Origin of the sequence: Curtobacterium oceanosedimentum (assembly GCF_040545555.1) — a bacterium.
In the GTDB taxonomy this organism is placed as follows: Bacteria; Actinomycetota; Actinomycetes; order Actinomycetales; family Microbacteriaceae; genus Curtobacterium.
In genome coordinates, this window is sequence record NZ_JBEPMD010000015.1 from 1 (window position 1) to 56,178 (window position 56,178).

The 56,178-nt window shown below is 72.4% G+C and carries 54 protein-coding genes and 2 tRNA genes (1 of these 56 only partly in view); 16 read left to right on the top strand and 40 right to left on the bottom strand.

Translation table 11 applies throughout. The features are described 5' to 3' along the window. Window positions 1-472: 472 nt before the first annotated feature. The 15 genes from tyrS to infC all read right to left on the bottom strand — a co-directional run bounded on the left by tyrS (window position 473) and on the right by infC (window position 16,799). Window positions 473-1,786, bottom strand: a complete 1,314-nt coding sequence (gene tyrS / locus ABIC52_RS13925; RefSeq protein ID WP_126891840.1) for a tyrosine--tRNA ligase — start codon at window positions 1,784-1,786, stop codon at window positions 473-475. A 52-nt stretch (window positions 1,787-1,838) separates the two neighbouring features. Further along, on the bottom strand, window positions 1,839-2,534 hold the full coding sequence (locus tag ABIC52_RS13930) for a DNA-3-methyladenine glycosylase (protein ID WP_126891839.1): 696 nt from the start codon (window positions 2,532-2,534) through the stop codon (window positions 1,839-1,841). Beyond that, complete coding sequence (gene argH / locus ABIC52_RS13935) at window positions 2,531-3,979, bottom strand: argininosuccinate lyase (protein ID WP_354027616.1); 1,449 nt, start codon at window positions 3,977-3,979, stop codon at window positions 2,531-2,533. The genes ABIC52_RS13930 and argH overlap by 4 nt, the downstream gene beginning before the upstream one ends. A 136-nt stretch (window positions 3,980-4,115) precedes the next feature. Then, window positions 4,116-5,219 carry an argininosuccinate synthase domain-containing protein gene (locus tag ABIC52_RS13940; RefSeq protein WP_354027617.1) on the bottom strand — a complete coding sequence of 368 codons (1,104 nt, stop codon included), beginning with the start codon at window positions 5,217-5,219 and terminating at the stop codon, window positions 4,116-4,118. Window positions 5,220-5,239: 20 nt separating this feature from the next. Further along, window positions 5,240-6,256, bottom strand: a complete 1,017-nt coding sequence (gene argF, locus ABIC52_RS13945) for an ornithine carbamoyltransferase (RefSeq protein WP_354027618.1) — start codon at window positions 6,254-6,256, stop codon at window positions 5,240-5,242. Next, window positions 6,253-7,476, bottom strand: a complete 1,224-nt coding sequence (locus ABIC52_RS13950) for an acetylornithine transaminase (protein WP_209680208.1) — start codon at window positions 7,474-7,476, stop codon at window positions 6,253-6,255. The genes argF and ABIC52_RS13950 overlap by 4 nt, the downstream gene beginning before the upstream one ends. After that, a complete protein-coding gene (argB, locus tag ABIC52_RS13955) occupies window positions 7,473-8,546 on the bottom strand; it encodes an acetylglutamate kinase (RefSeq protein ID WP_354027619.1) in 1,074 nt (357 codons plus the stop codon). The genes ABIC52_RS13950 and argB overlap by 4 nt, the downstream gene beginning before the upstream one ends. After that, on the bottom strand, window positions 8,546-9,745 hold the full coding sequence (argJ, locus tag ABIC52_RS13960) for a bifunctional glutamate N-acetyltransferase/amino-acid acetyltransferase ArgJ (RefSeq protein WP_354027620.1): 1,200 nt from the start codon (window positions 9,743-9,745) through the stop codon (window positions 8,546-8,548). Before argJ ends, argB begins: the two co-directional genes overlap by 1 nt. Further along, on the bottom strand, window positions 9,742-10,839 hold the full coding sequence (locus ABIC52_RS13965) for an N-acetyl-gamma-glutamyl-phosphate reductase (protein ID WP_354027621.1): 1,098 nt from the start codon (window positions 10,837-10,839) through the stop codon (window positions 9,742-9,744). The genes argJ and ABIC52_RS13965 overlap by 4 nt, the downstream gene beginning before the upstream one ends. A gap of 74 nt (window positions 10,840-10,913) precedes the next feature. Next, window positions 10,914-13,406, bottom strand: a complete 2,493-nt coding sequence (pheT, locus tag ABIC52_RS13970) for a phenylalanine--tRNA ligase subunit beta (RefSeq protein WP_354027622.1) — start codon at window positions 13,404-13,406, stop codon at window positions 10,914-10,916. After that, window positions 13,406-14,446 (bottom strand): phenylalanine--tRNA ligase subunit alpha, encoded by a 1,041-nt coding sequence (gene pheS, locus ABIC52_RS13975; RefSeq protein ID WP_209680219.1) that lies wholly within the window; start codon window positions 14,444-14,446, stop codon window positions 13,406-13,408. Before pheS ends, pheT begins: the two co-directional genes overlap by 1 nt. 89 nt (window positions 14,447-14,535) lie before the next feature. Then, window positions 14,536-15,381, bottom strand: a complete 846-nt coding sequence (locus tag ABIC52_RS13980; protein ID WP_209680222.1) for a TrmH family RNA methyltransferase — start codon at window positions 15,379-15,381, stop codon at window positions 14,536-14,538. Window positions 15,382-15,452: 71 nt separating this feature from the next. Then, the gene (rplT, locus tag ABIC52_RS13985) at window positions 15,453-15,836 is read right to left on the bottom strand and encodes a 50S ribosomal protein L20 (RefSeq protein WP_066656427.1); all 384 of its coding nucleotides are present in this window, start codon (window positions 15,834-15,836) and stop codon (window positions 15,453-15,455) included. A gap of 28 nt (window positions 15,837-15,864) precedes the next feature. After that, a complete protein-coding gene (rpmI, locus tag ABIC52_RS13990; RefSeq protein ID WP_022903519.1) occupies window positions 15,865-16,059 on the bottom strand; it encodes a 50S ribosomal protein L35 in 195 nt (64 codons plus the stop codon). A gap of 80 nt (window positions 16,060-16,139) precedes the next feature. After that, the gene (gene infC, locus ABIC52_RS13995; protein ID WP_126891830.1) at window positions 16,140-16,799 is read right to left on the bottom strand and encodes a translation initiation factor IF-3; all 660 of its coding nucleotides are present in this window, start codon (window positions 16,797-16,799) and stop codon (window positions 16,140-16,142) included. A 386-nt stretch (window positions 16,800-17,185) separates the two neighbouring features. Here infC and ABIC52_RS14000 point away from each other — a divergent pair, with 386 nt between their 5' ends. After that, a complete protein-coding gene (locus ABIC52_RS14000) occupies window positions 17,186-17,488 on the top strand; it encodes a DUF1844 domain-containing protein (protein ID WP_126891841.1) in 303 nt (100 codons plus the stop codon). A gap of 78 nt (window positions 17,489-17,566) precedes the next feature. Here the strand turns inward: ABIC52_RS14000 and ABIC52_RS14005 are convergent, their stop codons facing one another. Beyond that, window positions 17,567-18,832, bottom strand: coding sequence for a phosphotransferase (locus tag ABIC52_RS14005; RefSeq protein ID WP_354027623.1), 1,266 nt, complete (start codon window positions 18,830-18,832; stop codon window positions 17,567-17,569). Window positions 18,833-18,935: 103 nt separating this feature from the next. Between ABIC52_RS14005 and ABIC52_RS14010 the strand changes: the two genes are divergently transcribed. Next, on the top strand, window positions 18,936-20,792 hold the full coding sequence (locus tag ABIC52_RS14010; RefSeq protein ID WP_354027624.1) for a glycoside hydrolase family 2 protein: 1,857 nt from the start codon (window positions 18,936-18,938) through the stop codon (window positions 20,790-20,792). A gap of 93 nt (window positions 20,793-20,885) precedes the next feature. Here ABIC52_RS14010 and ABIC52_RS14015 read toward each other — a convergent pair whose 3' ends face one another. Next, the gene (locus ABIC52_RS14015; protein WP_126892570.1) at window positions 20,886-21,737 is read right to left on the bottom strand and encodes an alpha/beta fold hydrolase; all 852 of its coding nucleotides are present in this window, start codon (window positions 21,735-21,737) and stop codon (window positions 20,886-20,888) included. 122 nt (window positions 21,738-21,859) lie between these two features. Between ABIC52_RS14015 and ABIC52_RS14020 the strand changes: the two genes are divergently transcribed. After that, window positions 21,860-23,095: a mannosyltransferase family protein gene (locus ABIC52_RS14020; protein ID WP_354027625.1), complete on the top strand. Its 1,236-nt coding sequence runs from the start codon at window positions 21,860-21,862 to the stop codon at window positions 23,093-23,095. A 31-nt stretch (window positions 23,096-23,126) separates the two neighbouring features. Here the strand turns inward: ABIC52_RS14020 and ABIC52_RS14025 are convergent, their stop codons facing one another. Further along, complete coding sequence (locus tag ABIC52_RS14025; protein ID WP_209680237.1) at window positions 23,127-24,173, bottom strand: amidase domain-containing protein; 1,047 nt, start codon at window positions 24,171-24,173, stop codon at window positions 23,127-23,129. 74 nt (window positions 24,174-24,247) lie between these two features. Here ABIC52_RS14025 and ABIC52_RS14030 point away from each other — a divergent pair, with 74 nt between their 5' ends. Beyond that, window positions 24,248-24,631 carry a hypothetical protein gene (locus ABIC52_RS14030; protein WP_209680239.1) on the top strand — a complete coding sequence of 128 codons (384 nt, stop codon included), beginning with the start codon at window positions 24,248-24,250 and terminating at the stop codon, window positions 24,629-24,631. A gap of 59 nt (window positions 24,632-24,690) precedes the next feature. On the opposite strand, the gene ABIC52_RS14035 is transcribed toward ABIC52_RS14030, so the two are convergent. The 4 genes from ABIC52_RS14035 to galU form a co-directional block, all read right to left on the bottom strand. Continuing rightward, a tRNA-Ala gene (locus ABIC52_RS14035) sits at window positions 24,691-24,766 on the bottom strand. A gap of 94 nt (window positions 24,767-24,860) precedes the next feature. Further along, window positions 24,861-25,991, bottom strand: a complete 1,131-nt coding sequence (locus tag ABIC52_RS14040) for a hypothetical protein (RefSeq protein ID WP_354027626.1) — start codon at window positions 25,989-25,991, stop codon at window positions 24,861-24,863. A gap of 129 nt (window positions 25,992-26,120) precedes the next feature. Further along, a complete protein-coding gene (locus ABIC52_RS14045; protein WP_126891990.1) occupies window positions 26,121-26,780 on the bottom strand; it encodes a GNAT family N-acetyltransferase in 660 nt (219 codons plus the stop codon). Between the two features lie 89 nt (window positions 26,781-26,869). After that, window positions 26,870-27,760, bottom strand: a complete 891-nt coding sequence (gene galU / locus ABIC52_RS14050) for a UTP--glucose-1-phosphate uridylyltransferase GalU (protein WP_126891991.1) — start codon at window positions 27,758-27,760, stop codon at window positions 26,870-26,872. Window positions 27,761-27,873: 113 nt separating this feature from the next. Between galU and ABIC52_RS14055 the strand changes: the two genes are divergently transcribed. The 3 genes from ABIC52_RS14055 to mscL are packed head-to-tail and all read left to right on the top strand — an operon-like array spanning window position 27,874 to window position 29,301. After that, a complete protein-coding gene (locus ABIC52_RS14055) occupies window positions 27,874-28,458 on the top strand; it encodes a 5-formyltetrahydrofolate cyclo-ligase (RefSeq protein ID WP_126891992.1) in 585 nt (194 codons plus the stop codon). 1 nt (window position 28,459) lies between these two features. Further along, window positions 28,460-28,744, top strand: a complete 285-nt coding sequence (locus ABIC52_RS14060) for an FmdB family zinc ribbon protein (RefSeq protein WP_126891993.1) — start codon at window positions 28,460-28,462, stop codon at window positions 28,742-28,744. Between the two features lie 56 nt (window positions 28,745-28,800). After that, a complete protein-coding gene (mscL, locus tag ABIC52_RS14065; protein ID WP_126891994.1) occupies window positions 28,801-29,301 on the top strand; it encodes a large conductance mechanosensitive channel protein MscL in 501 nt (166 codons plus the stop codon). A 102-nt stretch (window positions 29,302-29,403) separates the two neighbouring features. Here mscL and ABIC52_RS14070 read toward each other — a convergent pair whose 3' ends face one another. After that, window positions 29,404-29,988, bottom strand: coding sequence for a CDP-alcohol phosphatidyltransferase family protein (locus ABIC52_RS14070; protein WP_126891995.1), 585 nt, complete (start codon window positions 29,986-29,988; stop codon window positions 29,404-29,406). A gap of 402 nt (window positions 29,989-30,390) precedes the next feature. Continuing rightward, window positions 30,391-34,218, bottom strand: coding sequence for an AAA family ATPase (locus tag ABIC52_RS14075; protein ID WP_354027627.1), 3,828 nt, complete (start codon window positions 34,216-34,218; stop codon window positions 30,391-30,393). A gap of 113 nt (window positions 34,219-34,331) precedes the next feature. Here ABIC52_RS14075 and ABIC52_RS14080 point away from each other — a divergent pair, with 113 nt between their 5' ends. From ABIC52_RS14080 to ABIC52_RS14090, 3 genes are all read left to right on the top strand, one after another. Continuing rightward, window positions 34,332-35,219 (top strand): HpcH/HpaI aldolase/citrate lyase family protein, encoded by an 888-nt coding sequence (locus tag ABIC52_RS14080; RefSeq protein ID WP_174234740.1) that lies wholly within the window; start codon window positions 34,332-34,334, stop codon window positions 35,217-35,219. 9 nt (window positions 35,220-35,228) lie between these two features. Further along, window positions 35,229-35,714 carry a DUF6264 family protein gene (locus ABIC52_RS14085; protein ID WP_354027628.1) on the top strand — a complete coding sequence of 162 codons (486 nt, stop codon included), beginning with the start codon at window positions 35,229-35,231 and terminating at the stop codon, window positions 35,712-35,714. A 117-nt stretch (window positions 35,715-35,831) separates the two neighbouring features. Next, window positions 35,832-36,707 (top strand): aldo/keto reductase, encoded by an 876-nt coding sequence (locus ABIC52_RS14090; protein ID WP_354027629.1) that lies wholly within the window; start codon window positions 35,832-35,834, stop codon window positions 36,705-36,707. A 72-nt stretch (window positions 36,708-36,779) separates the two neighbouring features. Here the strand turns inward: ABIC52_RS14090 and ABIC52_RS14095 are convergent, their stop codons facing one another. Continuing rightward, the gene (locus ABIC52_RS14095) at window positions 36,780-37,286 is read right to left on the bottom strand and encodes a hypothetical protein (protein ID WP_126891998.1); all 507 of its coding nucleotides are present in this window, start codon (window positions 37,284-37,286) and stop codon (window positions 36,780-36,782) included. Between the two features lie 105 nt (window positions 37,287-37,391). Here ABIC52_RS14095 and ABIC52_RS14100 point away from each other — a divergent pair, with 105 nt between their 5' ends. Beyond that, window positions 37,392-38,357 (top strand): NAD(P)H-quinone oxidoreductase, encoded by a 966-nt coding sequence (locus ABIC52_RS14100; RefSeq protein WP_354027630.1) that lies wholly within the window; start codon window positions 37,392-37,394, stop codon window positions 38,355-38,357. Between the two features lie 6 nt (window positions 38,358-38,363). Here ABIC52_RS14100 and ABIC52_RS14105 read toward each other — a convergent pair whose 3' ends face one another. From ABIC52_RS14105 to ABIC52_RS14130, 6 genes are all read right to left on the bottom strand, one after another. Beyond that, a complete protein-coding gene (locus ABIC52_RS14105; protein ID WP_126892000.1) occupies window positions 38,364-39,104 on the bottom strand; it encodes an amino acid ABC transporter ATP-binding protein in 741 nt (246 codons plus the stop codon). Then, entirely contained in the window at window positions 39,101-39,979 is an 879-nt protein-coding gene (locus ABIC52_RS14110) for an amino acid ABC transporter permease (protein WP_250367976.1), read from the bottom strand. The genes ABIC52_RS14105 and ABIC52_RS14110 overlap by 4 nt, the downstream gene beginning before the upstream one ends. Before the next feature lie 4 nt (window positions 39,980-39,983). Next, window positions 39,984-40,805, bottom strand: a complete 822-nt coding sequence (locus ABIC52_RS14115) for an ABC transporter substrate-binding protein (RefSeq protein ID WP_126892002.1) — start codon at window positions 40,803-40,805, stop codon at window positions 39,984-39,986. Between the two features lie 82 nt (window positions 40,806-40,887). Beyond that, window positions 40,888-41,403 carry a cupin domain-containing protein gene (locus tag ABIC52_RS14120; RefSeq protein WP_354027631.1) on the bottom strand — a complete coding sequence of 172 codons (516 nt, stop codon included), beginning with the start codon at window positions 41,401-41,403 and terminating at the stop codon, window positions 40,888-40,890. Continuing rightward, complete coding sequence (locus ABIC52_RS14125; protein WP_354027632.1) at window positions 41,400-42,905, bottom strand: amidohydrolase family protein; 1,506 nt, start codon at window positions 42,903-42,905, stop codon at window positions 41,400-41,402. Before ABIC52_RS14125 ends, ABIC52_RS14120 begins: the two co-directional genes overlap by 4 nt. Beyond that, window positions 42,902-44,602, bottom strand: coding sequence for an adenosylhomocysteinase (locus ABIC52_RS14130; protein ID WP_354027633.1), 1,701 nt, complete (start codon window positions 44,600-44,602; stop codon window positions 42,902-42,904). The genes ABIC52_RS14125 and ABIC52_RS14130 overlap by 4 nt, the downstream gene beginning before the upstream one ends. Before the next feature lie 91 nt (window positions 44,603-44,693). Here ABIC52_RS14130 and ABIC52_RS14135 point away from each other — a divergent pair, with 91 nt between their 5' ends. The 3 genes from ABIC52_RS14135 to ABIC52_RS14145 all read left to right on the top strand — a co-directional run bounded on the left by ABIC52_RS14135 (window position 44,694) and on the right by ABIC52_RS14145 (window position 45,990). Then, entirely contained in the window at window positions 44,694-44,957 is a 264-nt protein-coding gene (locus ABIC52_RS14135; RefSeq protein ID WP_058749273.1) for a glutaredoxin family protein, read from the top strand. Window positions 44,958-45,082: 125 nt separating this feature from the next. After that, the gene (locus tag ABIC52_RS14140; protein ID WP_066656492.1) at window positions 45,083-45,358 is read left to right on the top strand and encodes a GlsB/YeaQ/YmgE family stress response membrane protein; all 276 of its coding nucleotides are present in this window, start codon (window positions 45,083-45,085) and stop codon (window positions 45,356-45,358) included. A 164-nt stretch (window positions 45,359-45,522) separates the two neighbouring features. Continuing rightward, window positions 45,523-45,990 (top strand): hypothetical protein, encoded by a 468-nt coding sequence (locus ABIC52_RS14145; RefSeq protein WP_354027634.1) that lies wholly within the window; start codon window positions 45,523-45,525, stop codon window positions 45,988-45,990. Between the two features lie 81 nt (window positions 45,991-46,071). Here the strand turns inward: ABIC52_RS14145 and nadE are convergent, their stop codons facing one another. From nadE to ABIC52_RS14160, 3 genes are all read right to left on the bottom strand, one after another. Then, the gene (gene nadE / locus ABIC52_RS14150) at window positions 46,072-46,899 is read right to left on the bottom strand and encodes an NAD(+) synthase (protein WP_126892403.1); all 828 of its coding nucleotides are present in this window, start codon (window positions 46,897-46,899) and stop codon (window positions 46,072-46,074) included. Between the two features lie 76 nt (window positions 46,900-46,975). Next, on the bottom strand, window positions 46,976-47,143 hold the full coding sequence (locus tag ABIC52_RS14155) for a hypothetical protein (RefSeq protein WP_209680277.1): 168 nt from the start codon (window positions 47,141-47,143) through the stop codon (window positions 46,976-46,978). 259 nt (window positions 47,144-47,402) lie between these two features. Then, window positions 47,403-47,531 carry a hypothetical protein gene (locus ABIC52_RS14160; protein WP_274542778.1) on the bottom strand — a complete coding sequence of 43 codons (129 nt, stop codon included), beginning with the start codon at window positions 47,529-47,531 and terminating at the stop codon, window positions 47,403-47,405. Window positions 47,532-47,918: 387 nt separating this feature from the next. Here ABIC52_RS14160 and ABIC52_RS14165 point away from each other — a divergent pair, with 387 nt between their 5' ends. Further along, entirely contained in the window at window positions 47,919-49,055 is a 1,137-nt protein-coding gene (locus ABIC52_RS14165) for an AI-2E family transporter (protein ID WP_126892402.1), read from the top strand. A gap of 298 nt (window positions 49,056-49,353) precedes the next feature. Here the strand turns inward: ABIC52_RS14165 and argG are convergent, their stop codons facing one another. From argG to ABIC52_RS14195, 6 genes are all read right to left on the bottom strand, one after another. Then, window positions 49,354-50,793 carry an argininosuccinate synthase gene (gene argG / locus ABIC52_RS14170; protein ID WP_126892401.1) on the bottom strand — a complete coding sequence of 480 codons (1,440 nt, stop codon included), beginning with the start codon at window positions 50,791-50,793 and terminating at the stop codon, window positions 49,354-49,356. A gap of 160 nt (window positions 50,794-50,953) precedes the next feature. Then, window positions 50,954-51,028 (bottom strand) — tRNA-Arg (locus ABIC52_RS14175). A gap of 13 nt (window positions 51,029-51,041) precedes the next feature. After that, window positions 51,042-52,157: an epoxide hydrolase family protein gene (locus ABIC52_RS14180; protein ID WP_354027635.1), complete on the bottom strand. Its 1,116-nt coding sequence runs from the start codon at window positions 52,155-52,157 to the stop codon at window positions 51,042-51,044. A gap of 236 nt (window positions 52,158-52,393) precedes the next feature. Further along, window positions 52,394-52,888 (bottom strand): HNH endonuclease, encoded by a 495-nt coding sequence (locus ABIC52_RS14185; RefSeq protein ID WP_126892399.1) that lies wholly within the window; start codon window positions 52,886-52,888, stop codon window positions 52,394-52,396. 378 nt (window positions 52,889-53,266) lie between these two features. Next, a complete protein-coding gene (locus ABIC52_RS14190; RefSeq protein ID WP_354027636.1) occupies window positions 53,267-54,217 on the bottom strand; it encodes a C40 family peptidase in 951 nt (316 codons plus the stop codon). Window positions 54,218-54,520: 303 nt separating this feature from the next. Next, the gene (locus ABIC52_RS14195; RefSeq protein ID WP_126892660.1) at window positions 54,521-55,216 is read right to left on the bottom strand and encodes an iron-dependent transcriptional repressor DtxR; all 696 of its coding nucleotides are present in this window, start codon (window positions 55,214-55,216) and stop codon (window positions 54,521-54,523) included. 165 nt (window positions 55,217-55,381) lie between these two features. Between ABIC52_RS14195 and serC the strand changes: the two genes are divergently transcribed. After that, on the top strand, window positions 55,382-56,178 hold the 5' portion of the coding sequence (gene serC, locus ABIC52_RS14200) for a phosphoserine transaminase (RefSeq protein ID WP_126892661.1). The gene runs 322 nt beyond the window's last position; only the first 797 of its 1,119 coding nucleotides appear in the window; the start codon lies at window positions 55,382-55,384; its stop codon lies off the right edge, out of view.

Here is a 56,178-nt window from a genome sequence, read left to right on the forward strand (position 1 = left end):
ACCACAACCAAAGCTGCAATCGCACGGGGTCAATAAATTGGCATTGACAATGTGCACGCTGTTGAGTTCTCAAGGACCAGACGCACCCCCCACTCGACTCCCAGAAGGAGCTCCGCCAGAGGGGCATTGTGTTCTTGGTGTCACCGGCAACTCGTCGGACCGAGGTCCTGTGGCTCATCCCGTGGGAGAGGGCCGGTGGAGTAGTCATCCTAAGCGTCGAAGCGATCGAGCACAAGGCCTGATCCGAACTTCAGTGGAGGATGGTCCCGCTTGAGGCCGGCAGGCTCTGGGCTCTCGCTCCAGCCGCTCCGCCGCACCTTTGGGGTGACGAGTAAGAACTCTACGCAGCAGCGACGAGGAGCGCCAACCGGGCCGTCGTCCGGGCGTGTCGCACTCTGCAACTCCCCCGGGACGCAGCGGTGCCCGGCCTCCGTCGGGAGACCGGGCACCGGGTGCACCGAGGGTGGATGGATCAGCCGAGGGTGACGCCGGCCAGGGTCTTCTTGCCGCGGCGGAGCACGACGACTCCGCCGGGCAGTGCGAGGCTCGCGAGCTGCGCGGTCGGGTCGTCGGCGCGGACGTTGTTCACGTACACGCCGCCCTGGTCGACCGCCCTGCGCGCTTCGCCGAGCGACTTCACGAGTCCGGTGTCGACGAGGGCGCGAGCGACGTCGGCCTCGCCCGGCAGCGACACCGTGCCGGGGAGCTCGGCGACCGCGGCACGCAGGGTCGCCTCGTCGAGCGCGGCCAGGTCGCCGTTGCCGAACAGCGCCGCCGAGGCGTCGATCGCGGCCTGGGTCGCAGCCGCACCGTGCACCAGCGACGTGACCTCGAAGGCCAGGGTGCGCTGGGCCTCGCGGCGGAAGGGTTCGTCGGCCACGGCCTGCTCGAGTCGCCCGATCTCCGCACGGTCCAGGAAGGTGAACTCGCGCAGTCGGGCGATCACGTCGGCGTCCGCCGTGTTGAGCCAGAACTGGTAGAAGGCGTACGGCGAGGTCATCTCGGCGTCGAGCCAGATCGCGTTGCCCTCGCTCTTGCCGAACTTCGTGCCGTCCGAGTTCGTGATGAGCGGGGTCCCGAGCGCGTGCACGGACACCCCTTCGGTGCGCCGGATCAGGTCGGTGCCGGAGGTCAGGTTGCCCCACTGGTCCGAACCACCGGTCTGCAGCGTGCAGCCGTACTGCCGGTACAGCTCGCGGTAGTCGAGTCCCTGCAGGATCTGGTAGCTGAACTCCGTGTAGCTGATCCCCGCGTCGGAGTTCAGACGCGCCGCGACGGCGTCCTTCTTCAGCATCGCGTTCACCCGGAAGTACTTGCCGATGTCACGCAGGAAGTCGATCGCGGACAGCGGCGCCGTCCAGTCGAGGTTGTTGACGAGCCGCACGCCGTTCTCGCCGTCCGGGCTGAGGAACCGGGACACCTGCGCCTGCAGCCGGCTCACCCACTCGGCGACGGTCTCGGGGGTGTTCAGGGTGCGCTCCGCGGTCGGTCGCGGGTCGCCGATGAGCCCGGTGGACCCGCCGACGAGCGCGAGCGGCTTGTGGCCGGCGAGCTGCAGCCGCCGCATCGTCAGCAGCTGCAGCAGGTTGCCGCAGTGCAGCGACGGCGCGGTCGGGTCGAACCCGCAGTAGTACGTGACCGTCCCGCCGTCGAGGGCCTCCTGGAGTGCCGTCTCGTCGGTGGAGACGTGCACCAGACCGCGCCAGCGCAGTTCGTCCCACACCGAGGCGAAGGTGGGGTCGTTCTGCTGGCGTGTCAGGACATCGGGATCGGTTGCGCTGGACACCGGACCATCGTAGCGACCGGCGGGAGCCGGACGGGAGGCGCGGCTCGCCCGGTCAGTCGACCGCGCGCTGGTGCCGTCGGTACGGCGAGACCGTCGGGTCACCGGTCAGCCAGGAGCGCCAGGGGAACGTCGCCCCACCGGCGACACCGGCGACGCCGGTGCGCGGTCCGCGCGAGATCCGCCGGACCGGAGCCGTCCCCGCGGGGCCGGCCACCGTCTCGGCGAGCAGCTCCGCGACCACGTCGGCCAGGTCGGCGGTGGTGAGCCGCGCCTCCAGACCGGGTGCGAGCGTGAGCCGGAACGGTCCGGATCCGTCGAGGACCGAGGTGCCGTCGTCCTCGCCGAGCACGGCGCCGAGGGCCTGCCCGAGGTTGCCCGGACCGCGCGCCAGCGCGACGTCCGCGACCGACGGACCGCGGCGTGCACGAGCCGCCTCGACGCCGTCGACCACCTCGGCGCCGCGCAGGAGCGAGCCGGACGAGGTGCCCTCCGGCCCGCTCACCACGTTGACGCACGTGTGGATGCCGTACGAGCGGTAGGCGTAGAGCGTCCCCGGCGGCCCGAAGAGGTGCCGGTTCCGCGGTGTCGGGCCGCGGTGGCCGTGCGACCCGGGGTCGGTGGGACCCCAGTACGCTTCGACCTCAGTGATGCGCAGCGTCACGCCACGTCCCGTGATCGTCGCGCCGAGCAGCGCCGGTGCGCAGACCGGAGCGGGCTCGGCGAGGAGCGCGAGGAGCGCGTCGCTCATCGTGTGAAGGGGGCGCCCTCGGCGAGGTCGTGGATGCGACGGGTCAGGACGGCCAGCTGCTCGGCGACGCGGTCCGGCGCCGTGCCGCCGACGCCGGCGCGCGACGCGACGCTGCCCTCGATCGTCAGGACCCCGCGGACCTCGGGCGTGAGGTGCTCGGACACGGCGCGGTACTCGTCGTCGCCGGGTTCGTCGAGCTCGATGCCGCGCTCCTCGCAGTACCGGACCAGCGCGCCCGAGATCTCGTGCGCGTCACGGAAGGGGACGCCTTGCCGGACCAACCACTCGGCGACGTCGGTCGCGAGCGAGAAGCCCTGCGGCGCGAGCTCGGCCATCCGCTCGGTGTCGAAGGTGAGCGTGGCGACCATGCCCGTGAAGGCCGGCAGCAGCACCTCGAGCTGGGCGACCGAGTCGAAGACCGGCTCCTTGTCCTCCTGCAGGTCGCGGTTGTACGCCAGCGGCAGGCCCTTGAGCGTCGTGAGGAGGCCCGTGAGGTTGCCGACGAGGCGACCCGACTTGCCGCGCGCGAGCTCGGCGATGTCCGGGTTCTTCTTCTGCGGCATGATGCTCGACCCGGTCGAGAAGGCGTCGTGCAGCCGGACGAACCCGAACTCCTTCGTGTTCCAGAGGATGATCTCCTCGGCCAGGCGGGAGACGTCGATACCGATCTGCGCGAGGACGAACGCGAACTCCGCGACGACGTCCCGGGCGGCCGTGGCGTCGATCGAGTTGTCCGCGGGGCGCGCGAAGCCGAGCTCACGGGCGATGGCGGTCGGGTCGAGCCCGAGCGAGCTGCCCGCCAGGGCTCCGGCGCCGTACGGGCTGACGCTCGCGCGGTCGGCCCAGTCGCGGAGTCGTTCGAGGTCGCGGACGAGCGGCCACGCGTGCGCGAGGAGGTGGTGGGCGAGGAGCACCGGCTGCGCGTGCTGCAGGTGGGTGCGCCCGGGCATGATCGCCGTCGGGTGCTCGCTGGCCTGCTGGGAGATCGCGTCGACGAGGTCGATCACGAGCCGTCCGATCCGCCGGCCGTGGTCGAGCATGTGCATGCGACCCAGGGTGGCGATCTGGTCGTTGCGGCTCCGGCCAGCGCGGAGCTTGCCGCCGAGTTCCGGACCGAGGTCGGCGATGAGCAGGCGCTCGAGGGCACCGTGCACGTCCTCGTCACCGTCGTCCGGCTGCAGGGAGCCGTCGGCGTGCGCGGCCTCGAGGCGGTCGAGACCGGCGGTCATGCGCTCGAGCTCGTCCGCCGACAGGTAGCCCGCGGTGTGCAGGGCACGGGCGTGGGCGCGCGAGCCGGCGATGTCGTACGGGGCGAGCTGCCAGTCGAACTGCGTCGACCGGGACAGCGCGGCGAGTTCGGCGCTGGGGCCGTCCGCGAAGCGGCCACCCCAGAGGGCGCCCGTGTTCGTGGCGTCGGTCTTGCTGGGCTGGGTCGCGTCGGTCATGTCGTCCTGCCTGGGTGGTGGTCGGTCGTGCGGGGTTCGTGGTGCGGGTCGGTGCCGGTGTTCCTGCGGCTCGGGACCGGCGTTCGTGCGGGTCGGTGCCGGTGTTCCTGCGGCTCGGGACCGGTGTGGGCGGTGTTCAGTTCGCGCGGTCGCGCCGTGTGGCCGTCCGTGTCGGTCGGGCCCGGGCGTCCGCGAGCGGAACGCTCTCGGTGGTCGTGGCCCCTGCGAGCTCGAAGTCGACGAGGCTCTGCTCCGAGCGGCGTCCGACGACGCTCGCGACCCCGCCGTGCAGCGAGAGCCGGACGTCGCCGGAGACGTGCCGCTGCGTCTCCTCGATGAAGGCGTCGAGCGCGCGCCGGAGCCCGCTCGACCACCGGCCGCCGTCGACCAGGTCCGCCCACGCGCGGTCTGCGTCGTCCTTCGCGCGCAGCACGTCGCGCTCGAGGGTCAGGCGTTCGAGGTCTCGGTGCGCGGCCACGAGCGCCGTCGCTCCCGGGGTCTCCGCCAGGCGACGGGCCTTGCGGCCGTCGAGCAGGTCGACGACCAGGTCGTGCCGACCGACGCCGTGGCGACCGGCGAGGGCATCGAGTTCGCGCAGCAGGCGCAGGACCGGGAAGCGTTGCCCGTCGAGGGCGACCGGGACACCGTGCTCGAAGGTCACGGTGACCTCGTCGGGCTCGCTGGCAGGCTGCGTGGCCGCGTCCGCCGTCCGCGCCCACGCCGAGGAGTCGACGGGGGCCCACGGGTCCTCGACGTCCCGCGTGGTCAGGACCCGTCCCCACACGTCGTGCTCGGTGCCACCGACCGGGACGACGCCGGCCGGGACCGGGAGGACCCGGAGGTCGGGGTCGTGCCCGGCGACCGTCGTCGTGAGGGCGACCTCGTCCGGGGCGGCGGTGAGGTGCGCCACCGCGTCGGCGCCGAGCTGCCGGGCCGTCCGGACCAGGTGGTCGGCGACGATCGGCAGACGGAGTGCCGGGACGAGCGGACGCCCCGGGCCGCCGGCGTTCGCCCGCACCGCCGCGACGACGTACCGGTCGGCGTACTCGGTCTTCGCGTCGACCACGACGGCGTCCACCGCACCGGCCGCACGCGCGCGCTCGCGCACCGCGTCGACCTCGCGGGAGCGACCGCCGAGGTCGACCACGAGGGCCAGGACCTCGTGGTCGACGGCGAAGTGCTCGACCGCCGCCGCCGGGTCCACCCCGGCGGAGCAGGCGACGACGATGCGGTCGGTCACGGGACTCCAGTCGAGCGGGGTCAGGCGGTCGGGCTGGACGGCGCGGTCGGGCTGGTCGCCGAGACCGGGCTGGTCGCCGCGGCCGGGCTGGTCGCCGCGACCGGGCTGCCGGTCGCGTTCGCGGCGAGGAGCCAGGCGAGCAGGGCCTTCTGCGCGTGCAGACGGTTCTCCGCCTCGTCCCAGATGATGCTGCGCGGCCCGTCGATGACCTCGGCCGTCACCTCGAACCCGCGGTCCGCCGGCAGGCAGTGCAGGAACACGGCGTCGTCGGCAGCGTGCCCCATCAGCTCGTCGTCCACGCGGTACCCCGCGAAGGTGTCGAGTCGCGCCTGCTTCTCGTCCTCCTTGCCCATCGACACCCACGTGTCGGTGACCACGACGTCGGCGCCCGCGACCGCTGCCACCGGGTCGGTGACCACGAGGACGGAGCCGCCGGTCTCGGCCGCACGGCGCTCGGCGTCCGCGACGACCCCGGCGTCCGGGCTGAACGCTGCCGGAGCGGCGACACGGACGTGCATGCCGGCGGTCGCGCCTGCGAGCAGGTACGACTGCGCCATGTTGCTCGCGCCGTCGCCGATGAACGCGACGGTCTGTCCGGCGAGGGTGCCGCGGTGCTCACGGATCGTGAGCAGGTCGGCGAGGAGCTGGCACGGGTGGAAGTCGTCCGACAGCGCGTTGACGACCGGCACGCGGGTGCCCGCCGCCATCTCCTCGAGCCCGGACTGGGCGTAGGTGCGCCAGACGATGGCCGACACCATGCGCTCGAGCACGCGGGCGGTGTCGGAGGGGGTCTCCTTGCCGCCGAGCTGGCTGTTCGCCGTCGTGATCACGAGGGGGCTGCCACCGAGGTCGGAGATCCCGACGTGGAAGGACACCCGGGTGCGGGTCGACGACTTGTCGAAGATCACCGCGACGGACTGCGGCCCCGCCAGGGGCTTCTGACCCCAGCGGTCGCCCTTCATCCGGGCGGCGAGGTCGAGGATCGCGGACTGCTCGGCCTGGGTCAGGTCGTCGTCGCGGAGGAAGTGGCGGGTCATGCGGAGGTCTCCTGCTCGGCGGCGACGGCCGCGAGGCTCTGGCCGAGGATCGACACGAACTCGTCGATCTCGGCGTCGGTCACGATGAGCGGCGGTGCGATGCGCAGGCTCGACTCGTTCGGGGCGTTGATGATGAGGCCGCGCTCGAGGGCGGCGGCGTTGACGGCCGGGCCGACGGGCGCGGTCAGGCCGACGCCGACGAGCAGGCCAGTCCCGCGGACCTCCTGCACCAGCGGCGAACCGAGGGCGGCGATGCCGTCACGGATGCGCTCGCCCTTGGTGACCGCGCCGGCCACCAGGTCTGCGCGCTCGATCTCCTCGAGCACCGCGTTCGCGACGCGGGTGCCGAGCGGGTTGCCGCCGAACGTCGAGCCGTGCTGGCCGGCCGAGAACAGCTCGGACGCCCAGCCGAAGGTCACGAGGGCGCCGATCGGGAACCCGCCGGCGATGCCCTTCGCGATCGTGACGGCGTCCGGGGTGAAGCCGTGGCCCTGGAAGGTGAACCAGTTGCCGGTCCGACCGACGCCGGTCTGGATCTCGTCGAGGATGAACAGCGCGCCGTGCTCCTCGGTCAGGCGCCGCGCGGCCGACAGGAAGCCCTCGGGCAGGTCGACCACACCGGCCTCGCCCTTGATCGGCTCGAGGATCAGTGCAGCGACGGTGTCGTCGATCGCGGCCTCGAGCGCCTCGACCGTCGAGTCGATGTGCTCGACGCCGGCGATCATGGGCAGGAAGTCCTCCTGCAGGGCCGGCTTGCCGGTGAGCGCGAGCGCGCCCATGGTCCGGCCGTGGAAGCCCTGCTTCAGCGCGAGGATCCGGGTCTTGCGACCGTCCGCGCCCTTGTTCAGCCGCGCGAGCTTGAACGCGGCCTCGTTCGCCTCGGCGCCGGAGTTGCCGAAGTACACGCGACCCGCGTCCCCCGCCCCGGTGATGCGCTTCAGGCGCTCGGCGAGCTCGAGCTGCGGTGGCGTCGCGAAGTAGTTCGACACGTGCACGAGCTTCGCGGCCTGGTCGGCGACGGCCTCGACCAGCGCCGGGTGGGCGTGTCCGAGCGAGTTCACGGCGATGCCCGCCAGGAAGTCGAGGTACTCGTTGCCGTCGACGTCCCACACGCGGCAGCCCTTGCCGTGGTCGAGCATGATCTTCGGCGGGGTCAGGGATCGCATGAGCGACGCCCCGAACCGGTCGTTCCAGGTCTGGGTCTGCGTCTCGGTGCTCACTGCTCGGTCCCCTTCTGCGTCGTGCTCGTCTGCTGCGTCGTGCTCGTCTGCTGCGTCGTGCTGGTGCGGTCGTCCGCCGCGTGGCGACCCGGGTCCGCTGCGGACTCGGGTACCCGTCGGCCGACCTCGGCGTGGGTGTTCTGGTTCTCGGTGCGACGGCTCGGGTCCGGGATCACCTCGGTGCCGGCACCCCGCAGGGTGAAGACCTCGAGCAGGATCGAGTGCGGGATCCGCCCGTCGATGATCGTCGCGCCGCCGACCCCGCCGACCACGGCGTCGAGGCACGCGGTCATCTTCGGGATCATCCCCGACTCGAGGCTCGGCAGCAGCGCCCGGAGCTCGTCGACCGCGATCAGGTCGATGATCGAGTCGCGGTCCGGCCAGTTGCGGTAGAGCCCGGGCACGTCGGTCAGCATCATGAGCTTCGCAGCGCCGAGCGCGATGGCCAGCGCACCGGCCGCGGCGTCGGCGTTGACGTTCAGCGCCTGGTCCGGGTGGGCGTCGTCGATGGCGATGCTCGAGACGATCGGGATGCGCCCGGCCGCGATCGCGGCGAGGACGTCGGTCGGGTCGACGTGGGTGATGTCACCGACGTGGCCGAGGTCGAAGTGCTCGCCGTCGACGACGACGCCCTTCTTCTCGCCGGTGAACAGCGAGCCGCCGTCACCGGAGACGCCGACGGCCAGACCGTCACCGTGCTCGTTGACGAGGTCGACGATCTCGCGGTTCACCTCGCCGGCCAGCACGTCGCGCACGACCGTGATCGCCTCGGTCGTCGTCACGCGGTACCCGCCGCGGAACTCGGACGCGATGCCCTGTTCCTTCAGTGCTGCCGAGATCTGCGGACCGCCGCCGTGCACCACGACCGGGTGGAGTCCCGCGTAGCGGAGGTAGACCATGTCCTCGGCGAACGCCCGCTTGAGGTCGTCGTTCACCATCGCGTTGCCGCCGAACTTCACGACGACGGTCTTGCCCGAGAACCGCTTCAGCCACGGCAGCGACTCGATGAGCGTCGCGGCCTTGACGGCGGCGAGCTCGTGCTCTTCTTCCTTGGTCAGGTCGTCGCTCATCAGCTGGAGTACGCGCTGTTCTCGTGGACGTAGTCGTGCGTCAGGTCGTTCGTCAGGATCGTCGCCGCGTGCACGCCGACCCCGAGCTCGATCAGGACGTGGGTGTCGCGCGGGGTCAGGTCGACCTCGTCGCTCGGCCGGTCCGGGGCGCCGGCGTGACAGACGCGGACGCCGTTCATGCTGACGTCGACCGCGTACGGGTCGAACTCGGCGTCGGTGGTCCCGATCGCCGCCAGCACGCGGCCCCAGTTCGGGTCGTTGCCGAAGACCGCGGCCTTGAAGAGGTTGTTCCGGGCGACGCTGCGCCCGACGGTGACGGCTTCGTCCTCGGACACCGCACCGGTGACCTCGATCGTGATGTCGTGGCTCGCACCCTCGGCGTCCTGCTGGAGCTGGCGCGCGAGGTCGGCGCAGACCGCGGTCAGGGCCTCCTGGAAGTCGCCGACCTCGGGGGTGACCCCGCTCGCACCGGACGACAGCAGCACGACGGTGTCGTTCGTCGACATGCAGCCGTCCGAGTCGACACGGTCGAACGTCACACGGGTGGCCGCGCGCAGCGCCTGGTCGAGCTGCTCCGGCGTCTGCACGGCATCGGTGGTGAGGACGACGAGCATCGTCGCGAGCCCGGGAGCCAGCATGCCGGCGCCCTTCGCCATGCCCCCGAGCGTCCAGCCGTCCTCGGTCACGACGGACTGCTTGGGTGTCGTGTCCGTCGTCATGATGGCCGTCGCGGCGTCGGGACCGCCGTCGGAGGACAGCGCGGCACTCGCCAGGTCGACCCCGCGGAGCACGCCGTCGCGGAACGTCTGGTCGCCGACGCCGATCAGGCCCGTCGAGCAGACGACGACGTCACCGGCGCCGATGCCGAGGGCGTCGCCCACAGCCTCCGCAGTCATGTGCGTGGTCTGGAAACCGAACGGGCCGGTGAAGCAGTTCGCGCCGCCGGAGTTGAGCACCACGGCCCGGGCGACGCCGTCGCCGACGGCCTGGCGCGACCACGTCACCGGGTGCGCCTGGGCCCGGTTGCTCGTGAAGACCGCCGCCACCGCGGCGTCGGGGCCGTCGTTCACGACGAGGGCGACGTCGGGCTTCCCGCTCGCCTTGAGTCCGGCGGTCACGCCGGCCGCGCGGAACCCCGCGGCAGCGGTCACGCCCTGGAGGCCCGTCCCGGCCTGGTCCGTCGAGGTCACGTCGGTCACGGTGCGACTCCGTCCACGCTGAGGCCGAGGGTCTCGGGGAAGCCCAGGGCGATGTTGGCCGACTGCACGGCCGCGCCGGCGGTGCCCTTGGCCAGGTTGTCGAGGGCGCTCACGGCGACCACGCGACCCGCGGCCTCGTCGACGGCGATGCCGACGAGCGCGGTGTTCGCGCCGACGGTGTCCGCGGTGCGGGGGAACGCACCCTCCGGGAGCAGGTGCACGAAGGGCTCGTCGGCGTAGCTCTGTTCCCACGCGAGCCGGACGTCGCGGGCGCTGACCCCGGGCGAGAGCCTGGCGGTCGTGGTCGCGAGGATGCCGCGCGCCATCGGGACCAGCACGGGCGTGAACGAGATCCGGACGTCGCCGGCCCCGGCGGCCACCAGGTTCTGCTGGATCTCCGGGATGTGCCGGTGGGTGCCACCGACCGCGTAGGCACTCGCGGAGCCCATGATCTCCGACGCCAGGTAGGTGGTCGCGAGCTTCTTCCCCGCACCGCTCGGCCCGACGCTCAGCACCGCGACGAGGTCGTCCGTCTCGACGAGTCCGGCCTGGACGCCGGGCTGGATGCCGAGCGTCACCGCCGTGACGTTGCAGCCCGGCACCGCGATCCGCTTCGTCGCGGCGAGCTCCGTCCGCTGCCGACCGAGTCCGGTGATGTCGTCGACGTCGCGCCACTCCTCGGCCGTGCCCGGTGCGGGTGCCGCGTGCAGCAGCTCCGGCAGCCCGTAGGTCCAGGCGCCGTGGTACTCACCGCCGTAGAACGCGTCCCACGCCGCCGGGTCGGTCAGCCGGTGGTCTGCGCCGCAGTCGACGACGAGGGTGTCGTCGTCGAGCTCGGCCGTGATCGCCCCGGACTGTCCGTGCGGCAGCGCGAGGAACACCACGTCGTGCCCGCGCAGGTTCGCAGCCGTCGTCTCCACCAGCGTCAGGTGCGCCAGCGATCGCAGGTGCGGCTGCGTCGCGATGAGCGGCTGCCCCGCGTTCGAGAAGGCCGTCACCGTCCTGACGTCGAACTCTGGGTGGGCGGCGAGCACGCGCAGGAGCTCTCCGCCCGCGTAGCCGGAGGCTCCCGCCACGGCGACGGATACGGACATGGGTTCCACCTTTGGTCGGACTGGTCGTCGAGAGAATCGGAGGCGGCGGCCCCGGGCGGTGCTGATCCGGTGGATCAGTCGCGCAGGGTCGCCCCGAATCGCTCGCCGGCACGCCGGACAGCGCCGTCACGGGCCTCGGAGGCCTCGGCAGCGGTCAGCGTGCGGTCCGTGGCACGGAAGCGCAGGGCGAACGTCAGGGACTTCTGTCCCTCGTCCACGCCCGCGCCCCGGTAGTCGTCCACGAGCCGAGCATACTCCAGCAGCGCTCCGGCGCCGGAGCGGACGGCGTCGAGCACGTCACCCGCCGGGACGTCGATCGCGACCACGAGGGAGAGGTCCTGCGTCGCCGCCGGGTAGGACCCGATCGGCGAGACCGCGACGAGCTCCGGAGCCGCGGCCACCAGGGCGTCGAGGTCGAGCTCGAGGACGGCGACCACGCGCGGCAGCACCGCGGCCTCGGTGAGGACGGGCAGCAGCTCACCGGCGACGCCGACGACGGTGTCCCCGACGAGCAGCGAGGCCGCACGCCCCGGGTGCAGGGACGGGTGGCTCGTCTGCGCGACCCGGAGCTCCACACCGACCGCCCAGGCGACCTCGCGGGCGACGTCGAGCGCGTCCGCGATGCCGTACTGCTCCGGCTGCACGCCGGGCTGCTTCACGACGCGGTGGCCGGTCAGCAGCGAGGACACGTGGAAGGGCTGCGGCGGGAGCGACGCGTCGAGCGCGGCGAGGGTGTCCTGGTCGGGTCGGGCCGCGCCGGCCGGCACCGAGTCGGTACCGAGCTCCGCGTCCGTCGACGGCAGGAAGACCCGCGACGTCTCGTACAGGGCGACGTCGACGAGCCCGCGGGACACGTTGCGGCGCGCGGCGTCGACGAGGGCGGGGAGACCGCTGCGCCGGAGCAGCGACTGCTCGCTGTCCAGTGCGTTCGCGAGCACCACGCTGGGACCGCCGTCACCGTCGATGCCCGGGTAGGCATCCTGGGTGGACCGTGAGACGAACGGCGCGGTGACGACCTCAACGAGGCCCTGCGCGGCGAGGGCGGCGGACACGCGTCGACGGGCCTGCTGGTGCCGGGTCAGACCGCGACCGGGCGGGGCGACCGGCAGCACGCTGGGGATGCGGTCGTACCCGACGATGCGGGCCACCTCCTCGACCAGGGTCGTGTCGTCGGCGAGGTCCGGTCGCCAGGACGGCGGCGTGACGACGAGCAGCTCGCCGTCGACGTCGACCGTCGCCCCGATCGCACGGAGCGTGTCGACGACCTCGGCGTCGGTGTACTCGACACCGACGAGGTCGGCCGGGCGGGACGCACGCATCGTGATGGTGGGGCGGGGCTCGGCGTCGACGAGGGTCGAGCCGAGGGCGTCCGCCGTCCCGCCCGCGAGCTCGACGAGCAGCTCGACGGCGCGGTTCGCGGCGGCCTCGGCCACGAGCGGGTCGACCCCGCGCTCGAAGCGCTTCGAGGCCTCGCTCGGGAGCTTGTGCCGTCGGGCCGTCCGGGCGATCGAGACCTGGTCGAAGCCGGCGGCCTCGATCAGGACGTCCGTCGTCGTGTCCGAGATCTCCGTTCGCGCCCCGCCCATCACGCCGGCCAGGCCGACCGGGCCGTCGTCGTCGGTGATGACGAGGTCCTCGGGGTCGAGCGTGCGGGTCGTGTCGTCGAGGGTGACGAGGGTCTCCCCCGCCGCCGCACGACGCACGCCGAGCCCGCCGCTGACCTTGGTCAGGTCGTAGCCGTGCAGGGGCTGGCCGAGCTCGAACATGACGTAGTTCGTGATGTCGACCGGCAGCGAGATCGAGCGGACACCGGCCAGTGCCAGGCGCGACACCATCCACGCCGGTGTCTTCCGGGTCGGGTCGATCCCCCGGACGACCCGGGTGACGAAGGTGTGCGCGCCGACGCGACCGCGGACGGGTGCCCGGTCGTCGATCGTGACGCGGAACCCCTCGCCCGAGCGGGGCGTCACGCGCTCGACCGGGTCGTGGAAGCTCGCGCCGGTGGCGTGCGCGTACTCGCGGGCGACGCCGCGCATGCTCATCACGTAGCCGCGGTCCGGTGTGACGTTGATCTCGACCGCGGCATCGTCGAGGCCGAGCAGCGCGATCGCGTCCGCTCCGACCTCCGGGTCCATGCCGAGGTCGGCGAAGCGGAGGATGCCGTCGTGCTCGTCGCCCAGGCCCAGTTCACGGGCCGAGGCGATCATGCCGTCGGACACGTGGCCGTAGGTCTTGCGTGCGGCGATCGGGAACGGGCCGGGGAGCACGGCGCCCGGCAGCGTCACGACGACGAGGTCGCCCACGTCGAAGTTGTGCGCGCCGCAGACGATGCCACGGGGCTCGGACTCCCCCACGTCGACCTGGCACCAGTTGATCGTCTTGCCGTTCTTCTGCGGCTCGGGCTCGCGCTCGAGCACGCGGCCGACGACGATCGGTCCGGTGAGGTCGTAGGTGTGGACGTCCTCTTCCTCGAAGCCCACCGACACGAGGGCCGCGTGGACGTGCTCGAGGGAGACGTCGTCGGGCAGGTCGACGGACTCGCCGAGCCAACGGAGTGGGACGCGCATCAGACCACCGTTCCGAACTGCTGCGAGAAGCGGATGTCGCCCTCGAGGAAGTCACGCATGTCGTTCAGGCCGTTGCGGAACTGGAGGGTCCGCTCGATGCCCATCCCGAACGCGAAGCCCTGGTACTCGTCCGGATCGATGCCGGCCGCACGCAGGACGTTGGGGTTCACCATGCCGCAGCCGCCCCACTCGACCCACCGCGCGCCGCCCTTGGCGTTCGGCTGCCAGACGTCCATCTCGGCACTCGGCTCGGTGAACGGGAAGTAGTTCGGGCGCAGGCGGATCTGTGCCTCGGCGCCGAACACCTGGCGCGCGAAGTGCTCGAGCGTGCCGCGCAGGTGCGCCATCGTCAGGCCCTTGTCGATCGCGATGCCCTCGACCTGGGTGAAGACCGGCAGGTGCGTGGCGTCGAGCTCGTCGGCCCGGTACACGCGCCCCGGGGCGATCACGTAGAGCGGCAGGTCGCGGGACAGCAGCGAGCGGACCTGCACCGGGGAGGTGTGCGTGCGCATGACCAGGTGCCGGTCGACCGGCTCGACGAAGATCGTGTCGGCCATCGCCCGCGCGGGGTGGTCCGGATCGAAGTTCAGCGCGTCGAAGTTGAACCACTCGTGCTCGAGCTCGGGACCCTCCGCCACTTCCCACCCCATGCCGACGAAGATGTCGGCCACGGTCTCGTTGAGGACCGAGAGCGGGTGGCGGGAGCCCGGCGCGCGACGGACCGGCAGCGCGGTGACGTCGACCCGCTCGGCCTCGAGGCGGGCGCGCTCCTCGGCCTCGGCGAGGACCGACTCCTGCTCGGCGACGGCGGCGTTGACCCGACCGCGCGCCTGGCCGACGAGCTTGCCGGCCTCGGCCTTCTGCTCCTTCGGCACGCTGCGCATCGACGCGTTCATCCGCGCGAGCGTCGACTGCTCGCCCGTGTGCTCCGCCCGGGCCTGCTTCAGCTCGGCCACGGTCGTCGTCGCGCGGACCGCGGCGAGGGCCCGGTCGACCGCGTCGGCGACGGCCGCTTCGCTGATCTCGAGGTGTTCTGACACGAGGCCCAAGCCTACCGGCCCCCGGGATACCGCCGTCCTGCACCGATCGGACTGTGAGTGGGCGCGGACGTGGAGCACCCCGTGCAGGACTACTTCGTCCGGTGCGCGAACGCCGACTCGTACAGGCAGACCGACGCGGCCGTCGCCAGGTTCATCGACTCCGCTCGGCCGTAGATCGGCACCTTCACGGCTCGGTCGACGAGCGCGAGGTCCTCGGTCGTGAGCCCGCGGGCCTCGTTGCCGAAGACCCACGCGGTCGGCCCGTCGAGCATGCCGTCGGCGCGGACGTCCGGCAGGTCGTCACCGGACACGTCGGCGGCGAGGACCGTGTAGCCGAGGGCCTTCGCACGGGCGACCGCATCGGCGAGCGTCACCCCGACCGAGACCGGCACGTGGAAGAGCGACCCGGTGGTCGAGCGCACCACCTTCGGGTTGTACGGGTCGACCGAACGGCCGGTCAGCACGACCGCGTCGGCGCCCGCCGCGTCGGCGGCGCGGATGATCGTGCCGGCGTTCCCCGGGTCCCGGACCTGCTCGAGGATCGCGACCAGTCCGGGCAGCGCGCCGTCCGTGGCGGACGCGCCACGCGCCTCCAGGCCGGGTCCGGCGTCCGGGAAGACGTCCTTCACCGACGTCGGGAACTGCTGGCACACCGCGACCACACCCTGCGGGGTGACGGTGTCGGCCATCGTGTCGAGGACCTGCTCGCTGACGAACCACGTGTCGACCGGCGCGTCGTCGAGTCCGTAGCGGGCGGCGGCCGTCGGCGTCACGTAGAGCTCGCGGAGCAGTTCCGGTCGGTACTCGATCGCCTCGCGGACGGCCTGCGGCCCCTCGAGCAGGAAGAGTCCGGTGTCGGCGCGGACGTCCTTCTTCGCCAGGGCCGCGACGGCCCTGACACGTCCGGACTTCGGGTTCTCGAGGAGATCGCTCACGGGTCAAGTGTCGCAGCATGCACGAAGCCCCCGCTCCGTGGACGGAGCAGGGGCTTCGGGAGCTGGCGTGACTACGCGGCCTTCGGGGCCGAAGTGTCGGCCGGCAGGGCCTTCTTGGCGGTCTCGACGAGCGCCGCGAACGTCTCGGGGTTGTTCACCGCGAGGTCCGCGAGGATGCGACGGTCGACCTCGACGCCGGCCAGGCTCAGACCCTGGATCAGGCGGTTGTAGGTCAGGCCGTTCGCACGCGACGCAGCGTTGATGCGCTGGATCCAGAGGCGACGGAACTCGCCCTTCTTGGCGTGACGGTCCCGGTACGCGTAGACGAGGGAGTGGGTGACCTGCTCCTTGGCCTTGCGGTACAGGCGCGAACGCTGGCCGCGGTAGCCCTCGGCGCGCTCGAGGATGACGCGGCGCTTCTTGGCGGCGTTGACCGCTCTCTTTACACGTGCCATGTTTTCGTTCCTTTACGATTCCGCCGGCTCAGTGGCCGAGAAGCTTCTTGACGTTCTTCGCGTCGGCCTTGGCGAGGACCTGGTCCTCGTTGAGGCGGGCCTTGCGCTTGGCGCTCTTGACCTCGAGGTTGTGACGCATACCGGCCTGCTGCTTCATGATCTTGCCGCTGCCGGTGACCTTGAAGCGCTTCTTCGACCCGGAGTGGGTCTTCTGCTTGGGCATCGTGGTGCCTTTCCGTGGGGTGGATGGGTGGGCCGCGTCATCGCGGTTCGCAGAGCGCCGCGCGGGCGATCTCCGGGGACCTACTCGGCGGGAGCCTCGGCCGGCGCGGACTCGGTGGCCTCGTCGGCCTCCTTGCCCTTCGCTGCGTGCTCCGTCGCGCGACGTTCGGCCTTCTGCGCAGCACGCTTGGCGTTCTGCTCGCCCTTGACGTCTGACTTGTTCTTGAGGGGGGCGATGATCATCGTCATGTTGCGACCGTCCTGGGTCGGACGCGACTCGACGACACCGAACTCGGCGATCTCCTCGGCGAACTTCTGGAGGAGACGGACGCCCTGCTCCGGGCGCGACTGCTCGCGACCGCGGAAGAGGATCATGGCCTTCACCTTGTCGCCACCGAGGAGGAAGCCCTCGGCACGCTTGCGCTTCGTCTCGTAGTCGTGCACGTCGATCTTCAGGCGGAACCGGACCTCCTTGAGGTCGGTGTTCACCTGGTTGCGACGGGCTTCCTTGGCCTTCTGCGCAGCCTCGTACTTGAACTTGCCGTAGTCCATGATCTTGGCCACGGGCGGCTTCGAGTTCGGGGCGACCTCGACCAGATCCAGTTCGGCTTCCTGCGCGAGACGCAGGGCCATGGCGATCGGGACAACGCCGACCTGCTCACCCTGGGGGCCGACGAGTCGGACCTCGGGAACGCGGATTCGGTCGTTGGTGCGGGGATCGGTGATGCGGAGCTCCTTCAATCAGGTGGTGGCCGTCCGGCGCTGCTGCGCTGGACGACGGCACGAGAGAGGAGATCTGACGCACGGATCGGAACCCGTTCGGCAGCCGCCCGACGCCGACCCCGGAGGGGCAGCCGACCGGCGCTGACGCCGGCGGAGCGGTTGGGACCCGGTAGCCTGTGGTGCACGGCCGCGGGTGGGAGAGACTCCTCTTCTACGACGCCGTCCGGAACTCGGTCCGCCCCCTGTGGAGGCGATCTGGGCACACGGACAGCATCTGCCGCCGATCAGTCTAGCAGAGGAGCACCGTGCCCGACACCCCCGAGAACGAGACCGCCGCGAACCAGGACCCCGAGGACGCCGTCGGGACGGACGAGCGGTTCGACGCCGGCGACGAGGCCCGCGACATCGCCGAGGTCCCGGCGGTCGAGCTCATCAACACCGTCGCGGTGCACCTGCTCAGCGCGGCCGCCGTGAAGGTCGGGCTGGCGGACGACCCGCAGCAGCAGACCGACCTGGACGAGGCACGGAAGCTCATCACGGCCCTCGCCGGGCTCGTCACCGCGGCGGCCACCGAGATCGGCGACCACCACGCCCGTCCGCTCCGCGACGGCCTGCGGTCGGTGCAGCTCGCGTTCCGCGAGGCCTCGAGCATCCCGGACGCGCCGGGCAAGGGACCGGGCGAGAAGTACACGGGCCCCGTGAACTGACGACGTCGGTCGACGTCACCAGGTGACGGACGGGAGGCGCGGTGCCGGCTGGCACCGCGCCTCCCGTCCGTCAGCGGGTCAGGCTGCGCCGTCAGCGGCCAGCCGCGCGACCGCGGCCAGCGGGATGCCGGCCCAGTCGGGGCGGTTCCGGGTCTCGTAGACCACCTCGTAGACGGCCTTGTCGAGCTCGAAGGCGTCGAGCAGTGCGCGGTGCTCGGTCAGGTCGCCGCCGGTGCCCCGGCGGTAGCCGTCGAGGAACGCCTGTCGTGCCGCCTGCGCCCAGGCGCCCGCGTCGACGAACTCGACGTCGTGCGCGAGCGCGCCGGCGACGTAGTCGAAGGACCGGAGCATCCCGGCGACGTCACGGAGCGTCGAGTCGGGCAGCGACCGCTCGGCGAGGGGGCGGAGCGGCTCCCCCTCGAAGTCGAGGAACACCCATCCACGGGGTTCCGGTGCAGCGAGCACCTGGCCGAGGTGCAGGTCGCCGTGGATGCGCTGCAGGTCGGGCCAGTGCGCGGCGGCGGCCCGGTCGTACACCGCACGGATGGCATCGACGTGCGGCTCGACGGCCGGGGCCTCGCGGACGGCGGCGTCGAGCCGGGCCCGCATCGTCGCGACCGCGGCCTCGCGGCGGGGCTCGTCGGCCGGTTCGGTCGGCAGGGCGGTGGCGAGCGTGCGGTGCACCTCGGCGAGCGCCTCGCCGAGTGCTGCGGCCTGGTCGTCCCACGGGGTGCCGGTCCGGGCGTCGGCCAGGGCGACGCGCCAGGCGTCCTCGAGGCCGGGCAGGAACTCCTGCGCGAACGCGAGGTGCCCGGTCGCCGTGCCGTCGGGACGGCCCGGGTCGGGCCAGGTCGCCCGCTGCGCGCCGTACACGGTCGGCACGCGCTCGCTACCCGCGGCCGAGAGAGCGAGCTGCGTGGTGACGTCGGGGTTGTCGCCGTGGTGGAGCACCCGGAAGACCTTGACGATGACCCGGTCGCCGGACGCGGTGTCGCAGATGACCGAGGTGTTCGACTGTTCCCCGGACAGCACCCGGGACGCGGTGACCTCGCCGATCGGGCGGAGGCTCTCGGGGGCGACGTCGATGCGCGCTGCGAGCTGCCGGACCCAGTCGGTGTCCGTGGTGGCGTCGACGGGGTCCGCGGCGCCGTCGGAGCTGCCGACGACGGGCACCTGGTAGAGGACCGGCCCGGTCGCGGCGTCGTCGAGCACGAGTCGCGTGCCGTCGGTCTCGGCGACGGTGCGCAGCGCCGGGGTCCCACCCTTCGCGGCGTACCAGCGCTGGCGTGCGATCCAGCCCTCCAGCGTGCGGTCGTCGACGTGCTCGGGTGCCTCGGCGCTCATGCAGCGAACGGTACGCGCCGGTCCCGGGGTGCGCCCCGAGTCGTGGCCGGCCGGTTCGTCCACTCTGCTGTACAACGATGTACCGAGCGGCCAGCATGGAGGCATGACCTCGCTCGACGGCACCGTCGCCGCCCCACTGCCCCCGCTCCCGCGCGCCTCCGACCAGGACGGCTCGTACCCCCGACCGCAGATGCTCCGCGGTGCGTGGGCGGACCTCGACGGGACGTGGTCGTTCCGGAACACGGGCGACGACCCGGCCTGGCGCACCGGGTTCCCGGACGCCCGGGACATCACCGTGCCGTTCCCGCCCGAGTCACCGGCGTCGGGCATCGACGAGCCCGGGTTCCACCCCGTGGTCTGGTACGCCCGGACGGTCACCCGCGCCGAGCTCGACGCCGCCGGGTACGGCGACGCGGCACCCCGGCTCCTGCTGCACTTCGGCGCCGTCGACCACCGCGCCCGGGTCTGGGTCGACGGACAGTTCATCGGCGAGCACGAGGGCGGGCACACCCCCTTCACGCTCGACGTGACCGAGGCGCTCGGCACCGACCCCGACGCCACGCACACCCTGGTCGTCCGCGCCGAGGACGATCCGCACGACGTCACGCAGCCGCGCGGCAAGCAGGACTGGCACGAGCACCCGCACGCGATCTGGTACCGCCGCACCACCGGGATCTGGCAGACGGTCTGGCTCGAGGCCGTGCCGACCGCGTCGATCGGGGCCCTGCGGTGGACGAACGTCGACCACGCGACGGTGCGGCTGACCGTCCGGCTCGCCGGCGAGCGCCCGGTCGGCGCACGCGTCCGGGTCGCGGCACGCTGGCACGAGGGCGACGAGGACCTGGCGACGGTGGAGACGACCGTCCCCGCGAACGCCCACGAGGTCGAGGTCGTCGTGCCGGTCGCCCGGCAGCACAACGGCCAGGCCGAGGACGAGCTCGTGTGGACCCCCGAGACTCCGCGCCTGGTCGACGCCGTCGCCACGCTGCTGCCGGCCGAGGGCGGCGAGCCCCTGGACGCCGTGTCGTCGTACTTCGGGGTCCGCACCGTGGGCGTCGACGGCGGCGTCTTCCTGCTGAACGGCCGCGCCTACGACGTCCGCAGCGTGCTCAACCAGGGCTACTGGCCGGAGTCGCACCTGGCGGCGCCGTCGCGGCAGGCACTCCGCCGCGAGGTCGAGCTCATCAAGGAGCTCGGCTTCACCGCCGCGCGGAACCACCAGAAGATCGAGGACCCGCGGTTCCTGTACTGGGCGGACCGGCTCGGGCTGCTCGTCTGGGGTGAGGCCCCCGGTGCCTACGCGTTCTCCCCGCTCGCCGTGCAGCGACTCGTGCGGGAGTGGATGGACGCCGTCGAGCGCGACGCCTCGCACCCGTCGATCGTCACCTGGGTGCCGGCGAACGAGAGCTGGGGCGTGCAGCACATCGCGACGGACCCGGCGCAGCAGGCCTACGCCCGGTCGCTCGCCGACGTCACCCGGGCCCTCGACCCGACCCGGCCGGTGATCTCGAACGACGGGTGGGAGCACACCAACTCGGACATCGTCACCGTGCACGACTACGAGGGCGACGGGGCCGAGCTCGCGGCGACCTACGCCGACGATGCCGCACGGACGACGCTGCTCGGCGGGCGGGGGCCCGCTGATCGGCGGATCCTCGTGGGCGGCGCGGTGGACCAGGGGCAACCGGTCATGCTCACGGAGTTCGGCGGCGTGGACTTCCAACCCGGGGCGAAGCGCGAGGACGGGTGGGGGTGGGGGTACACCTCGGCCGTCGACGGTGACGACTGGGTCGCGCGGATCACGGCGCTCTACGACGGGGTCCGGGCGAGCTCGTTCCTGGCCGGGTCGTGCTGGACGCAGCTGACGGACACGATGCAGGAGACGAACGGGCTGCTGCACGCCGACCGCACCCCGAAGGTCCCGATCGAGCGCATCCGCGCCGCGGTCACGGGGCGCTGAGCGGGTTCCGCGAAACGCAACGTGGGCGGCCCTGCGCAGCGATGTACCGCTGCGAGGAACCGCCCACGTTGCGTCCTGCGGGAGGGGGAGGGGTCAGGACGCCAGGAAGCGCAGGACCGCCTCGTTCCACTCGTCCTTGTGCGAGGCGAGCACCCCGTGCGGGCCACCCTCGATGACGTGCGTCTGCGCGTTCGGGATCGCCTCGGCGGTGCGCTTGCCCGAGGCCTCGAAGGGCACGATGCCGTCCGAGTCGCCGTGGATCACGAGCGTCGGGACGTCGACCTTCGTCAGGTCGTCGCGGAAGTCGGTCGTGGCGAACGCGGCCGTGCAGTCGAGGGTGCCCTTCGGCGAGGCGAGCTCGGCGATCGCCAGGTCGTAGGCGCGCTGGTCGTCGCTCACGAGCGGCTTCTTCAGCAGACCCGGCTCCCCGCCCGGCGTGTAGAACATGTCGACGAACCGGTGCAGGAACGCCGGACGGTCACCCGTGATGCCGTTCGAGAACCAGTCGGCCAGGTCCTGGTCGACCGCGCCGTCCGGGTTGTCGTCCGACTTCCACAGGTACGGCGGCACCGCACTCGCGAAGACGAGCTTCCTGATCTTCGCGGTGCCGTAGGTCGAGACGTAGCGCGCGAGCTCACCGCCGCCCATCGAGAACCCGATGAGGGTGACGTTCGTCAGGTCGAGCTCGGTGATGAGCTTGTCGAGATCCGCGGCGAACGTGTCGTAGTCGTAGCCGCCCCACGGCTGCGACGACTGGCCGAACCCGCGGCGGTCGTAGGCGATGACGCGGTGGCCGGCCTCGACGAGCGCCGGGACCTGGCCCTCCCACGAACGGCCGGAGAGCGGCCAGCCGTGGATCAGGACGACCGGGTCGCCGGTACCGAGGTCGTCGTAGTGCAGGTCGATGTCGTGGCCGTTCTCGGCGCCGACGGTGATGAAGGGCATGATTTCTCCTGTCGCTGGTTTCCAGGGAACGTGCCTGATGCAACGCTCGGCACCCTGGCGATCCCTCGGAGGTGCGGGGACCGGACAGCGGACGGCCGCCGTGGAGGTGGGAGGATCGGTCGGTGACCGACGTGGCGGAGACGACCCGGGCCTCCCGGCCGGCGCTGCCGTCCCGCGTCCGCCACCTGATCGTGACCGGTCTGGAGGGACGGGGCCGCGGGTGGACGGCTCCCCTGGCCGTGTGGCTGGTGTCCCGCGTGGTCAGCACCGTCCTGCTGCTCACGGTCTGGGTGCTCGCCCGCGCGAACGGCTGGCCGTTCGCGTCGGTCCGACGCGAGGGGACGTTCCTGTCCTTCCTCGGGTCGTGGGACGCCTCGTTCTACCGGACCATCGCCGAGCACGGTTACCCGACCACGCTGCCGACGGACGCCGACGGGCACGTGCTGCCGAACCCGTGGGCGTTCCTGCCGGTGTTCCCGGCACTCGCCCGGGTCGTGCAGCCGCTCGTCGGCGGGTCCTTCTGGGCGGCGGGGGTGCTCGTCGCCACGCTCGCCGGCGCCGGCGCGTGCGTCCTGCTCTGGCGGCTGGTGCGCGCGGTGACCGACGACCGTCGGGCGACCCGGGCGACGGCGCTGTTCGCGTTCGCACCGACCGGGTTCCTGCTGCAGGTGGCCTACGCCGAGAGCACCTTCCTGCTCCTGCTCTTCGGCGCCCTGCTCGCCCTGGTGCGCCGGCGGTACTGGGTCGTGCTGCCGCTCGGGCTGGTGGCCGCGTTCACGAAGCCGGGGGTGCTCGCACTCGCCGTGGCCCTCGCCGTGCACCTGGTCGTGCGGCTCGTGCAGGAGCGCCGGGCGCTCCCGGTCCGGGACGCCGTGGCGATCGTCGTCGCGGGGCTCGGGATCGCGGCGGCGGGGCTGGCGTGGCCGGTCGTGGCCTCGGCGGTGACGGGGCGGCCGGACGCGTACCTCGAGACCGAGCTGTCGTGGTGGGTCGGGTTCGTCGGGCGGCAGCACTTCGCGCCGCTGACACCGTGGTTCACGATGGCCTCGACGTGGCTCGGGGCGATCGGGGTCGTGCTCGTGGTCGTCGTGCTCGCCGGTGCGCTGTGGTTCTGGACGCGCCGGGGTGTGCGGGCGCTCGGCGTCGACGTCGTGTCGTTCACCGCCGCGTACGCGCTCTACCTGGTCGCGGTGTTCCTGCCGCAGCAGAGCCTGCCGCGGTTGCTGATGCCGACGGCGCCGCTGCTCGGGGCCGACGTGTTCGCGGGGACCCGGCGGCGGACGGTCGCGTGGCTGGTCGTCGGCGTGTGCCTGCAGCCGGTCGCGATCGTGCTGCTCTGGTTCCTCGGGTACCCCTGAGCGGGGCGCGATCGCGGCGCCGGGTGGCGCGCTACGCGTCGAACGTGTGGAACCAGGCCGTGCCGCCGGGGTGCTGCACGGTGATCATCTCGTCGAGGTCGCGGTACGGCCCGTCCTGGTTGTGGCTCGCCGACTTGATCCGCACGGTGCCGTCCGGCTCGGTGAACACCTCGGACACGATCGTCACGTGGTCGGGCGACCGGTTGGCGTTCCAGTCGTAGAACACGATGTCGCCGACCTTGACCTTGCCGCGCTCGTCGAGGGACCGGCGGGTCAACCCGAACGTCGCCGCGTTCGCCGTCATCCACGGATCCATCGCCGGGCAGTACGTCCACGTCGCACTGTGCTGCGCGCCGGCGGACCGGCTGTACCAGTCGTCGCGCTGTTCCCACCCGCGGGCGATCAGCGTCTGGCTGACGTAGTTCGCGCAGTCCCCGCCGATCGGGTTCATCGTGCCGTACTCGGCGAGGTTGTAGTCCTTCCAGTGCCGCATCGCGTACTCGAGCTGCCGGTCGACGTCCGTGAGTGCCGCGTAGGCCACCGAGGCCGTCGCGACCGCGGTCGAGGCGTCCGGCGTCGGCGCGGCGGTCGGGGTCGGGTCCGCGGTCGCCTGGTCCTGCGTGGCGCCGGCCTGCCCGTCGTTCGCCGCGCTCCCGTTGCCGTCCGACGACTGGTTCGCGGAGGGACTCGGCTCGATCGCCGACGTGAAGAGCGCGACGTCGGCCGACCCGGCCGTGTACATCGCCTGGTGCGGCGCCGTGAAGGTCACCTTCGTCGCCGAGGCCTCGACGTCACGCGCCGCGATCCCGCCGACCGTGACGCCCCGCACCGCCGCGAGGCCGGACCCCGTGACCGTCACGGTGACACCGCCGGCGAGCGGTACCTGCGCGGGCGTGATCGAGGACGCCACGGCGCGCGAGGACGAGCCGGACGACGGCGCCCCGCTCGGCTCACCGCCGGCGCGGGAGGATACGCCCGGGGACGCGTCGTCTCCGCGCGAGCAGGCCGCGACGGCGACCCCGATGCCGGCGACGCCGGCCAGCGACAGCAGGGAACGGCGGGTGAACGAAGCAGTCATGACCCGACCAGGGTAGGCGACGGTACGGCAGGATCGCTGGCAGCACACCATCCACCGGAAGGATCCGACCGAACATGCCCGAGAGCCACGACTTCTTCGTCGCCGCCGATCCCGAATCCACCCGCGCCACCGTCCGTGACGCCCTCGTCCGCGAGGGCTACACCGTCGCCGACGGCGACCAGGGCACGCTGCTCGCCACCCGCGGCAGCCTCGGCCTGACCCTGTTCGCCGGCGGGCTGCTGAACGACCGGACCTTCCACACGCGACTCGACGTACAGCTCATGGTCGCGCCCGACGGCCGGACGGTCGCGCGACTGCTCCGGGGGTCGGGCCGGTCGGCGGTCAAGGGCGGTGCCCTCGGCGTGGCGCGGGGCAATCGGGCGTTCGAGCAGGCCGCGAACGCGATCCACGCGGCACTCGCGCAGGCCGGCGTCCTGACGGACAGCATCCCGAGCTGAAGCGTTCGCCGCCGGGAACGACGAAGGGCCACCCGATCGGGTGGCCCTTCGCTGCTGCTTGGTGGAGCTAAGGGGATTCGAACCCCTGACCTTCTCATTGCGAACGAGACGCGCTACCAACTGCGCCATAGCCCCAAGTGCTCGACCACACTAGCACCACCGGGAGCGCGAACCGAAATCGGCTCGCCACCGCCGGGCGCGCCGCACTCCAGAACACCGGAGGGGCGTGTCAGACCGCGCGGCGCCGACGCATGACCGCATCGAGGTCGGTCTGCTGGTAGGCCTCGTCGCCGATGACGCCCATGCCGGCCCAACGACTCGGAGCCGCCGGCTGCTCGGGCTCCGGCGCAGCCGTCGCGTCGGCCACCGCGGGAGCAGGAGCTGTGGCAGCAGGAGCGGCGGGGCGGGACGCAGCAGCGGGCGCGCGCAGGCCCAGCCGCTCCGCCAGACGGCCCTGGTCGTGCGCGGACAGCGACGCCGCGGCGTCCTCGACGTCGGAGCGCATCCGCGACACCCGCGCGAGCGTCGGGTCGGTCTCGCCCGCCCGGATCGCAGCTGCCTCGGCCTCCGCCTCGGCCTTCGCCTCGGCCACGCGCTCGCGGAGCCGCGCGGCGAGCTCGGCGGACGACTCGGGCGACGCAGCGGGGACGGCGGGCCGCTCGACGTACAGGGGCTTCGGCACGCGGGCCGGGGTCCAGCTCCGGTCGCGGGCGGGCTCGGCGGGCTGCTCGGTGGACAGCGGCGGCGCCGGGTCCGTCCACGCGGTCGACGGCCGGGAGGCACGGGTCGCCTCCGTAGCGCCCGCCGCGGCACGCGCCTTCCGCGCCTGGGCCACCTGGTGCAGCTGTGCGAGGACCGCTGCGGACCCACCGGCGGCGACGAGCCCGGCGACCCCGACGAGCCATGCGCCGGGGGCGACGACGAAGACGACCGCCGCGACGACGACACCGAGCGTCCCGAACAGGGTCGCCCCGAGCCGGGAGCGCCGCATCCGCATGGCGGTCAGTGCAGGGACCGAGGACGCCCGCTCGAGCTTCGGCTGCTGCTCCGCGAGTCGCCGGGTGATCTCACGCTGCCGCGCGGCCTCGTGCGCACGGACGATCGCGGCACGCTTGGCCTCCTCGGACCGGGCGACGCGCTGCGCCTCGGCGAGGGACTTCGCGTTCATCTCGACCCGGACCTCGTCGGGGAGCTCGGCGGTCTGCGCGAGGATGCGCAGCGTCTGCTGCAGCCGGATCGCGTTCCGTTCGGTGGCGAGGTACTGCCGACGGGCCGCCCACGACGGCATGAGGTAGACGACCCAGAGCACGGCCGCGATGAGCAGGACGATGCCGCCGCCCCAGGAGCCGATACCTGCCATGGGGACACGGTAGGGGTGCGGGTTCCCCGGACCGCCCATTGCCGGACGCGTGTTGCGCGAGTCGCGGCGGAATCCGTGGGCGGTGGGGCGAGCCTCCTGGCCGGTGCGTCGGCGTGACGGGGCGGACCGTCAGATGCGCGGTCGGGTGTCGAGCGGTGTCGCGGCCTCGTCGCGGGCGGCGGCGGGCACGCTGCCCGCACCGGGCGGGACCCGGCCCGCGACCCAGCGGTCGAGGACGCCCTCGCGCACCTCTTCTGCGACGAGGGCGAAGCAGAAGTGGTCGCGCCAGTCGCCGTTGATGTGGATGTACCGGCGACGCAGGCCCTCGAAGCGGAAGCCGAGCTTCTCGACGACGCGCAGGCTCGGTGCGTTCTCCGGACGGATGCAGATCTCGATGCGGTGGATGCCGACGACACGGAAGCAGTGGTCGACGGCCATCGCGACCGCGATCGGGGTGACGTTGTGACCGGCGGCACCCTCGACCACCCAGTAGCCGATGGACGCACTCGCCAGCGACCCGTAGCTGATGCCGGACACGTTGAGCTGACCGACGAAGCGGCCGTCGAGCTCCATCGCGAACGGCAGGCCGAGTCCGGCGCGGGCGTTCGCCTGCAGTGCGCGGATGCTGCCGCGGACGTCGGTGGAGACGTGCCCGGAGGGGTTGGTGGCCTCCCACGTCCGCAGCCACGAGCGGTTCGTGGCGAGGGCGACGTCGAGGTCACGGGTGTCCCGGAGCCGGAGGGGCCGGATGGTGACCCGCCCGTGGGACAGGGTCGGGATCGTCGTCATCGCTGTGGTTCCTCCGGTGCCCGGCGGTCGGCCGGGTGGACGCACGAACGGGCCCGGGGCGGACCCCGGACCCGTTCGTGACGGGGTGGCTACTCTCCCGCGTTGAAGTCCTTCAGCCAGGCCTTGAGGTCCGGGCCGAGGTCGTCGCGGTCCGAGGCGAGCTGCACGATCGCCTTGATGTAGTCCAGCTTGTCACCGGTGTCGTACCGGCGTCCACGGAACACGACGCCGTACACGCCGCCGGTCCACTCCTCGGCACCCGCCATCTTCATGAGCGCGTCGGTGAGCTGGATCTCGCCGCCCTTGCCCGGCTCCTGCTTCTCGAGGACGTCGAAGACCTCGGGGCGGATGACGTAGCGGCCGATGATGGCCAGGTTCGAGGGGGCTTCGCCCTGCGGGGGCTTCTCGACCAGGCCGGTGATCTTCACGACGTCGTCGGTGTCGGTCTCCTCCACCGTCGCGATGCCGTACATGTGAGTCTGCGACTCGGGGACCTCGAGCAGCGCGACGACCGTGGCGTTCTTCTCGCCCTGGACCTCGATCATGCGCTTGAGCAGCGGGTCGCGGGCGTCGATGATGTCGTCGCCGAGCAGCACCGCGAACGGCTCGCGACCGACGTGCATCTTGGCGCGGAGCACGGCGTGCCCGAGACCGAGCGGGTCGCCCTGGCGGACGTAGTGCATGTCGGCGAGGTCGGTCGACTGGTTGACCTTCTGGAGCTTCTCGTGGTCGCCCTTCTTCTTGAGGGTCTCCTCGAGCTCGGCCACGTGGTCGAAGTGGTTCTCGAGCGCGTTCTTGTTGCGCCCGGTGATCATCAGGACGTCGGTCAGGCCGGCGGTCACGGCCTCTTCCACGACGTACTGGATGGCCGGCTTGTCGACGACCGGGAGCATCTCCTTCGGCATCGCCTTGGTCGCGGGGAGGAAGCGCGTGCCCAGCCCTGCCGCCGGGATCACCGCCTTCGAAATCTGGAAGCCCATGCCGACGAACGTACCGGACGGCCACTGAGCCAGGACATGGGCCTTTCGGGGGACACGGCATCGCGCGAGCCACGGCGGGATGCCGCAAACCCGCACTCGCTAGACTCCCCGCCATGACCGCCGACCTCGGGAACGAGAAGCGCGCCCTGCGAGCCGAGCTCCGGCAGCGGCGGCGCACCCGGACCACGACGGAGCGCGACACCGACACGACGGACCTGACCGCGACGCTGCAGCGCTTCGTGGAGGAACGGCAGGTGCGCTCGCTCGCGCTCTACCTGTCGGCGCCCGACGAGCCCGACGTCCGACCCTTCCTGCGGTGGGCCCAGGAGCAGGGTGTCCGGGTGCTGCTGCCGATCACGCGCGAGGACGGCCTGCTCGACTGGGCCGTCGGCGACGGGGTCTCCGAGCAGCAGGGGCTGCACGGCATGCCCGAGGTCGTCGGCGAGGTGCTCTCCCCGCTCGCGCTCGGTGACGTCGACGCGATCCTCACCCCGGCCGCGGCGGTCGGGCACGACGGGTGCCGGATGGGCTGGGGTCGGGGCTACTACGACAAGACGCTCGGGTCGATGGCGAACCGGCCGCCCGTCTATGCTGTGATCTTCGACGCGGAGTACCTCGACGAGGTCCCGCGCGAGGCCCACGACGAACCCGTCGACGGCATCATCACGCCGTCGCGCATCATCACCTTCCGGAGCTAGGGTGCCCACCTACTCGTACCGCTGCACCGAGTGCGACAACGCCTTCGACGTCAAGCAGTCGTTCTCCGACGCCACCCTGACCGAGTGCCCCGTGTGCGGCGGCGCCCTGCGCAAGGTGTTCTCGCCGGTCGGCGTCACCTTCAACGGTGGCGGCTTCTACCGCACCGACTCACGGTCGACCCCGAAGAGCGAGGGGTCGTCGGGCTCCTCGTCGTCGTCGAGCACGCCGGCGAAGGCGGAGCCGAAGAAGACCGAGTCGAAGCCGGCCGCACCCAGCGCCTCCTGACGAGGGCTCGTCCCCGTCGGTACGGTGGGGTCTCCTCGACACGGAAGGAGGCCCGCGTGAAGGGCTTCAAGGAGTTCCTGCTCCGCGGGAACGTCATCGACCTGGCGGTCGCGGTCGTCATCGGTGCAGCGTTCACGGCCATCGTGACCGCGATCGTGAACTCGCTCATCAACCCCCTCATCGGCGCGGTCTTCAACGCGTCGAGCCTGGACAAGGCACTCATCGTGTCGATCCCCACCGTCTCCGGGGGTTCGGCGAAGATCCTGTTCGGCGCGATCATCGGCGCGGTCCTGAACTTCGTGATCGTCGCGGCGGTCGTGTACTTCGCACTCGTCGTGCCCGTCAACCGGCTCAAGAAGCTCGCGTTCGAGCGGGTGCAGCAGAACGAGGAGCAGACGCCGCAGGACGTCCCGCCGACGGACGTCGAGGTGCTGCTCGAGATCCGCGACCTGCTCCGCACGCAGAACGGCGTCGCAGCGGACTCGGGCGGTGGCGCGCACGTCGCACCGTCGACCGCTCCCGAGGGTCCGGGGATCGCCGGCTCGACGAAGCTCTGACCGTCTCGCAGAACGCAACGTGGGCGGTTCCCCGCAGCGGTGTACCGCTGCGAGGAGCCGCCTTCGTTGCGTTCCGCGGAGGAGGAAGACCGGTCGGGGTCGTCAGGCGGTGCGGGCGACGGCGCGGTGCTTCGCGGTGAGGGCCCGGGCGTACTGCACGCCGGCGATCACGTGACCGATCGTGCCCGCCCAGACGAACACGAGCGCGAGCACGCGGATCCAGTCGTGCTGCGACGCCCAGGACGTCGACGAGAACAGCAGCAGCGGCAGGCCGACGAAGAGCAGCGCCGAGCGGACCTTGCCGGTCCACGTGACGTCGAGGTCCGGGTTGCCGCGGAACCACAGGCCGGACAGCAGCGCGAGCACCGCGTCCACGAGGACGATGATCGCGACGCTCGGCCACGGGAGCAGCCCGACGAGCACGAGCGACAGCACGATCGCGATGATCGCCAGGCGGTCGGCGATCGGGTCGAGGGCCTTGCCGAGCTTCGAGCCCTGGTCGAACCGTCGTGCGATGAAGCCGTCCGCCCAGTCGCTGACGCCGAGGACGACGAGCGTGACGAGCGCCCACCCGGGGTGCCCGGACACGACGAAGCCGATGAACACCGGGATGAGCAGGAAGCGCACCAGCGTGATCAGGTTCGGCCACGTCTGCCAGTCGGGTCGCTGCCGCGCGGTGTCAGTCATCGTCCCCAGGCTACCCGTCACCAGTGCGGGGGCACGTCGCGCAGGAGCTGGGCGTCGTTCTCGCCGTCGCGGTGGCGGGCCGGTTCCGGCGGCGCGGCCGGGTCGTAGCCCGGCACCGGCGCGGTGGTGACGCGCCTGGTGCGGCGGGGCGCGCCTCCCGGGCGACCGGTCGTGTCGGCGCTGGCGCCGGCACCGGCACCAGCGCCCGCACCGGTTCCGGTTCCGTCATCCGCGGAACGGACGGGAGGCTCGTCCTCCGTCACCTCGTCGGCCCGCGTCCACGAGCCCACCAGCTGGTCCGTCTCCGCCGTCACCGGACCGGCCGCGCGGGACGCGCGCCGGGACCCGCTCACCGGCGCGCTGGGCCCGACGTGGGCACGCCGGGGCGGAGATCCGACGTGCTCACCGGCGGGCGGGGATCGGCGGGATCGAGATCTCCTGCGTGGCACCGCGGTCGACGCCGAGCACCGACGCCACCGTGTCCGCGACGCGGTCCGGGTCGGAGAACAGCTGGAAGGCGTGCACCCGCACGTAGTGCCAGCCGAGACGACGCAGCACCTCGGGGCGGAGACGCAGCGACTCGCGGAGCGAGCCACGGACGAGCGACGCGTCGGTCTCGATCGTCACGCAGACGCCGCCGTGTGCGGCCACCAGGCCGAGCTTGCCGCGGTGCCCGAGCGCGACGGGGATGCCGCGCATCTCGAGGCGCCGGGCGAGGTCGACGAGCAGCGGGTCGGAGTCGTCGGGCACGTACTCGGCGGCGGTGCGGGCGCGGACCTCGGCGAGGATCTCGGCCAGCGCGACGGTGCCGTGGCCCATCCGCTCGGCCTCGATGTCCGACGGCTGGAAGCACGTGACGATGACCATCGAGCGGCGCGCCCGGGTCATCGCGACCGCGAGCAGGCGCTCCCCGCCGGGCTTCCCGAGCGGACCGAAGTCGCGCAGCACGCGCCCGTGCGGCGTCCGGCCGTAGCCGATCGAGAACACGACGCGGTCGCGGCTCTGCGCGACCGACTGCTCGAGCGTCGCGACGATGAACGGCTCGGCGCGGTCGCCGATGACGAACTCGGTGAGGTCCTTATGGCCCTGCGCAGCGGTGAGGACGGCCTGCTCCACGCGGACCGCGTGCTTCGCCGACGCGGTGATCACCATGAGCGACTCGGTCGGCCGGGTGCGGGCGTGCTCGGTGACGAGCCGGACGACGCGGTCCACCTCGGCGTCGACGCTCTCGACCGCTCCCGAGTCGGGGTCCGGAACGGCCTTGCCATCGCTGACGTAGTCGATCGCGATCGAGCCGTGCCCGAGGAACGAGCCGGCCCACGGGAGCGACTCGATGCGCCCGCCGTAGAAGCGACGATTCACGAGCTCGGCGAGGTCCTCGCCGCCGGCGCGGTACGACCGCGTGAGCGACAGGGTCGGCAGGAGCGTCGAGAGCTTCGCGAGCGCGGAGTCGGCGTGCAGGGCGTCGAGGGTGCCCTCGTCCACCTGCAGCGCGCGGTGGTCGGGGTCGACGGCGGTCCGGAAGGGCGACGGCGTCTGCGTCACCGGGTCGCCGAAGACGACGGTCTGGCGGGCACGACGGACGGCGCCGACGGTCTCGGCGATGGTGACGGCACCGGCGTCGACGAGGATCACCGTGTCGAACGGCATCGTGTCGGCGATCTCGGGCACCTCGTACGGCGACGCGAGCCACACCGGGGCGATCGACCGGGACAGGTGCGGCGCGGAGTCCTGCAGCAGGCGCGAGGTGATCGCGCCCTCCTTGAGCTGCGTCTTCAGCGCCGTGGCCTCGTCCGGCCAGTCGACGAGTCCGACCTTCCAGTTCTCGGCGAGCTGCCACGCCAGGCCCTGGGAGACCCCGGCCGCGTGCGCGTCGTCGACGAGCCGGAAGTCGGCCTCGACCCGGTCGAGCATGTCGGTGTTGCCGCCGAGCAGCGCCCGGTCGGACTCCAGCATCGTCTCGAGCGCGGACTGCCACCAGGCGAGCTCGAGCTCGGCCGGCACCTGGGTGTCCGGCACGTGGCGGTTCGCGAGGTCGGTGATGAGCGGCTCGAGCTGCAGGTCCCGCAGGGTCTGCATGAGCTCGGTGCGCTCCTGCAGGTTGTGCAGGACGTCGGACTCCTCAGCCAGGCGGGCGACCGTCGGGACGAGTTCGTCGATCGGCAGGTTCGCCAGCTGCTCGTCGCGGGCGGTCCGGCCGAGGGGCTCGTCGAGCCGGGCCAGGTCCTGCACCACGTTCGAGAAGAGCACCTGCACGTCACCGATGCCGGTGGGCACCTCGGGATTCACGCCGGCGGCGACGTACCGCTGCCAGAGCACGCGCTGCTGCTGCACACGGGTGAGCGCCTCGTGCAGGTCGGACACGTGCACGCCCGGGCGGACGTACTCACGGGCGAGCTTCTTCAGCCGGCGACGGTTGGTCGACGACATCGGCGCACCCTCACCGCGCGGGGCGGTCGCGGCGACGAGCTCCGACACCGACCGGTCGAACACGACGGGCAGGAAGCGGTCGAGGGTGTCCCGGATCTCGGTGAGCAGGCGGAGGTAGATGCCGAGCTCGTTGATCGTCGTGAACTGCCGCATGTGCGTCGACGCCACGAGGTCGTGCGCACGCCGCAGGAGCGTCGGCAGGCCGTCGGCGTCGAGGTCCTTCGCGGTCTTGTGCGCCCGCTGCGCGCCGTCGCTCGAACCGAACTTCGCGCCGTACCAGGGCGAGTCGTCCGGGCCGTAGCGGAACTCGCCCAGGTTGGCGGCGCTGACCATCGTCTCGGCGACGCGCGAACGCCCCGCGACCATGCTCGTCACGGACCGCTTCGACAGGCGCGCGGTCGTCGACGGCGGAACCGGCAGGAGCGAGAGGCGTGACAGCTCGACCAGGCAGTCGAGCACCGAGACGCCGAAGTCCGGGTCGACGCGGGTCAGCGAGCCGCGGTAGTCGGTCAGGACCTTGCGGAGCCGGACCAGTGCGTCGTCGACCTCGCGGAGGTTCGGGCGCGCGGCCTTCTCGTTCCGCGCGATGGCCCGGACGACGTCGCGGCGCAGGGTGCCGGGCGTCACGGCGACTCCGGGCAGCTGCACCTCGGCGAAGCGCGCGGCGATGCCCCGCAGGGTCGCCCGGCGCGGGCTCACCACGAGGACGCGCTTGTTCGCGGCGACCAGGCCACCGAGCGCGTTGACGATCGTCTGCGTGCCGCCGGTGCCCGGCAGGGTCTTCACGACGATCGAGTTGCCCGCCGTGATCTGCGCGATCACGTTCTCCTGCTCGTCGTCGGCGTCGAGCAGCAGCGTGTCGGTCTCCGGGCTGCGCTCGTCCGACGGGGTCTGCTCGACCGGGTGGTACGACTGCTCGACCTGCCACTTCGCGCTCGGGTTCCCGGCGAGGGCGTCGAGCACCGGGTGCGACAGGTCGCCGGTGTCCTCGACCATGCCGCTGGCCACCTCGGCGAAGGTCGAGACGACCAGGCGCGCGTGCACGGAGAACCCGGGGATGTGCGCGGTCAGGCCGCGGAGCCGGTCGATGACGGGGTTCGGCGTGAACGAGCCGTCCTGCTGCGCGAGCGCGACGAACGACTGGGCGTCGAGGATGACGCCGTACTGCTCGTGCAGTGCGTCGGCGAGACCCGGGTTGAGCACGGGCTCGCCGAGCAGGCGGACCTCGAAGTCACGGCCGTGCCGACGGATCGCGAGCGGACGGAGCAGCACCGGGCCGCGGAAGTGCTCGTCGCCGTGCTGCCAGTCGGCCATGCCGATGCCGAGCTTCACCGCGTCGATGCCGCGCACGGTGGCGAGCTCGGTGCCCTTCGCCTCGACCTGGGCGGCGGCGACACGCGCGGCGCGCAGGGCGACCTCGTCGCGGATCAGGCTCGACAGGAGCGTGGTCTTGCCGGTGATGAACTGTGCGAGTCCGCCGGGGTGCGTGGTGGAGAGCTCGATCCGGGCGCGCGGGTGGTCGCTGAAGTGCGTGAGCGGGCTGGTGCCGCCGACACCGGTCAGCTGCGTCCGCCAGGCGTCCCACGTCGGCTCGGCGGCGTTGCCGGCCTGGAGGCGCGGGTCACCCAGGCTGATCGCCTGCGGGCTCGTGAGCTGCAGTTCCGGCCGCAGGGTGCGGTCCGGCTCGTCGGGCCGGTCGCCCTCCCGCTGCTCGCGTCCGCCCGTGGGCGCGTCGGCGCCCTGGACGGGGACGTCGTCATCCGCGTCGTCCGCGCCGTCGGTCACCCTGTCTCGCCACACATCCGACACTGTAGGCGGAAGCGAGCGGCCTCCCTGGCAATGACCCGACGTTTCCGGCTTTCCGTGCGGGCCCGGCACCTCGTCCGACCAGCCGGTGTGGTACCAACGTGGGCATGGCCATCGACGACCGCACCGCCCCGTCCGCCCCTGCACCCTCGTCGGCCCGGCCGGACCGGCGCCGGTCGGTCCCCGCCGAGATCTCCCGGTCGTGGCTCCTCGTGCCCGGCACCGCCGCCGACCGCTTCGAGCGGGCCCAGCGGTCGCGCGCCGACCAGATCATCCTCGACGTGGAGGACGCCGTCGACCCCGCCGCGAAGCCGGGAGCCCGGACGACCGTGGCCTCGTGGCTCGCCGGCGGGGGCGAGGCCTGGGTGCGCATCAACGACGTGACGACGGACTTCTGGGCGGACGACGTCGAGGAGCTCCGCGGGCTCCCGGGCCTGCAGGGCGTGATGCTCGCGAAGACCGAGTCGCCGGCGCAGGTCACCGACACCTGGCACCGGCTCGGCGGCCACACCCCGGTGATCGCCCTGGTCGAGTCGGCGCTCGGGATCGAGGAGGCCACGTCGATCGCGAAGGCCCAGGGCGCGTTCCGCCTGGCGTTCGGCTCGGGCGACTACCGCCGCGACACCGGCACCTCGGCCGACACGCTCGCCATGGCCTACCCGCGCTCGCGGCTCGTCGTCGCCTCGCGCGTGGGCGACCTGCCCGGTCCGATCGACGGCCCCACGGTCGGCTCGGCGCACGCGATCCTCCGCGAGCAGTCGCAGGTGGCGGTGTCGCTCGGCCTGACCGGCAAGCTCTGCCTGGACACGGAGCAGCTGCCCGTCATCAACGAGGTCATCTCCCCCACGCCGACCGACGTCGCATGGGCGCAGGACTTCCTCGACGACTTCGAGGCCCGCGGGCAGGTCATCCGCGACGGCTCCGACCTGCCGCGGCTCGGCCGCGCGCAGAAGATCCAGCGGCTCGCCCGGGCCTTCGGCGTCGAGGCGCGGTAGACCGGACGCATGACCTGGTCGAACCCGTCCCCTCCGTCCGGTCCGCAGTCCGGCCCGTCGCAGTCCGGCGCGGGCAGCACCGAGCGCGCCGAGTGGGTCCGCGGCGGCACCACGCTGTTCCCGGCCGGTCGGATCGCCGACCGGGTGTCGACGGTCCTGCTGCTCGCAGCCGGTGCCCTGCTCACGATCCTCACCGTGGTCATCGGGATCATCGCGGTGGCGTCGGCCACCGCGGGCTGCGACGCGGCAACCGGGTGCTCGCCCGGCCGGTTCCTCGGCGGGGCGGCCATCGCCGCGGGCGGGTCGTTCGTGATCGGGGTCGCCACCGTCGTGCTCGCGATCGGCGCCTGGGTGCGTCGACGCTCGTCGTTGTGGATCGCCGCGCTCGGGTTCGTCCTGGCGATCGTGGTCGTCACCTGGGGCGGGGTCGTGTTCGCGCAGGCCACCGACCCGACGACGGGTGCCGGCCAGGTGACCGCCCTGCAGCTCCCCTAGCGGCGCACCTGACGGACGGGAGGCGCGTGGCGGGCCGCCACGCGCCTCCCGTCCGTCCGTCCTGTCCGGACGACGCACGCTGGGCGTCGGACCGGACGTGCGGCGCATGCTGGGCGCATGAAGCAACGAGTCATCGGAGACGTGTCGGTCAGCGCCATCGGACTGGGCGGGATGCCCATGTCGATCGAGGGGCGCCCCGACGAGCGACAGGCGATCGCGACCATCCACGCGGCCCTCGAGGCCGGCGTGACGCTCATCGACACCGCCGACGCCTACCACCAGGCGGCGAAGGACGAGGTCGGGCACAACGAGGAGCTCATCGCGAAGGCGATCCGCGAGTTCCACGGCGACACCGACGCGGTGCTCGTCGCGACGAAGGGCGGCCACCTGCGGCCGGAGCCGGGCGCCTGGGCGCAGGACGGTCGGCCGGAGTACCTCAAGGAGGCCGCGAAGGCCTCGGCGAAGCGGCTCGGCGTCGACGCCGTCGGCCTGTACCAGTTCCACCGGCCGGACCCGTCCGTGCCGTACGCCGAGTCGGTCGGGGCGCTCGCGGAGCTCCTCGACGAGGGCGTCATCCGGATGGCCGGCATCTCGAACGCCGACCCGGACCAGATCCGCGAGGCGAACGAGGTCCTCGGCGGCCGACTGGCCTCGGTGCAGAACCAGTTCTCGCCGGCGTTCCGGTCGAGCGAGCCGGAGCTCGAGCTCTGCGACGAGCTCGGGATCGCGTTCCTGCCGTGGAGCCCCCTCGGCGGCATCGCGAAGGCGGCCGACCTGGGCACCGCGTACGAGGACTTCGCCGTCATCGCCCGCGAGCGCGACGTGTCCCCGCAGGTCGTGGCGCTGGCGTGGGAGCTGCAGAAGAGCGACGTGGTCATCCCGATCCCGGGAGCGTCGCGGCCGCAGTCGATCCTCGACTCGGTCGTCGCGGCGACGGTGAAGCTCCGCGACGAGGACATCGCCCGCCTGGACGCTGCCCGTCCGGCGGTCTGATCCGCACCGGACCCCCGCACGACGACGCCCCGTCCACCGATCGGTGGGCGGGGCGTCGTCGTGCGCGTCCGGTCAGGACAGCGGGCAGACCGTGCGGAAGTCGTTGCTCGCGGCCTCGAGCCCCTGCACGGACGCCGAGAACGCCGTCGTGTCCGCCGAAGCCGGGTCCTGGGTGATCGCCTCGACCTGGGCGAGCAGGTCGCGGTACGCGGCCTGGAAGGCCTCCGCCTTGGGCTTGACCTCGGCGTTCTGCACCGACGAGACCCCCTCGGCCACGGACCGGTCGAGCTCGTCCAGCTTCGCCAGCGCGGCCGCCGGGTCCGCCTGCAACTCGGTCGACTGCTCCTGCAGGTCCTTCGCGGCGGCCTCGACCTTCGACTGGAACACGGTGCACGCCTCCTCCTTGCTCTGGGACGCGGCCTCGGGCGTCGCAGACTCCGGCGCAGCGCTCGCCGAGCTCGCCGACGGACCAGCCGCGGCGCCGTCGTCGTCCGAGGCCCCCGAGCCTCCGGCCGAGCAGCCGGCGAGCAGTGCGACGGCGAGCGCCGCGGTCGCGACGGCGATGGTCTTCCTGGGCATGTGTGTCCCCCTGTCCACGTCCGCGCTCCCGGACGGGCGCGGATCCGCTCCGACGCTACAGGTCGACCGTGCAGGGTGCCGCCGGGTCCGGCGTAGCGTCGAGGCATGCAGGCGATCACGGCACACGACGGCGGACTCCGACTCGACGAGCACCCGGACCCGGTGGCGGGCCCCGGCGAGGTCCTCGTCGAGGTGGCGGCGGCCGGGGTGAACAACGCCGACCTGCAGCAGGTCGCGGGCAACTACCCGCCGCCGCCCGGGGCGTCCGAGGTGCTCGGGCTCGAGGTCTCCGGGACGGTCCGCGCGCTCGGCGACGGCGTGGACGGGTTCGCGGTGGGCGACCGGGTGTGCGCGCTGCTCTCCGGCGGTGGCTACGCGACGCTCGTGGCCGTGCCCGCGGCGCAGGTGCTGCCCGTGCCCGACGGGGTGGACCTGGTCGAGGCCGCGGGCCTGCCCGAGGCGGCCTGCACCGTGTACTCGAACGTGGGGATGATCGCGGGGCTCCGACCCGGGCAGACCCTGCTCGTGCACGGCGGTACCGGCGGGATGGGCTCGCACGCCGTGGTGTGGGCCAAGGCGCTCGGCGCGCGGGTGATCGCGACGAGCGGTGGGGAGCGGAAGGTCCGCGCGTCCCGGGAGCTCGGGGCCGACCTGGTGGTGGACCACCGCACCGAGGACTTCGTCGAGCGGGCACTCGACTTCACCGACGGCCGCGGGGTCGACGTCGTGCTGGACGTCGTCGGGGCGGACTACCTGGCGAAGCACCTCGAGGTGCTCGCGCCGAACGGGCACATCGCCGTGATCGCGGCGGGCAGCGGGCAGAAGGGCGAACTGGACTTCGGGGCGATGATGCGGAAGCGCGCGACCATCAGCGCCACCACGCTCCGCGCACGCCCGCTCGACGAGAAGGCCGCGATCGTCGCTGCCGTCCGCGAGCACGTCTGGCCGCTCGTCGCCGACGGCAGCGTCCGACCGGTCGTCGACTCGGTGCTGCCGCTGGCGGAGGCCGCCGAGGCGCACCGCCGGGTCCGCGACGGCGAGGTCATCGGCAAGGTGCTGCTCGCCGTGTGACCCGGGTCAGGCGTGGACGCGGGACAGGAACTCGACGAGCGCCGGGTGCTGAGGTCGGTCGAGCACGTCGGCCGGTGCGCCCTGCTCGACCACCTCGCCGCGGTGCAGGAACACGATGCGGTCGGCGACGTTCCGCGCGAAGGACATCTCGTGCGTCGTCATCAGGATCGTGGCGCCCTGCTCCTTGAGCTCGCGGACGAGGTCGAGCACCTCGCCGACGAGCTGCGGGTCGAGGGCACTCGTCACCTCGTCGAGCAGGAGCAGCTCCGGCGAGGTCGCGATCGCCCGGACGACCGCGACGCGCTGCTGCTGCCCGCCGGAGAGCCGGTCCGGGTACGCGTCGGCGAACTCGGCGAGGCCGATGCGCTCGAGCAGCCGACGGGCGGTGGCCTCGGCCTCGCCCCGTGCGATGCCGTGCACCCGTCGGGACGCGAGCGTGACGTTGTCGAGCACACGCATGTGCGGGAACAGGTTGAACTGCTGGAACACCACACCGATCCGGGCGCGGGTGGCGTCGACGTCGGTGCGCGGGTCGGCGATGTCCGTCCCCTGGAGCAGGATCTCGCCGTCGTCGATGCCCTCGAGCAGGTTCACCGTCTTGAGCAGCGTCGACTTGCCGGAACCGGAGGCCCCGATGACGCAGATGACCTCGTGGCGGTGCACGGTCAGGTCGATCCCCCGCAGGACCTCGTGCTCGCCGAACGTCTTGCGCAGTCCGCGCAGTTCCAGGACCACCGACTCGCTCACACCGTCCCCCCGATCTGCTCACGACGCTGCTGCCGTCGCGCGATGGCGTCCGTCACCCGGATGAGCGGGAGGCTGATCACGACGAACAGCAGCCCCGCGACGAGGTACGGCGTGAAGTTGTAGGTCTCGGCCTGTGCGATCTGGGCGCTCCGCACCGCGTCGACGGCGCCGAGGATCGACACCAGGCCGACGTCCTTCTGCATCGAGACGAAGTCGTTCATGAGCGCCGGGGTGACCTTGCGGATCGCCTGCGGCAGCACGACCAGCCGCAGCGTCCCGGCGTGGGACAGGCCGAGCGACCGGGCGGCCAGGCGCTGGGACGGGTGCACGGCCTCCATGCCGGCCCGGAGCACCTCGGCGACGTAGGACGAGTAGGTCAGCACGATCGCGATGGTGCCCCAGACCTCCGGGGGCTGCCGCGGGAAGATGCCGAGCCCGGGGATGCCGAAGCCGACCAGGTACAGCACGATGATGAGCGGCAGCCCGCGGAACAGGTCGGTGTACGCGGTGGCGAGCATCCGCAGCGGGAAGAACACCGGGTTCCGCAGGCCGCGCACGACCGCCAGCAGGGTCCCGAGCACCGCGACGCCGATCGCGCTGAAGAACAGGATCCGGATGTTCAACCAGAGCCCGAGCAGGACAGCCGGGAAGGTGTCGATCGCGGTCTGCGGGTCGAAGAACGACTGCTGCACCGCAGCCCAGCCCGGGGTGTTCACGACACCGAGCCAGACGACCGCGATCACGACGAGGGTCGAGACGACCGAGACGACGACCGAGCGGCGGCCGCGCTGCCGACGGTAGAGCCGGCGTTCGAGCTCGACCTGGCTCGGCGCCGGGGCGGTCACCGGGGCGCCGGCACCTGCTGGGGCGGTCACCGGGTCACTTCAGGACGGGGGTGTTCGTCTCCGAGGAGAGCCACTTCGTCTGCAGGTCGGCGAGCGTGCCGTCGCTCTCCATGGCCTTGAGCGCCTCGTCGACCTTGCTCGTCAGCGCGGAGCCCTTCGGCAGCACGAAGCCGAACTGGTCGCCGGAGCCGTCCTCGGGGAACTGCGCCGACACCGTGCCGTCGTCGAGCTGCGCGGCGGCCATGAAGAAGGCGGTCGGCAGGTCGGTGACGATGGCGTCGATCTGACCCGACTTGAGCGCCAGCACGGCGTCGTCGTTCGAGTTGAACACCTGCGGGGTGACGCCGAGCACGTCCTTCACGGAGCTGATGCTCGTGGAGCCGGACGCGACGCCGATGGTGTCCCCCTGCAGCGCGGCGACGGTGGTGTCCTTCGCGGCCTTCGAGTCCTTCGTCGTCACGACGGCCTGCGTGGTCGTGTAGTACGGCGTGGACATGTCGACGGCCTTCTTGCGCTTCGCGTCGATCGAGAACTGCTGGACGTTGAGGTCCCAGTCCTTCGGGCCGGGGGCGATGGCGCTGTCGAAGGTGCTGCGCTTCCAGACGACGTCGCCCTTCGCGTAGCCCATCTCCTTCGCGACGGCGTATGCCACGGCGGACTCGAAGCCCTTGCCGGACTGCGGGTCGTCGTCCTCGACCCACGGCGAGTACGCCGGCTGGCCGGTCGCGATCGTGAGCTTGCCGTCGGTGACGGTGCCGTCGCTCCCGGTGCTGCCACCGGCGGAGCAGGCGGCGAGCGCGAGGGCGGCGACCGCGGCGGTGGCGACGGCGAGGGAGAGACGGCGGGTGCGGGTCACGGGGTGGCCTTCGTCAGGAGGGTCGGGGGCAGTCGCAGTGTACTTCGTACTGGGATACCAGCGCGAAGCGGATGAACGCTCGCTACTCGGGAGCGGAAGCGCCGTCCGCCATCGTGAAGTCGTCGAACGAGAAGCCCGGCGAGACCATGCAGCTCAGGAGCACCTCGCCGTCACCGGGCAGCGTGCGCTGCCAGACGCCGCCGCGCACGAAGGCCTGGGCGTCGTGCAGCCGGTGCCGTCCGGCGTCCGGGCCGAGGGTGATGCGGTCGCCGGGCTCCGGACGGTCGCCGGACCCGCCGAGCTCGAGCACGACGGTGTCCGGCCCGTGCCACATCCAGATCTCGTCGCTCGTCACGCGGTGCCAGGCCGAGGCCTCGCCCGGGGGCAGCAGGAAGTGGATCAGGGTCGCGGCGGGGCGCTCGCCCGCCGGGGTGTCGACGGCCGAGGGCGAGGTCCACGTGCGGACGTACCAGCCGCCCTCGGGGTGCGGCTCCATGCCGAGGGCGGCCGCGCGCTGCGGGACGTCGAGCCACTCGATCAGGTCGCCGCCGACCGTGCGGCGGGCGACCATGCCGGGGCGGGGTGCGGTGTCGGTCATCGTTCCTCCTGGGGACGGACGGGGTCGGGGACGGCAGCCGGCGCAGGCACGCCAGCAGGAGCAGGGACGGCAGCCGGCGCAGGCACGCCAGCAGGAGCAGGGACGGCAGCCGGCGCAGGCACGCCAGCGGGAGCAGGGACGGGCGCGAGCGCGGGGACGGCAGCGGGCGCCGCCGGGTGCACGGTGCCGTCGGTGGCGCGCACGACGCCGCGGATCACCGTGGCGACGACGCGGCCGGCCCCGTCCTCGACGAGCTCGGCGAGCGCATCGGGCACGGTCCGGGCGTCGACGTCGAACACGGCCAGGTCGGCACGTGCCCCGACGGCCAGGTGTCCGACGCGGTCGGGCCCGACGGCGAGACCCATCGCGTGGGCGCCGCCGAGGGTCGCCGCTGCGAGCAGCCGCTCGTGCAGGTCACGGTGCCCGTAGCCCTGGGCCCGGGCGATCCGGTGCAGCGCCGTGACGTCGGCCATCGGGTCGAGGGACGGCGACGACGACAGCGAGTCGGTGCCGATCGCGATCGGACTGCCCTCGCGCAGGTAGTCCGCCACGGGCGGCGGATCGAGGCCGATGACGGCGTTCGACCGCGGGCAGAGCGCGACCGCGGTGCCGCGCGCCCGCAGCAGCGCCCGGTCCGAGGCCGTGACGTAGACGCCGTGCGCGATGTGGCAGTCGGGTCCGAGCACCCCCAGGCGGTCGACGAACGCGGTGGCGCTGGCGCCGAACCCGAGCGCGCGCATGGCCCGGAAGGACGGCACGTTCGCCAGGTGCCAGTCCGCGGTGTGCCCGATGCCGTCGACCCCCTCGAGCCCCGGGACCGGCCCGAGCGCGACCCGCTCCCCCTCGAACGCCGCCTCGCCCAGGTGCAGGTGCAGGCGGAGGCCCCGCTGGCGCACGATGTCCGGCAGTTCCAGCAGCGGTGCGACGTCGAGGGAGTACGGCGCGTGCGGCGACAGCCCGGCTCCGGGCGTGGTCGGGATGCGGGCGAGCTCGTCGAGCACCTGGGCGCGCCCGTGGGACTCCCACGCCGCGTTCTCCCAGTCCATGACCTCCCAGTAGGCGATGCCGCCGAGGCCGTGCTGCTGCAGGACGTCGGCCGCCTCGATGTCGGTCACCACGTCCGCGATGCTCGTGACGCCCGCCGCGATCGACGCGAGGGCACCCGCGGACGCCTCCGCCCGCCAGTCGTGCGGGAGCGCGTAGTCCACGTTGAACGCGGCCGCCCAGTCCTCGAACCCCTCGTACTGCCGCTGGCCGACACCGGACATGCCGGTGTACTGCAGGTGCGTGTGGGCGTTGACGAGACCCGGCAGGAGGGCGCCCCGCCAGCGGCGCTCCGTCCAGGGGCGTCCGGCGGCGTCGAGCTGGTCGACCACCCACGAGCGGTCGCCGACGTGCAGGATCCGTCCGTCCTGCACCGCGACTGCACCGTCGGCGATCGGCGGTGCCGTCATCGGCACGACGACGCGCGCCGAGTGCACCACGACCGACGTGGCCGTCACCGGGGCGTCCCGAAGCGGTGCGTCCGGACGTCCGGCTCGCGGTCGGCGGGCTGCTCCGCGATCCGGCCGGGAGGCGCGACCCGGCTCCCCCAGGCGGCGAGCGCGACGCGGGCGGTCGCCTCGTCCACGGCCGGATCGACCGGCACGACGGCGCGCGGGAGCTCGTCACCGCGCTCGAGCAGCATCCGCAGGGCGCCGAGCTGCACCGCGAAGGACAGGTCCATGATCTCGACGGGGTTGCCCTCGGCCGCGCTCGTGTTCACCCCGCTGCCGCCGGCGAGGACGAGCACGTGGTGGCCGTCCGGCCAGGTCAGGCGCTCCACGTGCCGCGCCACGGTCGTCCGGACCGCGCCGGCGCCGTCCGCGACGGTCAGGGCGACCTCGTCGTCCACACCACCGGCGACCGACACCACCGCTCCGGCGGCGCAGGCCCGCAGGACCTCGTGGTCCACGGTGTCCGCGACCCCGGTGGCGCTCACCACGAGGTCGGCATCGCGGACCGCGTCGACGAGCGGTGCGACCGCGTGCCCGGCGAAGCGCGCCTGCAGGGCGCGGATCGGGTCGACCTCGGCGACCGTGACCCGGAAGCCGAGCGCGACGAGGACCTGGGCGACCCCCTCGCCGACGGGACCGAAGCCGGCGACGACCGCCGTGCCTCCCGGCCGGACCCGGTGCGCGCCGGACGGGAGCGCGTCGACCAGGTCGAGGGTCGCGAACACCGTCGACTGACCCGTGCCGAACCGGTTGTCGAAGCACGTCTTGGCGCGGGCGTCGTTCACGGCGACCACCGGGATGCCGAGCGCTCCGCGGTCGGCCATGACGCGGAGGGGCCGGAGGCCGCTCGTCGTCTCCTCCGCAGCGCCGAGCATCGTCGGCAGCAGCTCCGGCCGCTCCTGGTGCGCCAGACGGATCAGGTGCGAGCCGTCGTCGAGCAGCACGTGCGGGCGGGTGTCGAGCATCGCGAGGGCGAGGCGGTGCTGCTCGGCGAGCGACGCGGTGCTGTCCGCGTGGACCGGCAACCCGGCACGGCGGAGCACGTCGGCGACCGCGTCGTCGGTCTCGTCGGCGTGGGCGTACACGACGACCTCGGCACCCGCGTCGCGCAGGAGCAGGCTGAGCACGGCGGTCTTCGGCTCGAGGACCATCGCGACGCCGACCCTGGTGCCGCGGAGCAGTCCGCCGTCGCGGAGTCCCGCGGCGATCGTGCGGGCGACCGGCATGTGCCGGCGAGCCCAGCGGATGCGCGCCTCAGCGGCCGGGTCGTCCTCCGGTTCCCGTCCCGTGGACACGAGGAAGACGTCGTCGGAGTGCGTCGGGACGGCGAGCACGCCCGGGCGGGCGGGCGCGACCGGCCCGAAGGCGTCCTCGTCGACCGCGGGTGCGTACCGGCCGGCGTCCACGACCACGAGGGTGCTGCCGCGCGGGCGGTCTGCCTCGCGTTCGACGGCGACGGTCGACTCGTCCGGGTCGCCGAGGCACCAGAGCTGGTCGACCGGTTCGGGATCAGCGGCGTCCCGGCCCGTGGCGGTGCGTGCGCCGAGCCCGGTGAGCAGCGCGACGAGCGCGGCGGCGTCGCGGGGGTCGCCGCCGAGCACGCGGACGGTCCGGCCGGCGACGAGCAGGTTGGTCGCCGCGGCGAAGCGGCGGACGGCCGCGGAGGCCCAGGCGGCCCGCTCGGGGTCGGGTCGCTGCGGCATGGGGCCATCGTAGGGGGCGCGAGGGTCGGCCCGGTGTCGACGACGGCGGCCCGCGGGAATGTCCGGCTGCCGTCGGACGTACTGTGAGGACATGACTGATGCGACGTTCGACAAGGTGACCATGTTCGGCGCGGACTGGTGCCGCGACTGCCGACGGTCGAAGGCGCTCCTCGACCGGCTCGGGGTCGACTACGACTACGTGGACGTCGAGGCCGACCTCTCCGCAGCCGACCGTGCCGAGGCGATCAGCGGCCGCAAGAACATCCCCGTCGTGGTGCTGCCGAACGGCAAGCACTTCGTCGAGCCCTCGGACGCCGAACTGCAGGCCGAGCTCGAGGCCACCGGGGCGGTCTGACCGGCAGCCGAGGCTGCGCCTCCACGCAGGCTGTGAACACGCTGGGGAAGACCGGAGTTCAATCGGGGCCGACCACGACCGCGGACACCCCCGGACCGCGGCGGGTCTGACACAAGGAGGACACCGTGCTCGGTCTCATCATCAGCCTCATCATCATCGGCCTCATCGCTGGCGCCCTCGCCCGGCTCATCATCCCCGGCAAGCAGCACATGTCGATCCTCATGACGATCGTGCTCGGCATCATCGGCTCGTTCGTCGGCGGCTTCCTCGGCTTCCTGATCTTCCAGCACGACCCGATGGACGGCTTCTTCCAGCCGGCCGGCATCATCGGCTCCATCATCGGTGCCGTCATCGTGCTGTTCCTCTACACCCGCTTCGCCGGTCGGGGCGCGCGCCGCTGATCGCCTCGGCGTTCCGCTGACCGACGCGGGGGCGCCGGGTACGGACTCGAACGACCCTGGACCGAGACGGTCCGGGGTCGTTCGTCGTTCCGGGACACGAACGAGGAACCGGGGGGGACAGCGGGCTGACGGTCGCACACCGGCCGGGGCGTAGCGTCCCCGCCATGACCGACGAGAACGAACGCCCCCGTCCCGAGGACGACGCCGCACGGCTCGGACTCGTCATCGTCGGCGAGGCCGCCGCCCTGCAGTCCGGGGACGACGCCTCGCTCGACGCCAGCGAGGAGAACATCCGCGAGACCGTCGACAGCATGGTCGACGAGCCGCTCACGCCCCGGCAGGAGGAGGTCGTCGAGCGGCTCGCAGCGGCCGGCGGAACGCTCACGGCCGGGTTGAGCGGGGCACTCGCTGCCAAGACGGGCGGCAAGGTCGAGGACGTGCTCGAGGGCGCAGCACGCAGTGTCGTCTGGCAGCAGCGACTGGCGGCTGAGCGCGAGGCGCTGCAGGGTCAGCCGCAGGAGTCGGCGGACGGCGGAGCGGTCACGGAGCCCCGCGACGACCGCCGCGACGACACCCGCGAGGACGCCGGCGCCCAGCAGCGACGCAACGACGACGGGCGCGACCGGGGCTGATCCCGACCGCGACACGACGGGAGGCGCGGTGCAGGTCGGACCTGCACCGCGCCTCCCGTCGTGTGGTTCCGCGGAGCGCGCCTACGCGCCCTGCTGCCACCAGCTGTCGAAGGGCGTCGCGGGCACGCGACGCTTGTGCTCGGTCGCGCGGTACCGAGCCTCGATCGCCTCGGCGACCTCGTCCGGCACGTCGTGCCCCTGCAGGTACGCGTCGATCTCGACGTAGGTCAGCCCGAGGTTCGCCTCGTCCGTCTGGCCGGGCAGGTCGTCGAGCAGGTCGGCCGTCGGCGCCTTCTCGTACAGGCGTGCCGGCGCACCGAGGTGCTCGAGGAGCTGCCGCCCCTGGCTCTTCGTGAGTCCGGTCAGGGGTGTGAGGTCGACGCCGCCGTCGCCGTACTTGGTGAAGAAGCCCGTCACGGCCTCGGCCGCGTGGTCGGTACCGACGACCAGCAGCCCACGCTGTCCGGCCACGGCGTACTGCGCGACCATCCGCATGCGCGCCTTGACGTTGCCCTTCACGAAGTCGCTCAGCGCGACGCCGGAGGTCGAGGTGTCCTGGACCACGCCGTCGACACCGTGCTCGATGTTCACGACGATGCCCGGGTCGGCCGCGATGAACTGCAGGGCGAGCTGCGCGTCGTCCTCGTCCGCCTGGACGCGGTACGGCATCCGGACGGTGACGAACTCGGCCTCGCGGCCCTCGGCGCGCAGGGACTCGACCGCGAGCTGGGTGAGTCGCCCCGCGAGCGTCGAGTCCTGGCCGCCGCTGACCGCGAGGACGTAGCCCTTCGCGCCGGTCGTGGTCAGGTAGTCGCGCAGGAACGCGACGCGGCGGGCGACCTCCTGCTCGGGGTCGATGGTCGGCCGGACGTCGAGGTCCGCGGCGATGGTGGCTTGGAGTTCACGCACGCGTCGATTATCCCGCTGCTCCTGCGCGCAGGACCGGATTCACCGGGAGCACGCGGCTGCCGTTCACCCGCTGGACTCAGGCGACCGTGGGCGTGGTGGGGTGCCGGATGGTGTTGTCGTGGTCGGCGCCGATCGCGCACGTGCAGATCACGCGCAGCATCTCGTCGGTCCGGGTGAGCCGGAAGCGTTCGACGTGCGGCGGGCCGACGTGACGGTCGAACGGATGGGTGTCGTGGTCGTGCACGTCGGGTCCTCCCTGATCCGGGGTCCCGCTGGTGAGACGGGACGGGGCACGGAGCCCTTGCGGAGGATCATGCACGCAGGTGCGCCGCACCGCGAGTCCCCCGTCCGGGGGACCGCGGCGGGCCTGGTCGTCACGTCAGGCCTGGCGGCCGGGCCGCCGCGTCAGACCTGCTGACCTGCTCGCCGCGTCAGACTTGCTCGCCGCGTCAGACTTGCTCGCCGCGTCAGACCTGCTCGCCGCGTCAGACCTGCTCGCCGCGTCAGACCTGCTCGCCGAGGAAGTCCGCGTACGAGGGCTCGTCGTGCTCGGCGCCGACGGGCACGGCGGCGTCGGAGGTGCCACCGACGCGGTCGGCGATCAGCTCGGCGACCTCGTCGGGGGAGCGCATGCCGTGACGGTGCCAGTCCTCGGTGGGGCGGGGCGTCACGAGAGGACCTGCAGGGTCGTGGCGGAGAAGGTCGAGACGGGGGTGCGGGTGTGCCCCGCCGGGAAGTCGAGGTGCGTGGAGCACGGGTACGTGGCGGTCATGAGGACCAGCCCTTCATCGAGGTGTTGCTCACCTCGGATCCGACCGGGTCGTCCCGCTGTGCCAGACCTCGCAGACCGCGAGGGCATCGTGACGACGGGACCCTGTGAGTGAACCCGGTGACTCCAGCGTAGAAGCGAGGTCGGAGCGCGTCCAGGTCGATGCGCTTAGCGGCGTCCCCGGACGTCACCGGCCGCGGGTCGGCTGCGTCGGTAGCGTGGAGGCTCCGCACCACCACCGAGGAGCCCCATGCCCCTGTTCGGCAACCACACCACCCCCGCAGACGCGACACCAGGTCCACTCACCCGCAAGTGGACGGACGGGTTCGGGAGCCTGGCGACCCGGTGCCTGCAGGTGATCATCGTGCTCGTGATCGCGATCGGCATCGTCTACGCCGCCGCGACCCTGAGCGTCGTGACGATCCCGGTGCTCCTCGCCCTGATCATCGCCTCCGCCATGCACCCGGTCGTGTCCTGGCTCCGTCGTCACAAGGTGCCGTCGGTGCTCGCGACCCTCGCGGTCCTGCTCGGCGTCCTCGTGGTCCTCGGCCTGGTCGGGTGGCTCATCGTCGTCGCCGTGATCGCCCAGTGGCCCGACCTGCAGAAGTCCGCGATCAGCGGGTTCCAGCAGCTGCAGGACACCGTCGCCCACCTGCCGTTCTCAATCTCCGACCAGCAGGTCGACCAGGTCGTCGACGGCGTGCAGGGCTTCCTGACCAGCTCGCAGTTCGGCTCCGGCGCCCTGGCCGGGGCGTCCGCCACGGCGAACTTCCTGACCGGGCTCGTCCTGATGATCGTGGTGCTGTTCTTCTTCCTCAAGGACGGCCCGGCGATCTGGGAGTTCCTCCTCCGTCCGTTCACCGGCGCCCGGTACGAGCGCGCCCGTCGCGTCGGCGACCGGGTCGTGCAGACCCTCGGCGGGTACGTCCGCGGAACGGCGAGCGTCGCAGCCGTGGACGCCGTCGGCATCGGCGTCGGCCTGGCGATCGTCGGTGTGCCGCTCGCACTCCCCCTCGCCGTCGTCGTGTTCATCACCGCGTTCATCCCGATCGTCGGCGCCACCGCCGCGGGCATCCTCGCCGCGCTCGTCGCCCTCGTCGCGAACGGCCCCGTGGCCGCGCTCATCGTGGTCGGCATCGTGGTGCTCGTGAACCAGCTCGAGGGCAACCTGCTGCAGCCGGTGCTGATGGGCAAGACGCTCAAGCTGCACGGCCTGGTGATCCTGATCGGCCTGACCGCGGGCACGGTGCTCGCGGGCATCACCGGCGCGATCATCTCCGTGCCGCTCCTGGCCGCGGCATGGGGCGCCGTGCAGGTGTGGGGCGGGCCGGACCTGCCGGCGGAGCCGTGGCGGCAGAAGCGTCCGGAGACGGCCGAGCGGCGGTAGACGCCCCCACGGGACGCAACGGGAGGCGCGGTGCCGGACGGCACTGCGCCTCCCGTTGCGTCGTGGGGCCCGTCGGCGTCGCGGGCCGGCTGCTCCGTCGGCGTGCCGTTCGCGACGTGACACGCGTCGTTCGACGCGCGGGAGGTCGCACGATGCGCACGCATCGGATGCGCGTGCACGAGCCGACGTCACACGTGTTGATCGACGCGCGCGGTGTCGTACCGTGCGCCCGCACCGGACGACGAACGGGAGCCCCCGCGCGCAGCACGGGCTCCCGTTCGTGTCGGTGCGGTGTGGGTCAGTCGGTCCCGGAGTCGAACGCGGCGCCCTCGGACGCGGCGTCCGTCGCGCGGCCGAGTGCCTCGTCCTCGCTGGACACGACGGCCCCACCGAGGATCTCCTCGGCCTCGCCCGCTTGCAGCTGCCCGACGAGTTCGCCCGTCGCGCCGCCGATGAGCCCGGCGGCGGCGTACTGCTCGAGTCGCGAGCGCGAGTCCGCGATGTCGAGGTTGCGCATCGTGAGCTGCCCGATGCGGTCGTCCGGGCCGAACGCTGCGTCACCGACGCGCTCCATCGAGAGCTTGTCCGGGTGGTACGACAGCGCCGGACCCGTGGTGTCGAGGATCGTGTAGTCGTCGCCGCGACGCAGGCGGAGCGTGACCTCGCCGGTGACGGCGGAGGCGACCCAGCGCTGCAGCGACTCGCGGAGCATGAGCGACTGCGGGTCGAGCCAGCGGCCCTCGTACATGAGGCGACCGAGGCGGCGACCCTCGTTGTGGTACGCCGCGACCGTGTCCTCGTTGTGGATCGCGTTGAGCAGACGCTCGTAGGCGATGTGCAGCAGGGCCATGCCCGGCGCCTCGTAGATGCCGCGGCTCTTCGCCTCGATGATGCGGTTCTCGATCTGGTCCGAGGCGCCGAGGCCGTGACGACCACCGATGGCGTTCGCCTCGTACACGAGCGCGACGGCGTCGGCGTACTCGACGCCGTTGATCGCGACCGGACGACCGGCCTCGAAGCGGACCGAGACCTCTTCGGTGGCGACCTCGACGTCGTCACGCCAGGCGGCGACGCCCATGATCGGCTCGACGATGTCCAGGCCGCTCGAGAGCTCCTCGAGGCTCTTGGCCTCGTGCGTGGCGCCCCAGATGTTCGCGTCGGTCGAGTACGCCTTCTCCGTGGAGTCGCGGTAGGGGAAGCCCCGGGCGACGAGCCACTCGCTCATCTCCTTGCGGCCGCCGAGCTCCTCGACGAACTCGGTGTCGAGCCACGGCTTGTAGACGCGCAGGCGCGGGTTCGCCATCAGGCCGTAGCGGTAGAACCGCTCGATGTCGTTGCCCTTGTAGGTGGAGCCGTCGCCCCAGATGTCGACGCCGTCCTCGCGCATCGCACGGACGAGCATCGTGCCCGTGACGGCGCGGCCGAGCGGCGTCGTGTTGAAGTAGGTCTTGCCACCGGAGCGGATGTGGAAGGCGCCGGTCTGCAGGGCGACGAGGCCCTCCTCGACCAGGGCGCTCTTCGCGTCGACGATGCGGGCGATCTCGGCGCCGTACTCCTTCGCGCGGCCCGGGACGGCGTCGATGTCCGGCTCGTCGTACTGGCCGATGTCGGCCGTGTACGTGCAGGGCACCGCTCCCTTCTCGCGCATCCAGGCGACCGCGCAGGAGGTGTCGAGACCTCCGGAGAACGCGATGCCGACTCGTTCGCCGACGGGGAGACTGCTCAGGACCTTGGACACGGGGTCAATCGTACGGGGAGTCCAGTCGGTACATCGACCCGCATCGATCGGCTCGCGTCCGACCTGCTGTGCCCCTCGGAGGCACTGCAGGGACTCGAACCCCCGACGACGACTGGTGCCCCTCGGAGGCACTGCAGGGACTCGAACCCCCGACGATGACTGGTGCCCCTGGAGGGACTCGAACCCCCAACCGTTTCCTTAGGACGGAACTGCTCTTCCGTTGAGCTACAGAGGCTGGCCCGTCCACTCTAGCGGCGGATCGACCCGCGGTACGGCTCCAGGAACGCGCAGACCTCGTCCACGAACAACTGCGGCTGCTCGAACGGCGCGAAGTGCCCGCCCCGGTCGAGCTCGTGGTGGTACACGAGGTTCGTCGTCCGCTCGAGCCACTCCCGCGGTGCCCGGACGATGTCACCCGGGAACACCGAGAACCCCGACGGCACCTCCACCCGCCGACTCAGCTGCGCGGCGGGGATCGCGGCGTTCGCGTGGTACATCCGCATCGACGAGCCGATGGTCGCCGTCGCCCAGTACTCGGTGAGCAGCGCCAGGACCTCGTCCCGCGTGTAGAGCGACCAGAGGTCACCGCCGCAGTCGCTCCACGACCGGAGCTTCTCGACGATCCACGCGGCGAGGCCCGCGGGCGAGTCGGTGAGTCCGACGGCGGCGGTCTGCGGCTTGGTGCGGTGCATCATCGCGTAGGCGCCCTCGGCGGTCCGCCACCGGTCGGTCTCCTGCACGAAGGCCCGCTCGGCCGGCGACAACGAACAGGTGTCGATCCCCGGCCAGGCGAGACCGCCGTCGATCCGGTGCGCGGCGACGACCCGGTCGGGGTGGTCGAGCGCGAGGTAGCGGACGACGTGCGTCCCGATGTCACCACCCGACGCCGCGAAGTGCTCGTACCCGAGGTCCGTCATCAGCGTCGCCCACATGCCCGCGACCTCGCGGGCGTCGAGCACCCGCGGTGGCGCGTCCGAGAAGCCGTACCCGGGCATGTCCGGCACGACCACGTCGAACCCGGCCGCGACGAGCATCGGGAGGACCTTGCGGTACCGCCACCCGGAGTCCGGCCAGCCGTGGGCGAGCAGCAGCGGGAGGGCATCGGGACGACCGGATCGCGCATGCAGCACGTGGACCCGGATACCGTCGACGACGTGCCGTTCGGACGGCAGCGCGGCGAGCTGCTCCCGGTGTGCGTCGAAGTCGAACCCGTCCGCCCAGTACTCGACCAGGGGCCGGAGCTCGTCCACGTCGACGCCGAGCGACCACCCGGTGCCGGCTGGCACGTCCGGCCACCGCGTGGCGCGGAGTCGGGCTCGGAGGTCCTCGATCGTGGCGTCGTCGATCACGGGCGTCTCGCTCATGGCTCGCACGCTACGCCCGCCCGTTCCTTCCCATCACGCGCGCGATGGGAAGCGGAATCGGGCGTACCTGGTCGTTCGGGAAGCCCGGGTACGCCCGTTCCGACCAGGCACGCCCGTTCCGACCGGGTGCACCACTCACGGAAGCAGCCGCGCGCACGCCAGCGCGACCGGGGACGGACGGGAGGCGCGTGGCGGCGCCGCCACGCGCCTCCCGTCCGTCGCGGCGCGAGCCGCCGCTACGCGGCCACCAGGTACTCGTCCCACTCCGACTGCGGGCGCTCGATCCCGCGGACCACCCAGGACGCCCCGTGGGGCGCCTTCGGCCGGAACCGCAGTCGCCACCCCATCTCCTGCGGCGTGCGGTCGCCCTTCGTGTTGTTGCACGCCAGGCAGCAGGCGACGAGGTTCTCCCACGAGTCCTGGCCGCCGCGCGACCGTGGCTGCACGTGGTCGATCGTGGTGGCGTGCCGGTCGCAGTACGCGCAGCGGTTGGCGTCACGCCGCAGGACCCCGCGACGTGAGACCGGCACGAGCCGGGCGTGCGGGATGCGCACGTAGTGCGTGAGGATGATGACGGACGGACGGTCGAAGCTCGCGGACGACCCCGTGACCGGGTGGTCGAGGTCTGCGGCGATGACGGCGGCCTTCTGGTTCATGACCAGCACGAGGGCCCGTCGGTCCGAGATCACCGCGAGGGGCTCGTAACCGGCGTTGAGGACGAGAGTGCGCATGGGTTCCCTTCCGACGGTGCCTGGACGGCTTCCAGGCGCTGCGGGTGCGTCGGGCCGATCGACGTCGACAGGGGACCGCGACCTGCGACCACGCCCTGAACCACGAAGAGCACCACCCGGATGGGCAGTGCTCTCGTCATGCAGGTGCGTGATGGTGCACGCAGGGGGCGGTCGACCGTATGTCCACGAGCGCGCGCCGACCCGTGGTGCGGGTCGTGCGGAACGCTGACATGAGGTCTCCCGTGTTCGGGCCGGATCGGACCGGTGCACCACCAGGCTACGTCGGAAACCGGCCCGACACGAGGGTGTGCGGACCGGTTTCCGGGAGTGTTCACGGGAACGACACACTCGTCGTCGCCGCTGCGCGGGTGTCGGGGATCAGATCCCGAAGCGCACGATGTGGTAGCTGCTCGTCCAGATCGGGCGGATCGAGACGGAACCACCGGGCTTCGGCGCGTCCATGATCATGCCGTTGCCCATGTAGAAGCCGTCGTGCGAGCCGTCGTTGAAGACCACGACGTCACCCGGCTGTGCCTGCGACTCGGGGATCGTGGTGCCCGCGGCGTCCTGCAGCGGGACCGAGTGCGGCAGGCTGATGCCGTACTGCGCGTAGACGTACATGATGTAGCCCGAGCAGTCGAAGCCGGACGGGTCCGCGCCACCGAAGACGTACGGGGTGCCGATGTACTGCTTCGCGGTGGCGACGACGGCCGGCAGCGAGAACGGGGTGTTCGCGGCGGCCGCGCTCGAGGCGATCTGGTTCGCGGACGGGCCGCTGTACGACGAGTACTGCTTCGCGGTCTGCGCACGCGCCGCCTGGGTCGCTGCTGCCTGCGCCTGCGCGGCGGCGGCCTGCTCGGCTGCGGCCTTCTGCGCGGCCTCGGCGTCGAGGGTGGACTGCGCGGTCGCACCGAAGCCGTCACGCGAGGTCCCGGCGAGGGCCACGGCGTCGGACACCGAGAACTGCTGCGCCTGGGCCGCACGGACCTGGCGCTGCGCGTCGGCGGCGGTGGTGGTGCCGTTCTGCTGCGTAGCGGCGACGGCCGGCGCGACGGCCACCGTGCCGAACATGCCGACGGCGACCGTCAGCACGACGGGGGCGAGGAACCGGCGCTTCCGGGCCGAGCTGCTCGCCTTGGCGGCCTCGGCGGCGCGGGCGGCCTGGGCGGCGCGGCGACCGCCGGGGAGCGGGGCGTCGCGGACGGGGGTGATGCGACGGGCGGGGGCCTCGGTCTGGCGCGCGGCCCGCCGGGTGAGCGGGGCGTCGTTCGCGGTGTTCGTCGGGTTCGCGGGCGTCTGGCCGTCCGCGGCGGTACCGGTCTGCGTCAAGGGTGGTGTCTCCGGCGTCTCGTCACCGTCTCCGCCTGGGTCAGGGCGGAGGGGCGGACCCCATCCGTTCGTCATCGTTTCCGATCGAGGCAGGAGACGGGTTCGAGACGTCCTGCCACGGGTCCAGGGCCTCGTGGGCGGCCCGGGGACTCGACGAGTGTACGTGCGGGTCGTTACCTTGTCGAGATGAAACGACGGTTCGGTAACGGAACGATCACGAACCCCTGATCAGGAGCGGTCGACGTTCGTCACCTTGTGCCGATTCTCAGACTGGTACGGCGGCTGGGACCGTGCCTGGGGCGGTCAGTCCCGCTCGATGTAGACGTGCTGCGCGACCTCGGTCGGCAGCTCGATGCCGGCGTCCTCGCCGTCCACCCGCACGGCGACGTACGCCCCCGCGCGCTGCACCCGTGCGACACGGCCCGGCATGACTCCCGCGGTGCGCAGCTGGTGGAGCAGCTCGGGCTCGAACTGCACGGGCTCCCCCAGCCGCCGGACGACACCGGTGGCGACGGCGTCCGTGCCGTCGGTCGCCGCGACGATGTTCTGCACGCCGTCGAGGAACTGCTCCGCCGCCGGACCGCCGATCTCCGCGAGCCCCGGGATCGGGTTGCCGTAGGGCGACTCCGTGGGGTTGCCGAGCATCTCGAGCAGCCGGACCTCGACCTGCTCGCTCATCACGTGCTCCCAGCGGCAGGCCTCGTCGTGCACGAACGCCCAGTCGAGCCCGATGACGTCGGCGAGGAGTCGCTCCGCCAGTCGATGCTTCCGCATCACGTGCGTGGCGCGCGAACGCCCCTCGCCCGTGAGCTCGAGGTGGCGGTCACCGGAGACCACGACCAGACCGTCGCGCTCCATCCGCGCGATGGTCTGCGAGACGGTGGGACCGGAGTGTCCGAGACGCTCGGAGATGCGCGCGCGCAGCGGCACGATCCCCTCTTCCTCGAGGTCGAGGATCGTCCGCAGGTACATCTCCGTGGTGTCGACGAGATCGGTCACGGTCCGCCTCTCATGTCTGGGCCCAGCCCGATCCACCCTACTTGAGCAGTGCGACGAAACCGCACCGCGGGGCGCGTTCCACGGCCTGGAGGCACGGCCCGGGTCCGCCCCGTCCGGCCGGTGCAGGGTCGGTGGCGGTGGGATACCGCTGGCTAGGATCGGCACATGGCAGACATCGTCATCCCCGCCGAACTCCTCCCGACCGACGGACGCTTCGGCTGCGGTCCGTCCAAGATCCGCGGCGCGCAGCTCGAGTCGCTCGTGACCCGCGGGGCGACGATCCTCGGCACGTCCCACCGCCAGAAACCCGTCAAGGACCTGGTCGGCAGCGTCCGTCGCGGACTCGCCGACCTCTTCCAGCTCCCCGACGGCTACGAGGTCGTCCTCGGCAACGGCGGCTCGACCGCGTTCTGGGACGCCGCCGCCTTCGGGCTCGTCGAGCGTCGGGCCGAGAACCTGTCCTTCGGCGAGTTCGGCTCGAAGTTCGCCAAGGCCACGAAGACCCCGTGGCTCGAGGCCCCGCACGTCGTCGAGGCACCCGGCGGCTCCCTCGCCGCCCTCGAGCCGGTCGAGGGAGTCGACGTCTACGCCTACCCGCACAACGAGACCTCGACGGGCGTCATGGCACCGGTCGTCCGCGCGGCGGGGGACGCCGGCGCGCTGACCGTCGTCGACGCCACGAGCGCCGCCGGCGGAGCCGCGTTCGACGTCTCGGCGACCGACGTCTACTACTTCGCGCCGCAGAAGAACTTCGCCTCGGACGGCGGTCTGTGGCTCGCGCTGTTCTCTCCCGCCGCGATCGAGCGCGTCGAGCGCATCGCCGCCTCGGGCCGGTACATCCCGGAGTTCCTCTCGCTGCAGAACGCCGTGGACAACTCGCGCCTCGACCAGACACTGAACACCCCGGCGCTCGCGACCCTGCTGCTGCTCGAGGACCAGGTCTCGTGGATCAACCAGTCCGG

Excerpts from the sequence above, each read along its gene's own strand:
- ABIC52_RS14030 (WP_209680239.1), top strand. The coding sequence starts at position 24,248 with ATGCCCGAGAGCCACGACTTCTTCGTCGCCGCCGATCCCGAATCCACC.
- ABIC52_RS14010 (WP_354027624.1), top strand. The coding sequence starts at position 18,936 with ATGACCTCGCTCGACGGCACCGTCGCCGCCCCACTGCCCCCGCTCCCG.
- ABIC52_RS14185 (WP_126892399.1), bottom strand. The coding sequence starts at position 52,888 with ATGCGCACTCTCGTCCTCAACGCCGGTTACGAGCCCCTCGCGGTGATC.
- ABIC52_RS14090 (WP_354027629.1), top strand. The coding sequence starts at position 35,832 with ATGAAGCAACGAGTCATCGGAGACGTGTCGGTCAGCGCCATCGGACTG.
- ABIC52_RS14040 (WP_354027626.1), bottom strand. The coding sequence starts at position 25,991 with ATGGCAGGTATCGGCTCCTGGGGCGGCGGCATCGTCCTGCTCATCGCG.
- ABIC52_RS14130 (WP_354027633.1), bottom strand. The coding sequence starts at position 44,602 with ATGCCGCAGCGACCCGACCCCGAGCGGGCCGCCTGGGCCTCCGCGGCC.
- ABIC52_RS14160 (WP_274542778.1), bottom strand. The coding sequence starts at position 47,531 with ATGCGCTCCCCCGACGAGGTCGCCGAGCTGATCGCCGACCGCGTCGGT.
- ABIC52_RS14095 (WP_126891998.1), bottom strand. The coding sequence starts at position 37,286 with ATGCCCAGGAAGACCATCGCCGTCGCGACCGCGGCGCTCGCCGTCGCA.
- argF (WP_354027618.1), bottom strand. The coding sequence starts at position 6,256 with ATGACCCGCCACTTCCTCCGCGACGACGACCTGACCCAGGCCGAGCAG.
- ABIC52_RS14135 (WP_058749273.1), top strand. The coding sequence starts at position 44,694 with ATGACTGATGCGACGTTCGACAAGGTGACCATGTTCGGCGCGGACTGG.
- ABIC52_RS14120 (WP_354027631.1), bottom strand. The coding sequence starts at position 41,403 with ATGACCGACACCGCACCCCGCCCCGGCATGGTCGCCCGCCGCACGGTC.
- rpmI (WP_022903519.1), bottom strand. The coding sequence starts at position 16,059 with ATGCCCAAGCAGAAGACCCACTCCGGGTCGAAGAAGCGCTTCAAGGTC.
- ABIC52_RS13930 (WP_126891839.1), bottom strand. The coding sequence starts at position 2,534 with ATGAGCGACGCGCTCCTCGCGCTCCTCGCCGAGCCCGCTCCGGTCTGC.
- ABIC52_RS14015 (WP_126892570.1), bottom strand. The coding sequence starts at position 21,737 with ATGCCCTTCATCACCGTCGGCGCCGAGAACGGCCACGACATCGACCTG.
- argB (WP_354027619.1), bottom strand. The coding sequence starts at position 8,546 with ATGAGCGACGACCTGACCAAGGAAGAAGAGCACGAGCTCGCCGCCGTC.
- ABIC52_RS14055 (WP_126891992.1), top strand. The coding sequence starts at position 27,874 with ATGACCGCCGACCTCGGGAACGAGAAGCGCGCCCTGCGAGCCGAGCTC.
- ABIC52_RS14180 (WP_354027635.1), bottom strand. The coding sequence starts at position 52,157 with ATGAGCGAGACGCCCGTGATCGACGACGCCACGATCGAGGACCTCCGA.
- ABIC52_RS14085 (WP_354027628.1), top strand. The coding sequence starts at position 35,229 with ATGACCTGGTCGAACCCGTCCCCTCCGTCCGGTCCGCAGTCCGGCCCG.
- ABIC52_RS14045 (WP_126891990.1), bottom strand. The coding sequence starts at position 26,780 with ATGACGACGATCCCGACCCTGTCCCACGGGCGGGTCACCATCCGGCCC.
- ABIC52_RS14165 (WP_126892402.1), top strand. The coding sequence starts at position 47,919 with ATGCCCCTGTTCGGCAACCACACCACCCCCGCAGACGCGACACCAGGT.
- ABIC52_RS14080 (WP_174234740.1), top strand. The coding sequence starts at position 34,332 with ATGGCCATCGACGACCGCACCGCCCCGTCCGCCCCTGCACCCTCGTCG.
- ABIC52_RS14145 (WP_354027634.1), top strand. The coding sequence starts at position 45,523 with ATGACCGACGAGAACGAACGCCCCCGTCCCGAGGACGACGCCGCACGG.
- ABIC52_RS14070 (WP_126891995.1), bottom strand. The coding sequence starts at position 29,988 with ATGACTGACACCGCGCGGCAGCGACCCGACTGGCAGACGTGGCCGAAC.
- pheT (WP_354027622.1), bottom strand. The coding sequence starts at position 13,406 with ATGCGCGTCCCACTCCGTTGGCTCGGCGAGTCCGTCGACCTGCCCGAC.
- ABIC52_RS14005 (WP_354027623.1), bottom strand. The coding sequence starts at position 18,832 with ATGAGCGCCGAGGCACCCGAGCACGTCGACGACCGCACGCTGGAGGGC.
- rplT (WP_066656427.1), bottom strand. The coding sequence starts at position 15,836 with ATGGCACGTGTAAAGAGAGCGGTCAACGCCGCCAAGAAGCGCCGCGTC.
- galU (WP_126891991.1), bottom strand. The coding sequence starts at position 27,760 with ATGGGCTTCCAGATTTCGAAGGCGGTGATCCCGGCGGCAGGGCTGGGC.
- ABIC52_RS13965 (WP_354027621.1), bottom strand. The coding sequence starts at position 10,839 with ATGTCCGTATCCGTCGCCGTGGCGGGAGCCTCCGGCTACGCGGGCGGA.
- ABIC52_RS14025 (WP_209680237.1), bottom strand. The coding sequence starts at position 24,173 with ATGACTGCTTCGTTCACCCGCCGTTCCCTGCTGTCGCTGGCCGGCGTC.
- ABIC52_RS14100 (WP_354027630.1), top strand. The coding sequence starts at position 37,392 with ATGCAGGCGATCACGGCACACGACGGCGGACTCCGACTCGACGAGCAC.
- argH (WP_354027616.1), bottom strand. The coding sequence starts at position 3,979 with ATGACCGACGCGACCCAGCCCAGCAAGACCGACGCCACGAACACGGGC.